Source organism: Paracoccus sp. M683 (assembly GCF_007096355.1).
GTDB lineage: Bacteria > Pseudomonadota > Alphaproteobacteria > Rhodobacterales > Rhodobacteraceae > Paracoccus.
Map to the genome: position 1 here is coordinate 57,672 of NZ_VKDF01000007.1, position 57,449 is coordinate 115,120.

Consider the following 57,449-nt stretch of genomic DNA (forward strand, 5'->3'; position numbering starts at 1 on the left):
CCGCTTATAGATCGTATATGCCCAGATCCCCAAGGCAAAGGCCGGTATCCCGCGCAGCAGGCTTAGCCTTTCCCACGGCACCCCCGCCATCGAGGTCAGATACCAATAGGCGCCATAGGACATGATCACCAACACGATGCAGCCGGCCCCGAACCGCCGCCCGACTGACAGGATCACCAGCAGGCCGAACAGCAGATAGGCGGCCCATTCGACGCTGATCGACCAGCTTGGGAAATTCAGCACGAAGACCGATTGCAGGCCCCAGGCATGGATCAGCAAGAGGTTCTCGGCCAGCACCGGAATCCATGCCATCTCGATCTGATCGCGGGCCAGCGCCGCCATGATCAACAGTGTCAGCAGATGCAGCGGATAGATCCGGCCCAGCCTGTTGACGAGAAAAGGCCACAGTTCGGCCCGGACGCCATTCGCCAGAAAGCGCTTCCGATAACAATAGCTTAGAACAAAACCGCTGAGCATGAAGAACAGATCGACAAAGCCGACGGCGGCGACAAGGAATGCGGTATGGCGATCAATCTCGATCACGGGCAGCAAGATGCCCTTGAAATGGATCATCATCACCGCAAACGCGGCGATACCGCGCATGGACGTATGGCTGACAATCTCTTTCACGCGGTTCGACCCACGTTTGCGGTTTCATCACCAGTTCAGACTAGCACGACCGGACCATATCGCAATGCGGGATGCCGGCGTCGTCATAGACATCGCCGACAACGTGAAAACCCAGCTTTTCGTAAAAGCCGATGGCATGGACCTGCGCCCCAAGCCTTGCCTGCACGATGCTCGGCTGCGCACGCAACACATCCATCGCCGCACCGATCAGTTGCGCCCCAAGCCCGGTGCCGCGCGCCTGTTCCAGCACACAGACGCGGCCGATCTTGCCGACTTCCCCCTTCAACAGCACACGCGCCGTGCCCACTGGCCGATCGCCCTGCCAGGCAAGAAGATGGATCGCCTGATCATCCAGATCGTCCCATTCCTCGGCCTCGGGCACGCCCTGTTCCTCGATGAACACGGTCCGGCGCAGGGCGCGGCAGGTGTCGATATCGCGGGTCGCCTCGATCCTCACGCGAAATAGCGCTCCAGCATGCGCTGATAGACACGCTTCAGGTCATGGACCTGGGCCGCCGGAACTCTTTCGTCCACCTGATGCATGAAATGCCCGACCAGACCGAACTCGACCACCGGGCAGTGATCCTTGACGAAACGCGCATCCGAGGTGCCGCCGGTCGTCGACAGCACCGGATCAATCCCGGTTTCATCGCGCACCACCCCACGCACCAGATCGACCAGCGGGCCGGGTTGGGTCAGAAAGCTTTCGCCCGAGACGTGAATATCCATGCCGATCTCGACCCCGGTTTCGGCGCTGATCCGGGCGGCGCGGGCGCGCAGATCCTCGGTCAGGCTGGCGCTGGTATGGGCGTCGTTGAAGCGGATGTTCACCACCGCCGTGGCCTTTTCGGGGATCACGTTGCTGGCAGGGTTGCCACAGTCGATGGTGACGATCTGCAACCCGGTCGGATCGAAATGCTCGGTCCCCTCATCCAGCGGCGTGGCGATCAGGTCGTTCAGGTATCTGGTCAGCGCATGCAGCGGATTTCTGGCCCGGTGCGGATAGGCGGAATGGCCCTGAACCCCCTTGGCAGTAATATGGAAGGTCATCGACCCGCGCCGGCCGATCTTGATCATCTCGCCAAAGATCTCGGGGTTCGATGGCTCGCCCACGACGCAGACATCCATCCGCTCGCCATTGGCGACCATCCAGTCGAGAATGGCGATGGTTCCGTCGCGGCCCGGCCCCTCCTCGTCACCCGTGACGGTCAGGATAACGGCGCCATCGGGCGGGGTCTCGGTCACAAAGTCGATGGCCGCCGCCACAAACGCCGCCACGCCCGATTTCATATCGGTCGCACCGCGCCCCCAGATCACCCCTTCGGCAACATGCCCGCTGAAGGGCGGATGCGTCCATGACCCCAGATCGCCCGGCGGCACCACATCGGTATGGCCGTTGAAACCAAAGCTTCTGGCCCCCTTTGCGCCCCAACGCGCGAACAGGTTGGGCGTGCCGCCGCGATCCACCCTGACCACCTCGAAACCCGCGCCGGTCAGCAGATCGCCCAGCAAAACAAGCGCCCCCCCTTCCTCGGGCGTGACCGAGGGACATTGGATCAGGCGGGCGGTCAATTCGGCGGGGTCGGTCATCTCAGCTCCACAGTTCAAGGGCGCGACGCACAAGGTTCAACCCGCTCAGCACCAGCAGGATCAGCGTCCAGCGCCGAAACTGCACCACATCCAGCCGGTCCTGCAAGGCAAAGCCAATCTGCATGCCGATCATCCCCGGAATGCACAGGATCAGCGACAAAGGCAGCGTCTGCGCATTCAGAACGCCGGAAAACAGATGCGCCACCAGCAGGGCCACGGCGCCGACCAGGAAAACGATGCCCTGCACGCGAACCTGTTCGCGTTTGTCGATGCCGATGGACAGCAGATAGACGATCAGCGGCGGCCCCCAGATCCCCGAGATCCCGCCATAAAGCCCGCCGATGATGCCGGTCACCGCCTCGGCCCGGCGCCGGTGGTGGATCGGCACGATCAAGGACCGTCCGGCCAACTGCCACAGCGCGAAGCCGGTGATCGGCACACCCAGCAGCAAATACATCACCCCCTGCGGGATCAGCGTCGCAAAACCGGCCGAGATGCAGATGAACAGCACCACCATGCCGATATGCAGCCGAAAGCGCCGAACCGAGGCCAATGCCTCGCCCGTGCCTTGCCGAAACGCCTGTTGAATGTTCGTCACCAGCGTTGGCAGGATCAGCGCGGCCAGCGCCGTGGTCGCCGGCAGCATGGACCCAAAGGCCGACATCATGATCATCGGCATTGCAAAGCCGACGGCGCCCTTCACAAAGCCCGCAAACAGCGTGATGCCCACTACTGCCCAGAACTGCCAGATTTCCAACCCGAACATGGGCCGCACGCTAGCCTCAGTTGCAGTCAGTGCAAGTGCCTTTCTTCTTCATCCAAATATCCAGACCCCGCACCCGCAACCGAGTGCGACATTTTTGGTCAAAACCAACCCGATTCACGCATTATAGTTGCGCTGCAATTGCAAACACCCTAGGAATGCTGCAACGCCGCAAGGAACGATTCGATGAAAGACATGGCCCAGCAAACCGACGCGATCCTGCCCGAACTGGACGACCTGCAATCCCGCGCCACCCAGGCGCTGCGCAGGATGGTCGCCCCCGGCGGCAAGCCGGATGCGGACCTGCTGGAACAGCACCAGCACGCCGCGCATGCGCTTTCCTGGCTGGCCACCTATGTCGAGGCACTGAAACAGCTTTCGGCCTGGTCACACCGCGTTACCGGCGAAATCGAGGGGCTGATCCTGCAAATCGGCTTTGGCGAGTACCTGTCGCAGATCGCCGGCGGCATCCTGATGAGCCAGAACGAATTTGCCCGGCTTTCCGATCTTGGCGTCGATTGGCAACCCTCTGATGCCGCGCGCGCATTGATGGCCGGCAATACCCCCGCCGCCCGCGCCCGTCTGGCCCAGTTGATCGCCGACAATCGCGGCAGCGCCACCTTCGGCGCCACCGGGTTGGACGAGGACCTGGAAATGATCCGCAACCAGTTCCGTCGTTGGGCCGATGACAAGGTCGTTCCTTACGCCCATGAATGGCACCTGAAGGACCAGCTGATCCCGATCGAGATCATCAACGAACTGGCCGAACTGGGCGTGTTCGGCCTGACCATTCCGGAAAATCTGGGCGGTCTGGGCATGTCCAAGGCCGCGATGGTCGTGGTCAGTGAGGAATTGTCGCGCGGCTATATCGGCGTTGGCAGCCTTGGCACCCGCAGCGAGATCGCGGCCGAGCTGATCCTGGGCGGCGGCACCGATGAGCAGAAGGAACATTGGCTGCCCAGACTGGCCAGCGGCGAAACCCTCCCCACGGCCGTGTTTACCGAACCCAATACCGGCAGCGATCTGGGCAGCTTGCGCACCCGTGCCGTGAAGGACGGCGACAACTGGAAGATCACGGGCAACAAGACCTGGATCACCCATGCCGCCCGCACCCATATCATGACGCTTCTGGCGCGCACCGACCCTGCGACCGACGATTATCGCGGGCTGTCGATGTTCATCGCCGAAAAGACCCCCGGCACCGATGTCGACCCCTTCCCCACCCCCGGCATGACCGGCGGCGAGATCGAGGTTCTGGGCTATCGCGGCATGAAGGAATACGAACTTGGCTTTGACGGGTTCGAGGTCAAAGGCGACAACCTGCTGGGCGGCACCCCCGGCCAGGGCTTCAAGCAGTTGATGCAGACCTTCGAATCGGCCCGTATCCAGACCGCCGCGCGGGCCATCGGCGTGGCTCAGAACGCGCTGGAACTGGGGCTGCAATACGCGCTGGATCGCAAGCAATTCGGCAAGGCTCTGGTCAATTTTCCCCGCGTAGCGGACAAGCTGGCTATTATGGCGGTGGAAATCATGATCGCCCGGCAGTTGACCTATTACAGCGCATGGGAGAAGGATCACGGCCATCGCTGTGATCTGGAAGCCGGCATGGCAAAGCTGCTTGGCGCCCGTATTGCCTGGGCCAGTGCCGATAATGCCCTGCAAATTCATGGCGGTAATGGGTTCGCGCTGGAATATCAGATCAGCCGTGTGCTGTGCGATGCCCGGATCCTGAACATTTTCGAGGGCGCCGCCGAAATTCAGGCACAGGTGATCGCCCGGCGGCTTTTGGGCTGATGCCCGGCCGTCGCAGGGAATCGGCTGTGCGATGACAGGTGCAGGGAACGAAAATCTGGTATAAGGCGTTGCGCTGACACAAAAGTTAAGCTTGACGAGGACACTGCCATGATCCGCCCCGCCGCCATTGCCGCGACCGCCCTTTTCGGCCTCGCCGCCTGTGAACCCGCGCCGACCGCCACCGTGGCCGGCAACGTTCCGCTTGAAAGCTATTACATGGTCGGCATCGGCCAGGATGCCGCGCCCGAACGGAACATGGCGATCCGCTTTACCGAGACCCAGATCATCGGCAGCGGCCCCTGCAACAGCTTCACCGCAACCAATGCGGCGAAACTGCCTGCGATCGAGGTCACGAATTTCGTTCCCACCTCGGCCCCGTGCAAACAGTCCTCGACCGAACAGCGGTTCTTCAACGCGATCCGTGGCGCGACCAGTGCCGATTTCAACGGCGGTGTGCTGCTGGTGAAGGGGCCGACCTATATGCAGTTCGAACCCGGCCGGCCGCTGTAGGATGGCGGGGTTGAAACAACTGGGCGCGGCGGTGATCGGCCTGACGATTCTGGCCGGATGCGACGGCCCTGCGGCCCCTGCCGGCGAAGTCCCGCCCTTGGGCGACTATCAGTTGATCAGCATGGGTGACGAGGATGTGGAACGCTTTCACGTCACTCTGATGCTGGCCGATGGCCAGATTTCGGGCGCGGGGTTCTGCAATCGCTACAGCGGGACACAGACCGCCGCTTTGCCTGGCTTGCAGGTCGGCCCTCTGGCTGTGACGCGGCGGGCCTGTATCGGCGATCTGATGGCCCGCGATCAGGCCTATTTCGATGCGCTGGCGGCAGCCGGGACCGTGGGTTTTGCCGATGGCAGACTGATGATCACCGGCGAGGGACCGACCCTGACATTCGAGCCCCATATCGCGCAAGCAGATCACCCTGCCGGGAATTGATACCTATTCCGGCCGAACGTCGATCAACCGCCTGATCAGGCGGTCCCGCGCCGCAGGCAGCGGCTTGCCGACCAGATCATGCGCCAGCCGGGCATTCAGAAAATGCCCGGTGATGGCCAGGCCCTCGGCCAAGCCGTTTCCCCGGTTGTCTCCCGCCCCGCCCAGCAACGCTGGCAGAGGCAGCAGCCGGTCGGCCCATTCCCCCGCACCTTGCCGGCTGACGGCCCGCCCGGAACGCGGGCTGACATAAGCCAGCCCCTCGCGCGCGCCGGTCACGGCGCAGTCGTGCAGGTCCAGGCCAAGGCCCATCTCGTCCAGCAGCCGCAATTCCCAATGCAGATAGTCCTCGGCCCAATCTGCGCCCTGATCCATCCGGTCCAGCAGCGATTCGGTTGCCAGGGCCAAACCGGGATGCGCATCACGCTCGGGCAGGGCAAAGGCCAGCATCGCACAGACGGCATTCAACCCGGCCAGTGCCAGTGGCTCGGCCAACAGTCCGGGGCGTGCGCGGGCCGGTTCGGCAGTGAAAATGCCAAGCTGGTCATCCAGCCGCGCCCGCCAGCGCAGCGACAGGCGACTGCCCGGTTGCAGCAGGGCCGCCCGCTTGCGCGACGCGCCGCCCGGAACCAGACCGGCATGGCGGCCGAACTCGGCCGTCATCACCTCGATGATGACGGCATTTTCGCCATGTGCGCGCCGGACGATCACCGTGCCCTCGGCCTGCCATTCCATCGCTTTGCCACCCTTTCCTTGGCGCGCAGACTGCCGCATTCTGACCCAAACGCAAAGGAGCCGTGAATGCCGACCCCCTGGACCCAATCGCAAGCCCGTCTGGTCGAGGTCGCTGCCGGCCGCGCCCCCGCCGATATGGTCATTCGTGGCGGCAAATGGGTCAATGTCCATACGCGCGAGGTCGTCGACGGCCAGGACATTGCCATAGCCTGCGGCCGCATCGCCTGCGTCTTGCCTGATGCCAGCGCCAATATCGGCCCCCAGACCCGGATCGTCCAGGCCGAGGGGCGCTTCATGGTTCCCGGATTCTGCGACGGCCATATGCATGTGGAATCGGGGATGCTGACCCCCGCCGGCTTTGCCGCCGCCGTGATCCCCCATGGCACGACCACGATCTTTCACGACCCCCATGAGATCGCGAATGTCCTTGGCCTGCGCGGCGTCCGGCTGATGCATGATGAATCGCTGATCCAGCCGATCAGCATGTTCACCCAGATGCCCAGTTGTGCGCCCTCGGCCCCCGGCCTGGAAACCACCGGCCATGAAATCACCGAGGACGAGGTTGCCGAAGCGATGGCGTGGCCCGGCATCATCGGCCTGGGCGAGATGATGAACTTTCCCGGCGTTGCATCCGGCGATCGCCAGATGCTGGCCGAGATGGCCGCGACCCGTGCGGCAGGCAAGACCGTCGGCGGCCATTATGCCAGCCCGGACCTGGGCCGGCCCTTCGCGGCCTATGTCGCAGGCGGCGCCGCCGATGACCACGAAACCACCACCGAGGCGCAGGGGATCGCCCGCGCCCGTCAGGGCATGTCGACGATGATGCGCCTCGGCAGCGCCTGGTATGACGTGCAGGCCCAGATCACTGCCATCACCGAAAAAGGTCTGGATCCTCGCGGTTTCATCCTGTGCACCGATGACAGTCATTCCGGCACGCTGGTCAACGAAGGCCACATGAACCGCGTCATCCGCCATGCCATCGACTGCGGCTGTGATCCGCTGGTTGCGATCCAGATGGCAACCCTGAATACCGCGACTCATTTCGGGCTGGAGCGGGAATTGGGCAGCCTGACGCCGGGCCGGCGTGCCGACGTGATCCTGACCTCGGATCTGCACCGGCTGCCGGTCGAGCTGGTGATTGCGCAGGGCCAGATCGTGGCGCGCGATGGCGAATTGCTGGTGGACTGTCCGCTGATCAACTGGCCGGCCGATACCCGCGCCTCGGTCAAACTGGGTCGAGAGCTGATGGCCAATGATTTCGCCGTACCGGCGCCCTTGGGGGCGAACAGCGCAGCGGTCCGCGTCATCGGCGTCGTTGAAAACCAGGCACCGACTCAGGCTCTGACCGCCGATCTGCCGGTGCGCGACGGGCTGATCCAGCCCGAGGGCGAGGTCTGCCATATTGCCTTGGTGGAACGGCATCGGGGCACGGGCGGCGTGGTGAACGGCTTTGTCAGCGGGTTCGGCTATCAGGGGCGGATGGCGGTGGCCTCGACCGTGGCTCATGACAGCCATCACATGATCGTCGTCGGCACCTGTCGCGATTGCATGGCGGCGGCCTCGGCGCATCTGGGCCGGATTGGTGGTGGCGTCACCGTGTTCCGCGACGGTGTTGAACTGGCCACCGTCGCGCTGCCCATTGCCGGGCTGATGTCGGATCGCCCGGCGGCCGATGTCGCCGCCGAGGCGCAAGCCGTGATGGAGGCGATTGCAGAATGCGGCAACGGGATGAACAATGCCTATATGCAGCATTCGCTGTTGGCGCTGGTGGTCATCCCGGAATTGCGGATATCGGACAAGGGGCTTGTGGATGTAACCCGGTTCGAATTGGTCGATCTGATCGTTTGATCGGCGTTGGAAAAAAGGGGCGCTGCCCCTCGCCGCTTGCAGCGGCTCACCCCGGGATATTTGGGGACCAACGCAGGGGCTAGCCGGCGGGAAGCGTCAAACTGCCATCTTCGCCGAGCGGCCAGAACGGATTGGTTGCAATCTCCCAGACGTGGCCGTCGGGATCACTGAAATAGCCGGAATATCCGCCCCAGAACACTTTCTCGGGCCGTTTCAGCAGGGTGGCACCAGCGACAAGGGCGGCGTCGAACACTGCATCTGTTTCAGCATCATCGGCGCAGTTTTGCGCGAGGGTCATCGCGCCCGTGCCAAGCACCGCATCCGGGCGCCCCTGATCCTCGGCGAGATCGCCAAGACCGAAAAGCGCCAGAACCGCACCGTTCATCTGATAGAAGGCCACGCCCGTTTGCGAGCCGGGATGGATCTGCCAGCCCCAGGCCTCATAAAAGGCGCGGGCGCGCGCCAGATCGGCGACACCAAGTGTGATCAGGGTCACGCGCTGCCGTGGCAATGTCATGACGAGGCCCTTTCTACTGGGCGCGTTGGCTGGCCAGATCGCGGCGTGTGCGGCGACGCTGGCCGGCCTCGCGGATCAATGTGACGGAATAGATCACCAGTGCAAGCCAGATCATCGGGAAAGCAATCAACCGGGCCCCTTCGAACGGCTCGCCAAAGACCAGGACGGCCGTGACAAAAATCATCGTCGGAGCAATATATTGCAGAATGCCGATCGTCGATAGCCTGACCAGCTTGGCCCCATTTGCATAGAACATCAGCGGAATCGCGGTCACCGGGCCGCAGCCGATCAGCAGCAATGTTGTGGTCACATCTTCACCGCCAAAATGCCCTTGCCCGGTGCTCTGCAACCAGATGACATAGCCAAGGGCGAGTGGCATCAGCAACAGGACTTCCAGCGTAAAGCCCTGGTTCGGGCCAAGCGGCAGGCTTTTCTTGCAATAAGCATAGATGCCCCAACTGAAGGTCAGGCCAAGGGCAACCACGGGCAGCCGGCCGGCCTCGACAGTCAGCAGGACGACCGCAGCAGCAGCCAGCGCAATCGCCAGTTTTTGCGGGCGATTCAACCGCTCGCCCAGCAGCAACGCCCCCAGAAGAACACTGAACAACGGGTTGATATAATAGCCAAGCGCCGCTTCCATGGCGTGATCGTTCGTGACGGCCCAGATATAGATCAGCCAGTTGACCGAAATCAGCGTTGCCGTCAGTGCGGCCATCCCCAGCAAGCGAGGCGTGCGCAGCGCGGTCAGCACATCCGCCGAACGTCGCTGCCAGAACAGCACCACCGCGGCGACGGGCAATGACCAGACGACCCTGTGGGCGATGATTTCCAGCGGGCCGACATGCGCCAGGGCTTTCATGTAGAGCGGCAGGAACCCCCACAGCAGATAAGCTGCAACGGCAAAGGCAAGACCGCGAGGCGAATCGTTGTTGGGATCGGGGATGATGCTCATAAGAAGTGGATATGCTGCAACGCGACCCGTTGGAAGAGATTGGCTGCGCCTGTGCCCGCCCAACCTGTCGGACAGGGCTTCGAGAGATAGGCTGTGGTAACCTTGAGCATGCCAGATGAATCGCAGCACGGATGCCGCGTGGCAGACCTTGCGAGAACTGACGATCCCGCCGCACAAGCAGAGGTCATCATGCCCGGCACAAAATCGACGGCAAAGTCAAATACAAGAAAACTCTCGCTTTCATCAGCTTGGGTAAGATGGACGGGCTGCGGTTTGCTTCAACAGTCAAAACCGGCCTGACTGACGCAGTTGATCTGCGACGGTCCCAGATAAATTGTCAGCGCGCGATGCCGAACGAAGGCAATCGTGGGCAGGATCTTGCATGGAATTGTTTCAAACGGTCTGACCCTCTGCCAAGTTTTCCCCATATCTTCCATTCCCCCTCTTTGCCCCGACCAAGTACCAGCAAGACCCGCATCGCCTGGACTTGAGCCAGGTTGCCGACCGCGGTGCCGGCTGCCGCCAGCGCAGACAACCTCACAGCGCCGCTATTTATCACTGCGATGGATGCCTATATCTGCCAGGGCTGAAACATATGCATATATCGACTATTCGACGATCAGTTCGGCATGCAATGCGCCAGCCGCATGGATTGATTTCAGGACGTCAATCATATCTCTCGGTCGCACGCCCAAGGCATTCAGACCCGCAATCACGTCGGTAAGCGAGGATTCGCCGCTGACCTCGGCGAAGCCAATACCAGGCTCTTCACGCATCTCGGCATAGGTTCTGGGGACGACCACCGTCTCGCCTTGCGCAAATGGGTTTGGCTGGACGACTTCCGGCGCTTCCTGAATACGGAGGGTCAGATTTCCCTGCGATACGGCGACCCTGGAAATCCGCACACGCTCTCCCATGACGATGGTGCCGGACTTGTGATCAATGACAACGCGCGCGCGGCTGTCGGGCACGACCTGCAAATTCTCGATCCGGCCAAGCACATGCGCGGGATTTACATCCCCCAAAGCACGAAAATCGACCAGCACAGTCCCTGGATCCAGCATTGTCGCCAGATTGCGCCTGAGCTCACGGTTAATCGCAGCCTCGATCTGGCCTGCCGTTGTGAAGTCAGGGTTGCGCAAGGCAATGCGGATATTCGCAATACCCCCCAGCTCGAATTCAACTTCGCGTTCCACGCGCGCGCCAACTGGAATGGCGCCCGCCGTCGGGACCCCCTGGACGAGGCGCGCCGATTCGCCCTCGATTGATACCCCGCCGGCGATAACGGATCCTTGGGCAACCGCATAAACATTGCCATCCGCAGCTTTGAGCGGGGTCAGAACCAATGTTCCACCCAATAAGCTTTTCGCGTCGCCAATCGCCGCGACATTGATGTCGATCCTGCTGCCCGAACGGGCGAACGGAGGCAGTTCAGCCGTTACGACAACAGCGGCGACATTTTTCGACCGCAACTCCTGATCGCCAACATTCACGCCCAGCCGCTCTAGCAATCCGGCCAGAATGTCCTCTGTATACGGGGCGTTGCGCAGACTGTCGCCGGTGCCGTCCAAGCCGACGACCAGCCCGTACCCGACAAGATCGTTACCCCTGACACCATCGAAATCCGCCAGGTCCTTGATTCTGACCGGCGCAGCCATTGTGGTTGCGGCCGAAGCGAGAAACACTAGGGCCGTAGCCACAAGACGAAAGATCCTCACCGCAGATACTCCACCAGCCGCAGCCCCGACAGACGCGCGGTCAGGGTATACAGGGTCTGCATTTGGGTCTGAACCTCTTGCAATGCGGTCGCAGTTTGGAATGGATCGGCCGTAATCAGATTCGCCCGGCCGATTTCGGCAATCGCCAAGGCGTTCGTATGTTCAGTGCTGAAACGATCTGCCAGTGATTCAAGCAAGCCTACGCGACCCATTTCGTCCAGTAGGGCACCGTCATTGGATCGCAGCTTTTCGCCGGTGCGCTCGATCAACCGAAGCTGCGCTGTGCTGTCAGCCGCAATCGCCCCGGAATCAGCAACTGCGGTCAGCGCATAGGATTTAAGAAGCTCTCTTATCGCAGGCGTTGCCGCGCTGGTTGCAAAGGCGATCACCCGGTCATCTGCGATCTGCGCCAGTCGCGGCTCGCCCATCGTGCCGCGATAGGCAAAATCCAGAAATCCGCCGCCGCCCGGCGACGCATCGAACCAGCCGGTGATCGCGGCCTCGACATCGGCAGCGGTCGTCATCCCGGCAGTCAATGTCTTTATCTCGTCGAGAATCAGATCCGGTTCGATCAATGCCGGGGTGTCGGTTGCCAGACCCGAAAACAGGTGCAGGCCGGCAATCGACGAATTCAGGCGCCCCACCGCAGTTTCAAACAAGCCCTGCGCCTCGGCGACGCGCAAAGGCACATGACCGACGCCCTTCGTCGCATCAGATGTCAGCAAGGTCGCATTGAATTCCGCTGCATCTTTCTGCAATGCACCGAGAATATTCTGTATTGCTTCAGCTGATGCAGCTGCCTCTGCGCCTGCGGACTTGTATTGGTTCAAAAGTGCGATCTGCGTCTCAAAATGATGCAGCTGCGTCGTATTTCCCGATACCCGGCCAGCGCGGTCTGCAACAATACCGCTGGACAGTTCGTCAGTCAGCACCTGCAACGTATTGCGCAGACGCGCGGACTGGCTTTGCAGGACAAAGGCCCGCGCCTGATCGCCTACCGAATGAATAGCCATATCAAACCCTCAGCAAGGTGTTCATCATTTCGTCAATCGCCTGGATGACCCGAGCGTTGGCCGCATAGGCCTGTTCGTACTGCAACAGACGCTGCATCTCGGTATCCGTGTCGACACCGTCCGCCATCAACCGTTCGGACAGGTTCGCAGCGCGCGTTCCGTGCAGCGTCGCGTCGGATTCGGCTGCCAATCTGCGGCTGGCCACCTGTGATTCAAGCTTGGCAGCAAAGCCCGACGCATCATACCTGCCCGATAGCGCCGATGGTGGCCCGATTTCTTGGACAGTATTCAATGCAGATGAGAAACGCTCAAGCAGGCTGCCATCCCCAACTGGCCCCGGCGCGGCGGCGTTAATGCCACTGCGCATTCGCCACAGATCGCCGCCGCGATCAGGCTGGACTGCGGCATTGACAGATATCGTTCCGGCCAAGCCCAGCGCTGGCGGGGCCGATGCCGCCAATCCGGCGTCAGTGAATATACCTGGCTCACCCGGCGCAAGAGTTGGATCCACCGCGGGATCCGCAAATCGCTGGTAAAGATCCAGAGCCATCGCATCCAGTTCTGACTGGACCTGCGGTGCATGCGTATCGCGGACCGCAAAGGCCGCGGCCAGTGTACCGCCCTGAAACAGGCGCAGACCCGATCCGCTGAGTTCGTCACCGTTGTAGATCAGACCGCCAACCGCCGGCATTCCAACATGCATATCCGGCGTGAACTGACCTGCGGCATTGAAAGCCAATTTGGTCGGCACCAACCCGTCAAGCAGCACCGCGCCCTCGGCAGTAAAGACCGATACGCGCCCTGCATCCCGCGGGATAATCTGCAAGGGCACGATCTCTGATAGCTGGTCGATGACGGCCTGGCGTTCATCGTGCAGCGCCGAAATATCCTGACCGGCCGAGCTTTGACCCGCGATCTGCTTGTTCAGATCAGCGATGCGACTCAACCCCTGTTGAAGGCTGTCAATCTGGACTGCAATCTGAAAATCAGCGTCCGATCTGGCACCCTGAACAATCTCGGATGCCTTGTTCAGCCGGTTGGCAAGCGTCTCGGCAGCCTCGACAACCTTGGCCAGGCGCAGATCCTCATCAGGGCGGGCTGACGCCGAAATCAATGCAGCCTCGAACTGGGTCAGCGCCGTGCTGATCGCCGATCCATCGCCGGGAATACCGACGGCATCCTCGACCTTGTTGAAAAAGGCTGCCAGATCCTCGCTGCCACCCCGGGCAGCGTAGGACAGCCGCGCCTCGGCAAGAAGCGCCGTATTGACCACCCGGCTGACGCCATCAATGCGGACGCCTCCTGATTGACCGCCCAGCGTTTGCGCGGACAACGACATCTCGCGCCGTGCGTAGCCGGGCGTCAGGACGTTGGCGATATTTGCCGCGACCGTCTCGGTCCCGCGTGAGGTCGCGGTAAGGCCGGACACCGCGTTCGAAAGGGCTTTCGCCATACTCATGATCGAATCTCCCGGACTGGCGGCTGATCAGTGTTGGATCAGCGCTTGATACTGGTGGTCTCTTGCAGCATTTCGTCGACGGTCTGGACGACCTTGGCGTTTGACGAGTAGGCGCGCTGCGTCTGGATCAGATCGGTCAGTTCTGCAGCAACGTCAGTCGTAGACGATTCCAGCGCATAGCCGACCACCGACCCCGTGGGCCCGTCGCCCGCGTCCCACAAGAAGAACGAACCCGAGGTCGGCGAAACCATATAGGTCTGTGAATCCAGTGACATCAGACCGTTCGGGTTGGGGACGTCGACCAGTGGAACCTGATACAGCGTTTTGATGAAGCCGGTATCATAGGTGGCCCGGACAAAGCCGTTTTCATCAATCTCGACACTGGTCAGATTGCCCACTGGCGATCCGTTCTTGGTGATATTGGTCGGCGAGAAACTGGACGACAACTGCTTTAGCTTGCTGATACCACCCGGCACACCGATTTCCAGCGCCAGCGGACCGCCAGCCAGGTTCAGCATGATGTCGCCAGTCGCCGGATCGAAGGGATCGCCGGCCAATGTCGTGACCGAGACGATATTGCCACCAGAGGCATGGGTATCATCGAAAGTGATCTGATACTGGCCCAGCGGGTTCAAGGCCGGATCGGTCGCTGAATCGCGGATTTCGAGCGTCCAGGTGTTTGACCTGCCATTCGCACCCGAAACATCAGGCGTGAAGGTGACATTCAGCGATTCAGAAGCGCCAAGATTGTCGAAATATTCGACCTGAAGGCTGAGCGGATCACCCGGTTCACCGGCGACCGTATCCTGTGCAGGCAGGTTGACGCCCAAGGAAATCTCGGTCGTCGGATCGCCTGAATTCTGGTTGGTCTCGATCTGGATCGGCACCAATCCAACCGTGGTATCGCGGGTCATCACCGGAATCGAGCCGTCCGAACGTGCCGGCCACCCCAGCAGGACCAAACCGGAATCGGTGCGCAGTATACCCGAGGAATCGGTGCGGAACGAGCCGGTGCGCGTCATAATCATGGGCTGATCCGAGAAACCGTTATCCAGATCGACCGCCGTGGTGACAGGCAACATGCCACGTCCTGAAATCGCGATATCCATGGCATTGGATGTGGTGATCAACGCCCCATCCTGGTCGATGATCCGGCGCGAGGCAGCCTGCACGCCGCCCGCCGAATAGACCCCGGAATTGCGGCTTTGATTCAGAACGATTGAATCAAAACTCGTCTCGACCCGCTTATATCCATAAGTGCCCGAATTCGCGATATTGTCCGAGATTGTTGCAAGCTTGGTCGAATTCGCTGCCAGTCCTGAAACACTGGCATTGAGGGCGGAGGACATCGACATGGATAGTGATCCTTGTATGACTTTCTGGATCAGACCATTGCGCAAAGACTTTAAGATTCGCCTAATCGCGCCATGCCCATTTCGCCTATCTCAATAAAATCAGCTCGATTCGGTTGTTCTCGGGCGCCATCGGATTGGCGCTGCGGTTGCGACGATCTGCATAGCCCGTCACACGCTGGACACGGGACGCATCGAGATTCGTCTTTTCCAGCAGCTCGCGCAGGGCATGGGCGCGCGAATCGGACAAGGCCCAGACGGGCGAATTGACCAGCGCTTCTGGATAGGACCGCACATGACCGGCAATCGCGATGTCATTTCGCAGGCCCGACAGCGCCCCCCCGACAATCACGGCCAGATCGCGCAATACCGGGCGGGGTTGGGCGCTGTCATCGACGAAAAGAGGCTCGGATGTCAGGTCAGTCAGTTCGATGACCAGCCCTTCATCCGTCATCCGGGTCACCACATGCTTCAGCAGATTCTGCATCTGCATCGATTCCGCGCCCAGCCCGTTCAGATGATCCTGCACCTGGCGGGCAACCGCGTCATATTCCGATGCGCGCGCCATATCCGCCAGCGTGGCTTCGACGCCCAGCCTTACGCCTGCCTCGACCCCGTCACCCGTCGCGCCGGGCTGGCGTGTCACACTGGGACTGAAATAGTCGGCAAGCCCGGTGCGCTGCTGCTCAGTCGTCGCGTTCAGCAGCCACATCAACAGGAAGAATGCCATCATCGCTGTGACGAAATCGGCATAGGCGACCTTCCACGCGCCGCCATGATGCGCCGTGGCACCGGAATCCGGCGCCTGGCGCACGATGATGCGTGCCTGCTGCGATTTGTCCTGCGCGGCCATGGCCACCCCCGGTTCCTTAACACCCGGAAAGCAGCATTCCCCCAAAGGCCCCGCAGAACAAGTTAACGGCTCAAATGCATCCTATTTCGGGCTACAGACCGCGATCGCCCTAGTCATAGCTGCGGCGATCCTCGATGACCTTGCCGTCATTGGGCAGACTGCCGCGCGGCACGATCTGGATCTGGCCCTTCAGCTTCAGCGTCTCCGAGACCGAGCCCGCATAATCATCCGCAGCCCCCCCCTCGGCCTCTAGCTGGACAGTCATGACGTCCATCTCACCGTCGCGATCGGCGATGACGCGGGCGCGGGCGATCTCGGGGTGGCGCGCGACGAGGGCCGCAACCTGTTCGGGGCGGACGAACATGCCCTTGATCTTGGTGGTCTGGTCCGCGCGCCCCATCCAGCCCTTGATGCGCATGTTGGTGCGGCCGCAGGGGCTGATGCCCGGAAGAACGGCGGAAAGATCGCCGGTGGCAAAGCGGATCAGCGGATAGTCGGGATTCAGCGTGGTCACGACCACCTCGCCCACTTCGCCATCTGGGACCGGATCCCCCGTGCCGGGGCGGACGATTTCCACGATTACGCCCTCATCCACGACCATCCCGTCCATCGCATCGGTTTCAAAGGCGATATTGCCCAGGTCGGCCGTGGCATAACATTGCAGCGTGGCAATGCCCCGATCCGCGTAAAGGGCGCGCAGGGATGGAAACAGCGCCCCGCCACCAACCACAGCGCGGCGCAGGGACAGCCGTTCACCCATCTGGTCGGCCTTTTCCAGGATCACGTTCAGAAAGTCGGGCGTGCCGGCATAGACGGTCGTGCCGATATCGACGGCGGCGCGGACCTGCATTTCGGTCTGGCCCGTCCCGGCCGGCAATACGGCCGCATCGACGGCACGGGCACCGGATTCGAACATCATCCCCGCAGGCGTCAGGTGATAGGCAAAGCAGTTCTGCATGATATCGCCGCGCCCCACGCCAGCCGCATGCAGAAAACGGCCAAGCCGCCACCAGTCGCCGGCCTTGCGGCCAGGTTCATAGATCGGACCGGGGGATTGGAAGATATGGTCGAACTCGGCGGCAAGGCGGGTGGTAAAGCCGCCAAAGGGAGGGGTCTTTTTCTGTGCCTCGGACAGTTCAGACTTGCGGATTACGGGCAGGCTGGACAGCGCCGCGCGTGTCGTTACGCCGGCTGGATCCACCTCGCGCAGCAACCGGGCCAGGGCAGGCGCCGTTCGGGCGCGGGCGATGGCCGCAGGCAGAATTTCGGCCAGCGCGGCCTCGCGTTCTTCGGGGTCGCGGATTTCCAGATCGTCGTAATAGCCGGCCATGGGCAATCCTGTAGGCTCAAGGGTGAAATGATGCGACGGCGTTCAGGCCAACCAGCGCTTGCGGCGGCGATAACTGCGCACGTCACGAAAGCTTTTGCGGCCCTCGTCCGACATGCCAAGGTAGAATTCCTTCACATCGGGGTTCTCGCGCAGCGACGCCGCCGGGCCGTCCATCACGACCCGCCCACTTTCCAGAATATAGCCGTAATGGGCAAAGCGCAGCGCGACGTTGGTGTTCTGCTCGGCCAGAAGGAAGGTCACACCCTCGCCCTCGTTCACGGCCTTCACGATGTCGAAGATCTGTTCCACCAACTGCGGAGCAAGGCCCATGCTGGGTTCATCCAGAAGGATCGTCTCGGGGCGGCTCATCAGGGCGCGGCCGATGGCGACCATCTGCTGTTCTCCGCCCGAGGTATAGCCCGCCTGCGACTTGCGCCGCTCTTTCAGGCGCGGGAAGTAATCATAGACCATTTCAAGGTCGCGCCTGACCGCCCCGCCGCCGTCGCTGCGGGTATAGGCGCCGGTCATCAGATTTTCCTCGACCGTCAGATGTTCGAAACAATGGCGCCCCTCCATCACCTGAATGACGCCCTTCTTGACCAAAGCGGCCGGGTTCAGGTCCGAAATCCGCTCGCCGCGATAGGTGATGCTGCCCTTCGTCACCTCGCCGCGTTCGCTGGCCAAGAGGTTGGAGATTGCCTTCAGCGTGGTGGTCTTGCCAGCGCCGTTGCCACCCAGAAGCGCGGTGATCCCGCCTTTGGGCACCGACAGGCTGACGCCCTTCAGAACGAGGATCACATGGTTATAGATCACCTCGATATTGTTCACTTCCAGCAGCGTTTCGCTGTTCTCGGCGTCTAACATGGCTGTTCCTCGGGATAGAGAATGCCCCGGCGGCGGATGGCGCCGCCGGGACGTATTGATCAACAGTCGCGCGGGGTGATCCCGGCTTCTGCGCCATAGGCCTCGCTGTCCTCAAGGATCAGCGGGTTCAAGATCTCCTGATCGGGTTCGGTGAACTCGGTAATCAGGTTCCATTGCCCGGCCTCGGCATCCCATTGCTGCATGCGGGCCATGCCGCTGCCGCCGTGGTTGTCGCAGCTCATCTTGATCTCGGGCCCAAAGTCGGGAAGGCCCAGTTCGGCCAGGCGCTCGGGCGTGATGTCAAGCTGCTCGAACCCGTCGCGCAACTGCGAGGCATTGATCGCCGAGGTGCCAGCGATTTCCTGTGCCTTGCGGATCGCCTCGGAAATCACCAGCGCCGCGTAAAGCCCGCGAGAATACAGAACCGAGCCGACATGCTGACCGTCTTGACTGGCCTTGCCCGCGTCGATCACATGGGTCTTCAGATCGTCATAGACCGGGTAATCCATGCCGACGCCGTGAAAGGTCAGCGCCTTGTAGCCATTGGCGCCGGCGCCGACCGGGGTCACGTCAACCTCCGAGCCCGACCACCAGATGCCGATGAAATTCTCCATCGGGAAGCGGATATTGGCGGCTTCTTGAATGGCGGCCTGGTTCATCACGCCCCAGCCATACATGATGACATAGTCGGGCTTGTCGCGGCGAATCTGCAACCACTGGCTTTTCTGTTCCTGACCCGGCGCATCAACCGGAATTTCTGTCAGGGTGAAACCGTGCTTGGCCGACAGATCCTGAAGCGTGCGGATCGGTTCCTTGCCAAAGGCGCTGTTGTGATAGACCAGCGCGATCTTCTTGCCGTTCAGATCGCCGCCATTCTCGTCCAGCAGATATTTGATCGCGACCGAAGCGCCGTCCCAATAGTTCGCCGGTGCGTTGAACACCCATTCGAACACCTTGCCGTTCTTGGCCGAGGTCCGGCCATAACCGGGCGTATACAGCGGGATCTTGTCCACGCTGACCTTCGGGATCAGCTGATAGGTGATACCGGTCGACAGCGGGTTATAGATCAGCGCGCCCGAACCCTTGGTGGATTCATAGCATTCCACACCCTTTTCGGTGTTATAGGCGGTTTCGCATTCCGGCACCTGGATCTTCTCGCCGCCAATTCCGCCATCGCGTTCGTTCAGCAGCGTGAAGTAATCGTTGAAGCCGTCGGCATATTGCGTGCCATTCGCGCCATAAGGGCCGGTGCGATAGGAAAGGTTCGGCACGACCAGATCCGCCAGTGCCGGCGCGGCGGCCATCAGGCCGGCGGCAACAAGGGCTGCAAATCTCAGTTTCGTCATACGGGGTCTCCTCCCAGGATGTTGAATGCCGGTTGCCCGGTTCTTTCGGTATTCAGTGCGGGAATGGCCAAAGCCGCAGCTTTTCCTTGGTCAGCGCCCAAAGACGCGCCAGGCCATGCGGTTCGACGATCAGGAAAAGGACGATCAGCGCCCCCACGATCATCAATTCGATATGGGCGGCCAGATCGGTGGGCCAGCCCAATTGCCCGACCAGAAGGTTTTTCAACAGAACCGGCAACAGCACCATGAACGCGGCGCCCGCAAAGCTGCCGAAAATGCTGCCCAGCCCGCCGATGATGATCATGAACAGGACAAGGAAGCTCTTGTTGATCCCAAAGGCCTCGCCGACCTCTGCTGCGCCCAGATAGACCGAGAACAGCAGGGCGCCGGCGATGCCGACGAAGAAGGATGAAGCGGCAAAGGCGGACAGCTTGGCGGTCAGCGGGTTCACACCGATGATTTCGGCTGCGATGTCCATATCGCGGATCGCCATCCATTTGCGGCCCGATGTGCCACGCGTCAGGTTCCGTGCAACCCAGGCCAGGACCAAGACGAAGGCCAGGCAGATCAGGTATTTCGCCGGCGCGCTGGTGGCCGGGCCGGTCACCGCATGCCCCAGCACCGTGCGCGTGGGCGCCGTGATCTGACCCGAGGCCGAATAGTTGTAGAACCACGGCACCTTGTTGAACAGCCAGACCAGAAAGAACTGCGCCGCCAGCGTGGCCACCGCCAGATAGAAGCCCTTGATCCGCAGGCTGGGCAGGCCGAACAGCATGCCCACGATGGCGGTGATACCGCCGGCCAGCAGGATATGGATGACGATGCTGATATCGGGAAAGGCCGTCATCAGCTTGTAGACCGCATAGGCCCCCACGGCCATGAATCCGCCTGTCCCCAGACTGACCTGCCCGGCATAGCCCGTCAGGATGTTCAGCCCCAAAGCCGCGATTGCATAGATCAGGAAGGGTACGAAGACGGCATTGGCCCAATAGTCGTTTATCAGGAAAGGAACGACCAGAACCGCAACGGCCAACAGAATGTAATAGCCCCACCGGTCCAGCCGGATCGGGAAGGTCTGACCGTCCGCGCGATAGCCCGTCTTGAAATCGCCCGCCTCACGATAAAGCATCCGCTGCTCCTGTCAGTTCCGTTGCACGAATGGGTATTTGAACGAGAAAGAAGCCCTTCTTCTTCATCCAAATATCCCTGCCGGAGGCATCCACCCTGTCCATTCTCAGACCCTTTCGATGATGCGCTCGCCGAACAGGCCCTGCGGCCGGAAGACGAGGAACAGAAGTGCCAGCACATAGGCAAACCAGTTTTCGGTCGCGCCGCCGACCAGCGGCCCGATCCAGAATTCGAACAGTTTTTCACCCACACCGATGATCAGCCCGCCGACAATCGCGCCAGGGATCGAGGTGAAGCCACCCAGCATCAAGACCGGCAGCGCCTTCAGCGCGATCAGGGACAGGCTGAACTGCACCCCTGATTTGGTGCCCCACATGATGCCCGCGACCAGTGCGACGAAACCGGCGATGGACCAGACCATGACCCAGATGAAGCGCAGCGAAATGCCAACGGACAGCGCCGCCTGATGGTCATCGGCCACGGCCCGCATGGCCCGCCCCTGCTTGGTATATTGCGAAAAGGCAACCAGCGCGGCCACCAGGATCGCCGCGATGATCGACGCCCAGATATCCAGCCGGTCAATGAAGAAGCCATAGCCGACCCACTCGGCCGTGACCGCCTCGACCGTGTCCGAGATGCCCTGCGGCAGGCCGACATCCAGTGTCTTGATGTCGGCGCCCCACATGACGTCGCCGAAACCTTCAAGAAAATAGGCCAGGCCGATCGTCGCCATGAACAGAATGATGGGTTCCTGCCCGACCAGATGCTGCAAGACCAGCTTTTCGATCAGGATGGCCAACAGCACCATCACCCCGGCAGTCAGGATGATCGCCAGCACCGATGGCACATTCCAGCCGAAATTCTCGACATGCGTGCCGAAGATCGCGTTGATCAGATGGACGAAGGGCACCTGCCCCTGCTGGATTCCCACCAGCGTCAGCGCGGCAAACAACGCCATCACGCCCTGCGCATAGTTGAACACGCCCGAGGCCTTGTAGATCAGCACGAAGCCCAGAGCGACCAGCGCATACATCACGCCCGTCATCAGCCCGTTCAGAAAAACCTCGGCCGAAAAGATCAGTTGGTCAATCATGGGCCACCCCCAGATAGGCGTCGATCACTTCCTGATTGCTGCGGACCTCGTCAGGAGTGCCGTCACCGATCTTTCGGCCGTAATCCATGACCACAACCCGGTCGGACAGGTCCATGACCACGCCCATGTCATGTTCGATCAGGGCGATGGTGGTGCCGAATTCGTCGTTCACATCAAGGATGAAACGGCTCATATCCTCTTTCTCCTCGACATTCATGCCGGCCATCGGTTCATCCAGCAGCAGCAGCTGCGGTTCGGCGGCAAGCGCGCGGGCCAGTTCGACCCTCTTTTTCAGTCCATAGGGCAGACGGCCCACCGGGGTCTTGCGGATGTTCTGAATTTCCAGAAAGTCGATGATCTTCTCGACCTGCGCGCGGTTCTCGATTTCCTCGCGTTCAGCAGCGCCCCACCAGATCGCCTGACTGAGAAAACCTGACTTCATGCGGTTCAGCCGTCCGGTCATGATGTTGTCCAGAACCGACATGCCATCGAACAGCGCGATATTCTGGAAGGTGCGGGCGATGCCCAGCCGCGCGACCTCATAGGGCTTCATCGGCCCGCGCCGATAGCCCTTGAACCAGACCTCGCCTTCCTGCGGGACATAGAAACCGCTGATCACATTCAGCATCGAGGACTTTCCCGCGCCGTTCGGCCCGATGATCGCCCGGATCTCGCCCTGGCGGATGTCGAAGCTGATATTCTTGATCGCCTCGACGCCGCCAAAACGCAGGGTTATGTTCTTGAGGTCCATCACCACGGGGCCTATCTGGCGGCCATCGGCGGTGGTGTAGCCATCGCTTGCATGAACGTTCATTCCGCCGCCACCTTCTGCTGCCGCGCCTCGCCAAAGACCTGCGCGTCCTCGATCTGCAACGTGGCCTTGATGTGCCCCTTGCGACCGTCCTCATAGGTGACTTCGGTCTCGGTATAGATGCTGGAGGACCCGTCATAGAGCGCCGTCACCAGATCGGCGAATTTCTCGTTGATGACGGAACGGCGCACCTTGCGGGTGCGGGTCATCTCGCCATCGTCGGGGTCCAATTCCTTGTGCAGGACAAGAAAGCGGTGGATCTGGCAGCCCGAAAGCATCGGGTCCTCGGCCACTGAACGGTTGACCTCTTCGACATGGGATTTGATCGTCGCATAGACCTGCGGATGGGCGGCCAGTTCCTGATAGCTGGCATAGGCGATATTGTTGCGCTCGGCCCAGTTGCCGACCGCAGTCAGGTCGATATTGATCATCGCGGTGCAATAGTCGCGGCCATTACCCAGCACCACGGCCTCAAGGATGTTGGGATAGAACTTCAGCTTGTTCTCGACATATTTGGGCGCAAACATGCTGCCATCGGCCATCTTGCCCACATCCTTGGCGCGGTCGATGATGCGCAGATGGCCGGTGTTTTCGTCGAAGAACCCGGCGTCCCCGGTCGCCACCCAACCCTCGGAATCCTTGGTCGAGGCGGTGCTGTCGGGGTTGTTGTAATATTCGACGAAGGTGCCGGGGCTGCGATAGAAGACCTCGCCCGTATCGCCGATCTTCAATTCGACGCCGGGCGAAGGCACGCCCACCGTGTCAGAGTGCACCTGCCCGTCAGGCTGCTGGGAGATGAAGACCGAGGCCTCGGTCTGGCCGTAAAGCTGCTTCAGGTTGATGCCAAGCGCGCGGTAGAAATCGAATATCTCTGGGCCGATCGCCTCGCCGGCGGTATAGCCCACCCGAATACGGGAATAACCCAGTGTGTTCTTCAGCGGGCCATAGACGAACAGCTTGCCAAACCCGTAAGCCAGCCGGTCGCCAAAGCCGACCTGTTCGCCATCCAGAATGGCCGGGCCGACGCGGCGGGCGATCTTCATATAGCGGTCGAACAGCCATTTCTTGAACCGCCCGGCATCTTCCATGCGGATCATCACGCTGGTCAACTGGCCCTCGAATACGCGGGGCGGAGCGAAGAAATAGGTCGGCCCGATCTCGCGCATGTCGGTCATCATCGTATGCGCGCCTTCGGGGCAGTTGACGGTAAAGCCCGACCACATCGCCTGCCCGACCGAGAAGATGAAATCCCCGACCCAGGCCATTGGCAGATAGGCAAGCACCTCTTCCCGCGCGGTCAGATGGTCGAATTGCGCGGTATTCTTCGAGGTCTCGATGATATTGCGGTTCGACAGGACCACGCCCTTGGGCTTGCCCGTCGTGCCGCTGGTATACAGCATCACGCAGGTGCTGTCGTAATCCAGCGCGGCGATACGGGCATCCAGTTCGGTGCCAAGACGGGTGGCGGCAGCGCGGCCTTCGTCCTGCACATCGGCCAGCGCGTTCATGCGGGAATGGTCGTATTTCCGCATGCCGCGCTTGTCGGTATAGATGATCTGCTCGATGGTCTGGGGGGCGTCGGGCATGCCCTGCACCTCCAGCACCTTGTCGACCTGTTCCTGATCGCCGCAGATGACGAAACGCGCGCCGGAATGGCCAAGGACATAGGCCATCTCTTCGGCCACCGCGTCCTGATACAAGGGCACCGGCACCGCGCCACACATCTGGGCCGCGATCATCGACCAGTAATGTGCAGGACGGTTGCGCCCGATGACGGCGACATGATCGCCGGGCTTCAGGCCCAGCACCAGAAAGCCCAATGCCAGCGCCCGCACCTCATCGGCGGTTTGGGCCCAGCTCCAGCTTTGCCAGATGCCGAATTCCTTCTCGCGATAGGCAGGCCGGTCGCCGAAGCGGGCCATATTGCGCGCCAGAAGCGCAGGCACAGATTGCGCCTCGCCCGAAAGCGATTGCCGATCCGTCATGCGTCCTCCCAAAGCGCGCCGCGGTTCCTTCCGTGAACCATCGCCAACAATCATTGCCCCAGTTTTTCGAGAATCCAACGAAATGTTACCGCGCGAAAATCACCGGCGAATGACGCAGCCTGGCCGACGCAGTTGGCTTAGCTGCCTCGCGGCTTGGCGCGGGTGGTGGGGTCGGCCTGGGTCGGATCCTCGGGCCAGGGATGGCGCGGATAGCGGCCGCGCATCTCTTTTCGAACATCGGCATAGGAACTGGCCCAGAAGCCCGGCAGATCGGTCGTCACCTGCACCGGCCGCCCCCCCGGCGACAACAGCGCGATACGCAAGGGCTGCCGCCCCATCATCGGATGCCGGGTGACGCCGAACAGCTCTTGCAGGCGCAGCTCGATCGAGGGCGTCTCGTGGTCGTAGTCGATCGGCACCTTGCGCCCCAAGGGCGTGACGAAATGCGCCGGAACCTCTCGATCCAGCCGCTGCTGGCCGTCCCAACCGATCAGCGACAGCAAGGGCTGGGTCAGGTCCAGCGCGCGCAGATCGGCCAGATTGCGGGCCTTGCCAAGCCAGGGAAGCAGCCAGTCAGGATCGGCCAGCAAGCTGGCATCATCGACCGCAGGCATCCCCTCGACCAGCGCGATCCGCGCCCGCAACCGCGCCGCCGCCGGCTTCCACGGCAAACCGTCCAGCCGAAGCCCCTCGAATGCCGCCAAAGCCACCGCATCCTCGGGGGCATCCGTCCAGATCCGATCCGCCAGCACCAGCGCGCCAAGCCGATCCTGCTGCCTGGCCAGAACCCGGCCCTCGCGCCGCGACCATTCGCAGACCGAGACCTGCTCGATCCGCCCGCCATACAAGTCGCGCAACTCGCGCTCGGTCAGCGCGGCGGCTATCCGCACACGCGCCTCGCGGGCATCCCCATCCAGATCGACCGCCACGATCAACCGTTGCCCCGCCAGCGGATCATCCGCCGCCATGACAGCACCCTTGCCGCCCGACAGCACAAAGCGCGGATCATCCCCCTTGCGCCGCAATCCCACCCGGTCGGGATAGGCCAGCGCCGCCATTCCCCCCACGGAAAGCCCATCACCCTCGCTTTGATCCAAATATCCTCGGGGGGTGCGGGGGGCAGACAGCCCCCCGCCATCGCGGGACGCAATCAATCGGCGCAACCGCTTGGCCTCGTCCCGGATGCGATGGACAGCGCCCGGATTCGCCTCATGTGGATACCGATCCGCAAATCCGCGCGGATCCCGGATCACCGCCAGCCGCAACGCCAGATCGACCGGGGCGCCGCGCAAGGGATCGCGATCCGACAGCAGCGCCGCAAGATCTGCCGCGCGCGGCCCGGCCACCGCCAGCATATGCGCCAGCCGTGGATGCAGCGGCAACCTTGCCAGCATGCGCCCGTGATCGGTGATCCGGCCCGCCTGATCCAGCGCCCTCAGATCGCGCAACAAGGCCCGCGCCTCGGCCATGGCCGCCTCGGGCGGGGGGGTCAGAAAGGCCAGATCACCCGGCTCTGCCCCCCAGGCAGCCAGCTCAAGCGCCAGACCGGTCAGATCGGCCACTGCGATCTCGGGCGGGGCAAAGGCGGGCAAGACCCCCTCTTCCGCCCGCGCCCACATCCGGTAACAAATTCCCGGTGCCACACGCCCCGCGCGTCCCCGCCGCTGATCGGCCTCGGCCCGGCTGACCCGTTCCGTTACCAGTCGCGACATGCCGCTTCCCGGATCGAACCGCGCCCGCCGCGCGCGGCCGGCATCGACAACCACCCGCACCTCGGGGATTGTCAGCGAGGTTTCCGCAATCGCCGTTGCCAGAACGATCCGCCGCCGATCACCGGGCGGTGACAGCGCCAACCGCTGCGCCTTGCCATCCAGCGCCCCATACAGCGGCAAAACCTCGCAGCCAGCGCCACCCAGCTTTCCCATGACACGCCTGATCTCGCCCTCGCCCGGCAGAAAGACCAGCACCGTCCCGCCCGTCTCGCGGGTTTCGGCCTCGGCGGCCAGGATCAGCCGCGCGGCCTCGTCCACCAGACGCGCGCCGGCAGGCAAGGGCCGGTCCAGCCAGCGGGTTTCGACCGGAAAGGCCCGCCCCTCGGACCGGATCACCGGCGCATCCTGCATCAGCGCGGCGACCGGTCCGGCCTCCAGCGTGGCGGACATTACCAGCACCGCCAGATCCTCGCGCAACGCCGCCCGCGCCTCCCAGACCAGCGCCAGGCCCAGATCGGCATTCAGGCTGCGTTCGTGAAACTCGTCGAAGATCACGCAACCGACACCTTCCAGCGAGGGATCGGACTGAATCATCCGCGTCAGAATGCCCTCGGTCACGACCTCGATCCGGCTGCCCGCGACAGCCTCGCCCCGGATCCGATAGCCGACGCGACCGCCCGGAACCTCGCCCAACCCCTCGGCCAGCCGCTCGGCCGCCGCGCGTGCGGCCAGCCGGCGCGGCTCCAGCATCAGGATCTTGCCCTGCACCCGATCCAGCAGCGCCAGAGGCACGCCCGTCGTCTTGCCCGCACCCGGCGGCGCGACCAGAACGGCGCGGCCATGACCGGCCAGCGCGGCGGTCAGCGCGGGCAAGGCGTCGTTAATGGGCAGGGTGTCCGTCATCGCATCGACATAGCGCAGCGCCGGCGCCAACGGAACCGGCCCCGCAGCAAATCCAGATGGTCCCGTCGGACCAATCGGTCAGGTGTCTCCGCAACGGCCTTGCAAATGCTCAAGGCAGCGCAACCTTTCAGATATCCGCTCCCCGGAACCTTCAGGTCCTTGTGGAAAATTACCCGCTTGCGCCGCTGCGTCTTCCAGCCGCCGGACTGGCCCTGCTTTCTTTCTTCAACAGCGATGACAACACCGACAGCGCGACACCCACGCCCCCGGATCACGCGGATGACCAGATGGGCGCAACGGGGCTGACCATCGCCTTTCAGGTCTTTGACAGCACCATCCCCGGCCATACTGATTACGTCGACGCCAATGGCGAACCAATCGACCCGCCAACTGCCGATGTGACGCTTCGGGGGTTCTACCGGATCGTCAACTGACCCGCTGCCCGGCCCGCCGGACGCCCCTACCATTCCCCGCAGGAGGAACCTATCCTGCGCGGGCCGCCTTTGGTTCAGGTTGGTTGCTTCGCGGAGGCATGAATGGGTATTGGCAGTGATCTGATGCAGGGGCTGGGCCTCTCGGACCCGGTGATCCGGCTTGGCGTCACGGGCCTGTCGCGCGCGGGCAAGACGGTGTTCATCACCAGTCTCGTCGCCAATCTGATGGACCGGGGGCGCATGCACGCCCTGCGCGCCGCCGCTGATGGCAGCATCAAATCCGCCTGGCTTCAGCCTCAGCCCGACGACACCGTCCCGCGCTTTGACTATGAACGCCACCTTGCCGACCTGACCGGCCCCGACCCGCATTGGCCCGATGGCACCCGCCATGTCAGTCAGCTGCGCCTGTCACTGCGGGTTCAGCCGCAGGGCATGTTCGCCGGCCTTCGCGGCATGCAGACGTTGCATCTGGACATCGTTGATTATCCCGGTGAATGGCTGCTGGACCTGCGCCTGATGGAACGCGATTTTGCCGCATGGTCGGCCGAGACGCTGGACCGGATGCAGGGCCGCCCCGGCGCGGATGCCTATATGGCCGTGCTGGCGGATCTGCCTGCCAATGCCGCCTTCGATGAACCCACTGCGCAGCGCCTGGCCCAAAGCTATACTGAACATCTGCGCATCGCACGCGAGGCAGGCTGGTCCGATTGCACGCCGGGGCGGTTCCTGCTGCCCGGCGAGATGGCCGGCTCGCCCGCGCTGACCTTTGCGCCGCTGCCCGATAGCCAGCGCGACAGCAAGCTGTACCGAGAGTTCCGCCGCCGCTTCGATGCCTATAAGTCGCGCGTGGTACGGCCGTTCTTTCGCGACCATTTCGCCAGGATCGACCGCCAGGTGGTGCTGGCCGATGTGCTGGGCGCGATCCATGCCGGCCCGCAGGCGGTCGAGGATATGCGCCGCGCGATGGCAGATATCCTGACCGCATTCCGCCCCGGCCGTGCGGGCTGGCTGGCGCAGCTTCTGGGCACGCGCCGGGTGGAACGCATTTTGTTCGCCGCCACGAAGGCCGACCATCTGAACCATGTCCAGCACCCGCGCCTGACCAATATCCTTACCGCCATGCTGCGCGAGGCCCGCGACCGCGCCGATTTTTCCGGCGCCCGGACCGAGGCGATGTCGATTGCTGCCCTGCGCACCACCACCGAGGATGTGATCCATCAGGATGGCGAGGATCTGCCCGCCGTCCGTGGCACGCTGATGGATGGGCGGCAGGCGGCCTTTTATCCTGGCGAGTTGCCCGCCGATCCCGCCGTGCTGCTGCATCCGGCGCGTGACGGCGCGACCGAATGGCTGAACGCGGATTATGCCATCATGAACTTTGCCCCGGCGGCGGGTACGGCGCGACCGGGTGACGGCCCTCCGCATATCCGGCTGGACCGCGCCGCCGAATTTCTGATCGGGGACCGGCTATGACCGACGACACATCCAAGAAACGCGGCCCGGTGCTGATCGAACTGGGGGATCAGCCCGCCCGGCCCGCACGTCCCGACCCGCGCCCCTTCGCCGGCGACGAAGAACCCGAGACCCGGCCGCGCCCCAGCCCCGACCGCCAGACCGAGGCCCGGACCGAGCCGCGCGACAGCGCCCCCAGCCCCGCCGATGCCCCGCCCATCGACGCCCCGCCCGACACCCTGCCCCGCCCCCGCACGATGGAGATGGTGACGCGACTGGTCGGCGGGCGGCCGTCCGCGCTGACCCGGTTCTTCATCAACAGCGCGGCGGCGCTGCTGACCTTTCTGCTGTCGATCTCGGCGCTTGGCTTCATCAACCGGCTGATGAACGCCTATCCGCTGTTGGGCTGGCTGGGCGTAGCACTGTTCGCGGCCTTTACGCTGGCGGCGCTGCTGGTGGCCTTTCGCGAATACCGGGCCTGGGCGCGGTTTGCCCGGATCGACGCGATCCACCGGCAGGCAGGGACGGCGCTTGCCAATGGCGACCTGATCGCGGCACGCAAGGTCGCAGGGCATCTGCAATCGCTTTATGCCAGACGGCCGGAACTGGACTGGGGCCGCCAGAATCTGAAGGATCGCGAATCCGAGGCGATGGATGCCGAAACCCTGCTGGCCATGGCGGAAACCAACCTGCTGGCGCCGCTGGATCAGCAGGCGCGCCGGGAAATCGAGGCCGCCGCCCGCACCGTCGCCGCCGCCACGGCGCTGATCCCGCTGGCGCTGGCCGATGTCATGGCGGCGCTGGCCGCCAATCTGCGCATGATCCGACGCATGGCCGAGATCTATGGCGGCCGTGCGGGGGCCGTCGGCGGCTGGCGGCTGGCCCGCACGGTCATGACCCATCTGGTCGCCACCGGCGCGGTGGCTGCGGGCGATGACCTGATCCACACCGTCGCGGGTGGCGGCGTGCTGGCCAAGGTCAGCCGCCGCTTTGGCGAGGGCGTGGTGAACGGCGCGCTGACCGCCCGTGTCGGCATCGCCGCGATGGAGGTCTGCCGCCCCCTGCCCTTCATTCATCAACCCCGGCCCAAGGTCGGTAATCTGGTCACGCGCGGCCTGCGTGGGCTTTTCGGCACGGACGAGACCCCACCGCCAAAACAGCCAGGGACATGACACCATCGCCACGCATCACCATTTGCGTCGCCGGGTTGGAAGATCTGGATGCCGCCGTGGCGTTCCATGTCAGAATCGGGCGCGAAACCCATCGCCAGATGGCCCCGCCCGGTCGCCTTTGACGCGCTGCACAAGACGCGCCGCCGCCGCGGCCGGCAGGCCCGGCTGGCCGACCTGCGGTCAGACAACATCATCATGCGCTGGCCCCTGCCGGCCAATTTGGCGAAAGGACTGACATGAGTGACATCGACACCATGAACACCCGGCAAAAGGGCACGCTGCCCGATCATCTGGGCATCGAATGGGACAGCGCCGAACCTGGCCGCATTGCCGGGCATATGCAGGTGCTGCCGCATCTGCTGGCGCCAAACGGCTTTCTGCATGCGGCCTCGGTCATTGCGCTTGCCGATACGGCCTGCGGCTATGGCTGCCTGATGTCGCTGCCCGAAGGCGCCAAAAGCTTTACCACGATCGAACTGAAATCGAATTTCCTCGGCACCGCCCGCACGGGTGTCGTCGATACCGTCGCCACCGTCGCCCATAGTGGCCGCACCACCCAGTTGTGGGACGCCGAGGTGATCCACCGCGACAGCGGCAAGCGTATCGCGCTGTTCCGCTGCACCCAGATGATCCTTTACTGATCGGCCAGCCCTATTGCGCCAACGCCTCGACCGGGATGGTGATGGCGTGGCGCAAGCCGGCGGCGGCGGGGTTTGTTTCGATGCGACCGCGCAACTGGCCCTCGATGGTCAATTCCAGCAACTGCGACCCGAAGCCGCCGCTTGCGCCATTGGAGGATACCGGCGCTGATGCAGGTGCGCTCAGCTCGTTCCAGTGCAGATGCAACTGACCGTCACGATGATGCCAATCCAGGTCCAGCCGCGCCTCGTCCTTGCCAAGGGCACCATATTTCGCCGAATTCGTGGCCAGTTCATGAAAGGCCAGGGCAAGGCTTGTTGCCGCCTGCCCGCCAAGCACGACAGCCGGCCCCTGAAACCGGACCCGACCCTGCTGGCCATCGGCAAGATAGGGCGCCAGCAAGGTCTTTAGCAACTGTTCCAGCCCCGAACCGCCACGGTCGGCCGGATCGGCCAGCATGCCCGGAACGATCAGCTGATGCGCGCGGGCCAGCGCATTCACCCGCGCCTCCAGATCGGCGGCCATGCCGCCCGCATCTTCATGGTGCCGGCTGCTGAGGCGTACCATGCTGGACACGATGGTGAACAGGTTCTTGATCCGGTGGTTCAGCTCGGTGCTGATCAGCGCCCGCTCGGCCATGCTGTTGCGCAGGGCCAGTTCGGTCTCGATGATCGCGGCCAGGTCGCGCAGGGCGGCAAGCTGCGCCTCGGTCCAGTCACGCGGGCTGGTGTCGATCGCACAAAGCGAGCCGATGACCTGCCCGCCCGGCGCATGGATCGGTGTGCCCAGATAGGCGATCACGCCCAACCCGGCGACCGCGCCATTTTCTGACAGCAGCGGATGGGCCCGCGCGTCGCCAACCGCCAGTGGTGAATCCGAGGTCACGACATATTGGCAGAAGGAACTGCTTAGCGGCGTGCCCTCGATCCGGGCATCAGCGCCGGTCAGCCCGGTTTTCGCCTTGAAGAACTGCCGTCGCCCGTCGACCAGCGAGAACAGCCCCACCGGCACGCCCGTCACCTGCGACGCCAGCCGGACAACGCGGTCGAATGCCTGTTCCGGCAGGCTGTCCATCAGCCCCGTGGCACGCAGCGCGTCCAGCCGCGCGGGGTCGACAAGCCCGATGGTATGACCCACGGGGGTGCCAGACGGAAAAGGCGGAATGGTGGTCAAGGAAACGGCCCCGAACAATTGCACGAGGCAAGACGATAGAGAAAAATCCGGCGCGATCCCAGCCCCTTGCTGCCGGTCTGGCGGAACCACCGGATCGGGGGCCAAGCGGGCGCGCGGCAGAGGGTCTGACCGCGCCCTATTCGCCGGCCTGAACCTGATCGCTGCCCATCTGCTGATCGGTCGCCTCGTCCACCGGCGCGACGGGTGCCGTTGCCTCGGCCGGCGCGGCATCCGCTGCCGGGTTCTCGGTCCTCAGCCGGTCATCCTGCCATTCGCCTGACGCCACCTGCCCGGTGGCATAGCGCAGAACGCCCTGTCCCTGCCGCTTTCCAGCAACGAAATTTCCGGTATAGCTGTCGCCATTGGCGTAAGTCGCCACACCCTCACCGTCGATCTGGCCCTCGCGCCAGCCACCCTCATAGGTGAAACCGTCCGGCGATGTCAGCCGGCCCTTGCCGTCGCGAAGTCCGTCCACGAACCCGCCGGTATAGACAGTGCCATCGGGATAGGTCGCCTGCCCCTCGCCCTGGCGTTTGCCGTCCTGCCAAGCGCCCGTATAGACATAGCCGTTGGGATAGGTGATCCGGCCCTGCCCCTCATAGCGGGCATTCACCAAGCCGCCCTCATAGACCATACCATTGGCATAGCTGGCCTTGCCTTCGCCTGTGATCAGCCCGTCTTTCCAGGCGCCTTCATAGGTCGAACCATCGGCATAGGTGATCTTGCCCGTGCCGTTTGGCAGATCCGCCGCCATCTGCCCGACATAGACCGAGCCATCGGCATAGGTCAGCGTGCCCTGCCCCTGCATCCGGCCAAGAACCCAACCGCCGGTATAGACATAGCCGCTGGTGCCGTTGAACGTGCCGGTGCCGTGGCGCTGATCGTCCTGAAACTGGCCGTCATAGACATCACCATTGGCATAGGTCTCGATCCCCTGACCATGGCGCTTGCCGCCGACCATCTGGCCTTCATAGACATAACCGGTGCCTTCCTGCGTCAGCCGCCCCGTGCCCGACATCTGCCCCGCAGACCAGATGCCATCATAGACGGTGCCATCCTGCATGGTCAGCTTGCCACGACCGGCGCGCTGACCAGCCAGCATGCCGCCCTCATAAACCGAGCCATCGGGATATGTGATGCGACCCTGCCCTTCCTTGGCACCGCTGACCCAATCGCCATCATAGCGAAAGCCATTGGGCTGGTTCAGCGCACCCTTGCCCTGATGCAGCCCCTTCACGAATTGCCCGGTATAGCTGCTGCCATTGGCGTATTTGGCAACGCCCTCGCCGGTGATGTCACCGGCCTGCCAGTCGCCCTCATAGGTCGAACCATCGGCATAGGTGATCTTGCCCTTGCCGTCAGGCAACCCCTTGGCAAAGCGCCCCTCATAGACCGAACCGTTGGGGTAATGCGCGATGCCCTGCCCCATGATCTCGCCATCGACCCAGTCGCCCTCGTATTTGTAACCCGAAGGCAACGTATAGCTGCCGCGCCCGTGCTGGCGGCCATTGCGGAAAGTGCCCTCGTATATGGCGCCATCCTCGTATTGCCGCGTCACCACATCCTGCGCCTGCGCCGCGCTGCCGAATGTGCCCGCGCCCGCACCAGCCAACGCGATCAGCAGCACCAGCCCGCCCATGCCTGCCTTCATTCCGCCCGCCTTCCATTCTGGCCAAGGTTCTTGATGATCGGCCCATGGTGTAGCGCAGCCGGGCGGCTGGCGCAAAGGCCGACTTTCCCTTTCCCCGCCCTTCGCCTATCACGGGGCCGAGAGGTTGATGAGGCTGACATGACCGACCGTTTCCGCCTGACACTGGGCCAGTTGAATGCAACCGTCGGCGATCTGGCCGGCAATGCGCAAAAGGCGCGCGAGGCCTGGGCCGAGGCCAAAGCCGCAGGCGCAGACATGCTGGCTTTGCCCGAAATGTTCATTACCGGCTATCAGACACAGGATCTGGTGATCAAACCCGCCTTTGTTGAAGACGCCATGGCGGCGGTGCATGAATTGGGCACTTCGCTGACGGATGGCCCGGCCATCGGCATCGGCGGCCCCTATATCCAGGGCGACAAGCGTTATAACGCCTATTACGTCTTTCAGCACGGCAAGCTTGTTGCGCGGGTGCTGAAGCATCACCTGCCATACAAACAGCTTTTCGACGAATTGCGCCTGTTCGACAGCGGCCCGGTCAGCGGCCCCTATCGCATCGGCCCGATCCGCATCGGATCGCCCATCTGCGAAGACAGCTGGTATCCCGACGTGGCCGAAACACTGGCCGAGACGGGGGCAGAGATCCTGCTGATCCCCAATGGCAGCCCCTATCACAGGAACAAGCTGGACCTGCGCATGGGCCATATGGTCGGCCGCTGCATCGAGACGGGCCTGCCACTGGTTTACCTGAACCTTGTCGGCGGTCAGGATGATCAGCTTTACGACGGCGCCAGCTTCGTGCTGAACCCCGGCGCAAAGAAGGTGGTGCAGCTTGCGCCCTTCGAGGAACGCGTGGTCCATGTCGACTTTACCCGAACCGAAGATGGCTGGCAGGCCGAGCCGGGCGTCATGGAAACCCAGCCCGATGAATGGGAACAGGATTACCACGCAATGATGCTGGGCCTGCGCGAATATCTGCGAAAATCCGGCTTCAAGCGGGTGCTGCTGGGCATGTCGGGCGGTGTGGATTCGGCACTGGTTGCAACCATAGCCGCCGACGCGATCGGCCCCGAAAACGTGCGCTGCGTCATGCTGCCATCGGAATATACGTCACAAGCCAGTCTGGACGATGCCGCCGATTGCGCAGGCAGGCTGGGCGTGCGGCTGGACACGGTGAAAATCGACGGGGCGCGCGATGCGGTGTCAGACGCGCTGGCGCATCTGCTGGAAGGAACGCAACCCGACATTACCGAGGAAAACATCCAGTCCCGCCTGCGCGGGGTGATGCTGATGGCGATCAGCAACAAATTCGGCGAGATGCTGCTGACCACCGGCAACAAGTCCGAGGTCGCGGTGGGTTACGCCACGATCTATGGCGACATGGCGGGCGGCTATAACCCGATCAAGGACCTGTACAAGACGCGGGTGTTCGAAACCTGCCGCTGGCGCAACGCCAATCACCGCGACTGGATGATGGGTCAGGCAGGCGAGGTGATCCCGCCCCAGATCATCAGCAAGCCGCCATCAGCAGAATTGCGCCCCGATCAGAAAGACAGCGACTCGCTGCCGCCCTATGACGTGCTCGACGCCATCCTTGAAGGGCTTGTGGAAAAGGATCTGGCTCGCAAGGATCTTGTTGCGCAGGGCTTTGATGCCGAGACCGTCCGCAAGGTGGAACGCCTTCTCTATATCAGCGAATGGAAACGCTATCAGGCGGCACCCGGCCCCCGCATCTCGACCAAGGCCTTCTGGCTGGACCGCCGCTATCCACTGGTCAACCGCTGGCGCGATGACAGCTGACAGCAGGGGGGCGCTGCCCCCGGCCCTGCGGGCCTCCCCCGGGATATTTGGATCAAAGCGAGGGATATTAGCGCTTTGTTAACCTGGAGCGCCTAAGGATTGATCTGCGGAACAGGCGGGGACGCCGATGACCGTGACCGAAGCAGGCGCCCTGTCTTTGCCATGAAAGGCAGGGCGTTCTTCTGTCCTGCTTTGGTCTGGAAATATCCCACGGGGGTCCGGGGGTGTGAAACCCCCGGCTTGCGGCCTGCGGGTCCACCGGTCTAGCGTCAGCTGATGTTGCGTTATGTCATCCGCCGTCTGCTTGTTCTGGCGATCAGCCTTCTGGTCGCCTCGGTTTTGATCTTTTCGGTGGTCGAGATGGTGCCTGGCGATCCCGCCAGTTTCATGCTGGGCACCGGTGCGCAGCCCGAAACTGTGGCCGCGCTGCGACAGCAGATGGGTTTGGACCTGGCCCTGCCCGTTCGATATGCGCGTTGGATCGGCGCCGCGCTGCACGGCGATTTCGGACAGAGCTTTACCTACAAGACCCCTATCTCGGGGATGATCATGGACCGGATGCAGGTGTCGCTGCCCCTGGCCTTGATGGCACTGGCGCTGTCGACCGCGATTGCCTTTCCGGTCGGGATTTACGCCGCATCTCGCCGCGGACGGGCAGGTGATGCGACCGTGATGGGGGTGACACAGCTTGGGATCGCCCTGCCGAATTTCTGGTTTGCGATGTTGCTGGTTCTGTTATTCGCCGTGCGGCTGCGCTGGTTGCCGGCTGGAGGTTTTGCGGGCTGGGCCGATCCGCTGGCGGCGCTGAAATCGCTGCTGTTGCCGGCCATCGCGCTGGCCCTGCCCCAGGCTGCGATTCTGGCGCGCGTGCTGCGCTCGGCGTTGATCGAGTCTCAGGATCAGGACTATATTCGCACGGCGCGGGCCAAGGGTTTGACCAGCGGGCAGGCCTTGCGACGCCATGCGATGCGCAATGCGCTGATCCCGGTGCTGACGATCATGGGCATGCAGTTTTCCTTTCTGCTGGCCGGCGCGATCATCATCGAGAATGTCTTTTACCTGCCGGGCCTTGGCCGGATGATCTTTCAGGCCATCACGCAGCGCGACCTGATCGTGGTGCAATCTGCCGTGCTGGTGCTGGTTTTCGCGGTGATCCTGGTCACCTTCCTTGTCGATCTGGCCTATGCAGCCGTGGACCCGAGGTTGCGCAGAAGATGAGATGGGGATTGATCCTGGGCACTGTGCTGGCCGGGGCGGCGTTGCTGGCCGCCGCCTTGTCGCTTGTCTGGACGCCCTATGACGTGACGGCGATGGCGATTTCCGACAAGCTGCAACCGCCAAGCGCCGCGCATTGGATGGGCACCGACCATTTCGGTCGCGACATCCTGTCGATGATCATGGTTGGCGCACGCACATCCATCGCCGTGGCGCTGGTGGCCGTTGGTATCGGCATGGGGTTGGGTGTGCCTTTGGGCCTGGTCGCTGCCGCCAATCGGGGCGGCTGGCTGGACGAGGTCGTCATGCGCGGCAATGACCTGATCTTTGCCTTCCCCAGCCTTGTCATCGCGATCCTGATCACGGCGGTGCTTGGCCCCTCTGCCGTCAACGCCATCATCGCCATCGGGATATTCAACATCCCCGTCTTTGCCCGCGTGACGCGCGGTGGCGCATTGCCGATCTGGACGCTGGACTATATCCGCGCCGCCGAGGTCGCTGGCAAGGGCGCGACGCGGATCAGCGTGGAACATATCCTGCCCAATACCGCCAATCTGCTGATCGTTCAGGGCACCATCCAGTTCAGCCTGGGCATATTGGCCGAGGCCGGGCTGTCCTATGTCGGCCTTGGCGCGCAGCCCCCCACGCCAAGCTGGGGCCGGATGCTGGCCGAAGCGCAGACGATGGTTACCATCGCGCCCCATGTCGCGCTGATCCCCGGCCTGTGTATCGTGCTGACCGTTCTGGGGCTGAATCTGCTGGGCGACGGATTGCGGGATGCGCTGGATCCCCGGCAAAGGGTAATGCGATGATCGAGACGCGCGCCCTGTCTCTGACCATCGGCGGCCGACCGATCCTGCGCGATGTGGATCTGCGGCTGGCACCCGGCACCATCACCGGACTGGTCGGAGAATCCGGGTCCGGCAAGTCGATGACCGCATTGGCGATCATGAGCCTGCTGCCACATCATGCGATGGCCTCGGGGCAGGTGCTGCTGGATGGGCAGAACCTGATGGACCTGCCGGAACAGCGGCTTTGCCGGATTCGCGGCAAACGCATCGGAATGATTTTCCAAGAACCGATGACGGCCCTGAACCCGTTGATGAATATAGGCGATCAGGTGGCCGAGACGCTGCTTGTCCACGGGGATATGTCGCGGGATGAGGCGCTGATCCAGGCGCGGAAACGGCTGGACCGCGTCGGATTGCCCGAGCCGCGCTTCCCGCTCACGCTTTATCCGCACGAATTGTCGGGCGGCCAACGTCAGCGTGTCGCCATCGCGCTGGCCATCGCATTGCGCCCCGATCTGCTGATCGCTGATGAGCCCACCACCGCGTTGGACGTCACGACGCAGGCGCGAATACTGGATCTGCTGCGCGAACTGGTGCGCGACGAGAACATGGCGCTGTTGCTGATCACGCATGATCTTGCGGTCGTGGCTGGCATCGCCGATCATGTGGCGGTGATGAAATCGGGCGAGGTGGTCGAGAAGGGCGAGACCGAGGCGCTGTTTCGCGCCCAGACCCATCCCTATACGCGCCAGCTTTTCGCGGCCTCGCGCCATGCGCCGGCGCAGGTGGCGGTCGCGACCGGTGACACACCGATCCTTCGGGTCGAGAATGCGATGCGCGAATATGCGCTGCCCCGGCGCTCGGCCTTTGCGCCCCGTCCGATCCTGCGCGCGGTGGACGGCGTCAGCCTGACGGTCGGCGATGGCGAAAGCGTGGGGTTGGTGGGCGAATCGGGCAGTGGCAAATCGACCTTGACGCGGGCGATTCTGGGCCTTGATCCGTTGCAGGGCGGGCGCATCCTGCTGGACGGGACCGAGGTTCAGGCCGGGCGGACCATGCCGGCATCGCTGCGCGCCAGGATGCAGGTTGTGTTTCAGGATCCGTTCGGCAGTTTCGATCCCCGCTGGCGGGTCCAGCGGCTTGTCGCCGAGCCGTTCCATCTGACCGGCAGGCCCGCGGATTGGCGCGACCGCGTGGCGCAGGCGCTGGAACAGGTTGGGCTGACCGCCGATGACGGGCAGAAATACATCCACGAATTCAGCGGCGGCCAGCGCCAGCGCATCGCCATCGCGCGCGCCCTGATCATTCGCCCGCGCCTGATCGTCCTGGACGAGGCTGTCAGCGCCCTGGATGTCCGTGTTCGCGCTCAGGTGCTGGACCTGCTGGCAGATCTGCGCCGCGATCACGGGCTGGCCTATCTGTTCATCAGCCATGATCTGTCGGTGGTGCGCGGCGTGACCAGCCGCGTCCTGGTGATGGAAAAGGGCCGGATCGTCGAGCAGGGACCAACCCTGCGGGTTCTGGACGCGCCCGAACATCCCTATACGCGGCAGCTTGTGGCCGCAGCACCCCGGATACCGGAAGGCTGGGCTGCCGGCTAGCCCCAAGTCCTCAGTGGTTGTAAAAGACGAAGGCCGAGGCGGTATCTGTCGCCACGCCCGAAATCCGACCGGCCCATATATCGCGCTTGGTGGCGTTGAAAGCCGCCGCATAGCCCGGATCATCGCCCGTCAGGTGTTCATAGAACCGTTCCATGATTGCCGCCGTCTGCCGGTCCGGGATCTGTTCCAGCGTGACCAGCGACCGCCGCGCGCCCGCCCGTGCAAGCGCCAGCGGCAGTCCCCTGACCGCGTCGATCGGCGTGTCGCGCCCGACACCGGATTCGCAGGATGACAGCACCACCAGTTCGGCATCCTGCAAGGCCCAGCCCATCAGCTCGGATGCATGGGCGATGCCGTCATTTTCCGGCGCGACCGGGGCGTCGGCGGCAGGCGCCGACAGCACGATCCCGGCATTCTGCAAGCTGAACGGCTGATCGTCGGTATCGCGAAAAAACCCGTGGGTCGCCAGGTGGATCAACTGCGCGCCGGCTGCGGTTTCGGCAAGGCGAGGCTCGGTCGCCTCGGCCCCTTGCAGGCGGGTGGTGATCGTGCCGGCGCTGCTGACCAGCCGGTCGATATCCTCGATTTCGGCCAGCGAACCGGACAGGTAATCAGGCGAATCCTCGTTGCGGTCATCGAAATAAAGCCCGCCCGCCAGCACGACCCGATCGCCCGCCGTCAGGTCCGAGGCGATGCCGGCCCGCGCATAGGCGCTGCGGCTGGTCAGCAGATAGATGTCATGGCTCTCGCCGAGACGCGCGCCACCGGCTCCTTGCGCAGCCGTCAGATCCATCTGGAACAACATCGCGTCCGGCGCCAGAAAGACGCGCCGCGCATCGCCCGCCTGTTCCGAAACCCAAAGCCCGAAATCGCGCCACAGATCGGCATAGACCTGATCGGCGGAACGGCGATCGAAATCCAGATCGGCAACCAGATGCAGCTGCACCGGGGCATCCGCCCGGAATACAGCCGCGTAAAGCTGCATTCTCTGGGCATCGCCGCTGCGGTCCGGGCCCTGCCAGTCACGCAACAGGATCATGTCGATCACGACATCGCCCTCGGTCACCGCTAACCCACCCGCATCGGTCACATCGACCGGATCCAGTGGCGCAGGCATCAGCGGCAGGCCCTCGGCCAGAAGCAGGGCGTTCAGCGCATCGCGTTGCTGGGTCAGCGCCGCGTCCAGCCCGGCAATCTGATCCGAGACCGGCTCGGCACGCACGCGTTCGCGAAACCGCGCGGCATCCAGCGCATAGGCGCGGGCGGCCTGGCGCAGCGCGGCATCGGGCGCGTTGCGCGCCACCTCGTCCAGCCTTTGATCCGACCCGTCCTCCAGCGTTTTCCAGCGATGGATCGCGCCGGCGAAATGGGCGGTGAAATCGGGCGCCTCGACTGCGTGCCGGGCCATCGTGATCAGCAGGTCATCGGCCAGCTTGCGCCCCGCAACGGCCGCATCATAGCTGCCGCTTAACGACTGGCGCCTGACCCAGTTGAACAGGTCCTGATCCAGCCCCGCCAAGGCCTCCGACGCCTCGACCGGCGAACGCGCGGCCAAAGCGCGTGCCGCCAGCAGCCGCGCCTCGAAGCTGAAGGGCTGGGTGGCGCCAAGGTTCTCGGTGGCAAAATCGCGCAGCCAGCCCGAGAACCGGATCGCGTCATCGGTCAACCCATCGCGCAGCAATGCCTGGGTTCCCACGGTCGCGGCACCCACGATCAGCTCCATCGGGGCGCCTGCGGCCAGCAGCGGATTCAGCGGCGGCAGCTTGACCTGCCCGCCATCGGCATAACTTGTCCGGGCGTCGATATAGGCAAGGTAATAACCGATCACCTCGGGGCCATAGGGCACGGGCTGCCCCGCTTGCCGCAGCTGAAACAACGCGGCAAATTCGCGCCGTGCCTCGTCCCACCGTTCCAGCTCGACCAGGTCCAGCGCAAGGTTAACCCACGAGGCATAGGTCAGCGGGTGATCTTCGCCCAGATTGGCAACCCGCCATTCATAAGCCTGCACATCCAGCGCCAGCGCCTGTGCCGGCAGGCGCAGCGCCCGCTTGATCGAGGCGGCATTGTTCACCACGCGCCAATGGGCATCGGTTTCTTGCAAATCCAACTGCTCGGAATAGCCGATGGCCATGGTCGCCGTGGTATCCGCCGATCCCAGCTCGCCCATCAGAAGCAGGGTTTGCGACAGCGCGTCATAGGCATCGACGACCGGCGGCGAGGGAAAGCCGTATTCATCGGACAGATCGTTCAGCGCCCATTGGTGCCGCGTGATCGCGGCGTCCAGATCGCCGGCATCGCGCAGGAACATCGCATAGTTGTGCCAGAACTGCCCCCGCCCGGCATGGCGCGCCCCGCGCATCACCGGACTGGCATCGCAGACCGAATACAGCGTGGCGGCCTGTTCCAGATAAGACGCCTGTGCAAACTGGTTGCTGGCCAATCCGCACAGATTGGCCAATTCATCGCCAAGACCGGCCGCCTCCAACTGGACCCGCGCCTTGTCCAGCCGCGCAAAGGCCTTTTCCGGTTGGCCCGTTTGCAGATAGGCATAGCCCAGATTGATCGACAGCACCCGTGCCGCATCAGGGTTCAGCGCCCGCCCGGCAAAGCGGTCGGCCAGCGCGACCAGTGCATCCTGCCCATCCGCATCGTCAGGGTTGTCCGGGTCGGACGCAAAGCCCTTGGCATAGGCGCTCAGCAGCAGCAGTTCCGTCGCCAGATCCTGCGGCAGCCGATCCAGCAGGCCGCCGATGGCGCCCAGATCAACCGCCGCGATTCGGGTCCAGTCGCCGGCATCCGACAAGGCGATGATTTCAGCGGCGACCGCAGCCGCCCCGTCATCCGAGGGCTGATGCAGAAACGCCTCGACGCTGGCCGGGGGGGCATCCGATGGCGCGGCCCAGCCCGGACCTGCCAGCGCCAGGGCAACGGCAAGCGCGCGCGCCAGCGCTGCCGTGCGCATCATGGGACCTCGATCTTGCCGACCAGCGGAACGTCGTCACTGGGGCTGACCGTATGACGCTCGATCATGCGATGGACCAGGGGGTCGCTGTCACCGCGATGCAAGGCGCGCAAGGCGACGGTGACCTCCGCATCCGTCTTTGTCCGGCGCAGGTTGTGGCGGACATAATCGTCCCAGGTCGCGATGTGATAGCTTTCCGACCAGATCTCGGGATGTTCCAGGTCGCGCAGCAACCGCCAGCCCCGCGCCCCGTCACGCAGCCGGATCACCCGGCGCTGCTGCATCAGGTGCAGGAAGGCGGGCACGTCGCGTTGGGCGATCTGATAGTCGATCATCACCTTGATCGGACCCGAGCGCCCGCGCAGATCCAGCGCCAGCGCAGGTTCGCGAAACCGGCCGGCAGGGTCCAGATCGGTTCCGCCGAACTCGGGCGCCTGAAAGCGCAGCCCCACGATCAGCCCAAGGATCAGGATCCCCCCTGCCGCGACAAAGGCGGTCCCGATGCCATACGCGCCGGCGACCACGCCCCAGACCCATGATCCCGCCGCCATGCCGCCGAAGGTCGCCGTCTGATACAGGGCCAGCGCGCGGGCCACGACCCAACGCGGCGTCGACAATTGCACGGTGACGTTGAACAGTGACAGCGCCAGCACCCACGATGCCCCCGCCGGCAGCATGGCCAGCGCGTGCAGCCAGACTGAATCCGTCAGTCCCAAAAGCAGCGTTGCCCCGGCAAAGCCCGCAAAGGCCAGCCGGATGACATGTTCATTATCCATCCGCGCGCGGATCCGCGGGTTCAGCAACGCCCCGCTGATCGCGCCCAGTCCGAAACATCCCAGCAAGCCCCCGAACAGGGTCGAGCCGCCGATCGGATGGGCCTTGGCGACCAGGGGCAGCAAGGCAAGCACCGACACCGCACCAAAGCCGAACATCGCTGCCCGGCCGATCACACGCATCAGGTTGGGCGACAGCGCGACATAGCGCAGCCCCGCCCCGACCGCGCCGACAAAGGGCTCGCGTCCATGGGTGACCTGCCGCGCCGGCGGCTTCCAGCGAAACAGCGCCCCCAGCAACGGGATATAGCTGAAGGCATTGACCGCGAATGCCGCCGCAGCGCCAAAGCCCGCGACGATCAGCCCGCCCGCCGCCGGCCCGACGCTGCGCATCAGGTTGAAACCGACCGAGTTCAGCGTGACCGCCGCCGGCAGATCCTCGCGCGGGACCAGATCGCCCATGCTGGCCTGCCAGGGCGGGTTGTACAGCGCCTGCCCCGATCCGATCAGGAAGGTAAAGGCCAGCAGTGACCACGGCGTCAGCCAGTCCTGCCACGCCGCCAGCGCCAGCAGCGCAGAAACCACCGCCATCAGGATCTGCGCCGTCAGCAGCAGGGTCTTGCGGTCGAACATGTCGGCCAGCGCGCCCGACATCAGCGCCAGCAACATGATCGGCAGCGTGTTCGACGCCGCAACCAGCGCAATCAGCGTGGTATTGTCGGTCAGCTGCGTCATCATCCAGGCCGCGCCGACCTGCTGCACCAGCCCGCCGAAATTCGAGATCAACGTTGCCGTCCATAACAGCCGGAAATCGGCATGGCGGAACGGCGCAAGGGCAGAGGGCTGGCTGGGCAAGGCAGATACCAAGGCGGCGGGGAATGATCTTGTCCGGCCAGACTAGGCGGATGCGCTGCGCGGGGCAATCCACCTGCGCCGGCCAAAACGCCGGCCAGGCGGGGCAGCAGCTAACGGCGAAGTGATCGCAGCATCGGCAAACGTGATCCGGTCTTGCCCGATGGCAACAGTTGACAGGATATTTCCCGGCCTTCCGGGGCAGAAGGCTTGACGGCATGTGGCCAGCCGGGGCTGATGATGGTCAGCCCGAATCGCGCCGGCTCTGCCGCCTGCGCAGTTCGATTCCTGGTATCCGCTGCTACAGGCTGGCCCACCCGCGCCGCCTGCCGTTACAAAGGAACATGATATGCGTTTCGCAGTCACCGTCGCTGCGCTGACCCTTGGTCTTGCCGCCTGCGCCCCTGAAACCCCGACACAGCAAACGACCCAGACGCAGGAACAGGCTCCGCTGGCACCAGGCGCGGCCCCCGCGACCGAAGCGCAGGTCTATGCCGCGCGTAACGACATTCTGCCGGGCGGTGCGACCTATACCATCCCCGCCGTCCGCCCCGCCTATCTGACCGAACGCAACCGTCGCCAGCGCGTGCCCTATAACGGCAGCGAAAGCGCCGGCACGCTGGTCGTCGATCCCTATGCGCGCGTGCTGTATCACGTGCTGGGCGGTGGCGAGGCAATGCGCTTTGGCATTGCTGTCGGCCGCGAAGGCAAGGGCTTTGCCGGCAATGCCACGGTCCAGCGCAAGCAGGTCTGGCCCAGCTGGACCCCGACCGCGAACATGGTCCGCACCGAGCCGCAGCTTTACGCCCAATTCGCCGGCGGCGTGGCCGGCGGCCCGGAAAACCCGCTGGGGTCGCGGGCGCTGTATCTGTATCGCGGCGGACGCGACACCTATTACCGCATCCACGGCACGATGGATCCGTCGTCGATCGGCAAGGCCACCTCGGCCGGCTGTATCCGCCTGTTCAACCAGGACGTGATGGATCTGTTCGACGAAATGGCGATCGGCGCCCGCGTCCGTGTGCGCAGCGAGGCGGAAAGCCTGCGGCTGGAAGGGCCGATGATCAATACGCCCGAGGGCTATGTCATGCCCGCCCGCGAAGCACAGGCAGCAGCGGCCGCCACTGCAACGGCGGCAAGCGGTGCCCCGGTCGAAAGCGCGGTTCCGGTCCGCTGATCGGCAATCTTCCGCAAATCCTTGACAGGCCCCGGCATTTTGTCGGGGCTTATCAATTGCGCCGCAGGGAAATCTGCGGCAATGATGGCAATGTTGACGTTCATCTGACCAGCATCGCGAGGATCCGATGCCCAATTTCGCCAAACTTGCCCAGGAACTGCTGACCAAGGACGAACTTGCCCTGACACAGCAGGCCGCCAAGCCCGCGATCTCGGGCCTGACCAATGACGAGGTGATGGCGCTGATCGCACGGCTGGATGCCGCCGAGGCGATGGCGCGCGCAGATTCCGCCGCCGGCCCGGTCGCCACGGGCGGAAAGTCACGCGCTGACATCCTGAAAGCCGCCCTGCGCCGCGCCCATGCCGAACGCCGTCAGCGTGGCATGAAGCCCTCGGGGCGCAAGCCCGCCTCGGCGCAACGCCCAAAGGCGGCCAAGCCAGCCGCCGCAAAGCCGGCCGCCGCCAAACGCGCCGACGCGGGCGCACCGCCCGCGCAACGTCGGGTCGCCGGGCGCAAGAAGCCTGCCGCCAAGCCCGACACCCGCACCGGCCCGCGTCGGGTGGCCAATGCCGCGGGCAAGGCCGCCAAGATGGCCGAAGCCGCGGCCCCGGTCTCTGCCCCGGCAGCCTTGGACAGCGAGGCAAAGCCGGTGAAATCCGCCGCGAAAGACGCCGAGAAGGACAGCCGCAAGGCCGAAAGGCAGGCACAGCGCAAGGCCGAACGCAAGGCCGAGCGGCAGGCGGCGAAGCAGGCTGAAAAGGCCGAACGCAAAGCTGCGAAACTGGCCGAGAAAGAAAAGCTGAAAGCCGAACGCAAGGCCGCCAGAAAGGCCGAGCGCAAAGCCGCAGCCAAGGCCGGAAAGCAAGCCGAGGGCGGCGAGAAGGTGAAAAAGAAGGACAAGGCCAAAAAGGCCGAGAAAAAGGGCTGATCCGGCCGTCCAACGGGACGTTTGCATCCGCGCGGTGCAATGCTAATCAGGCGATGCTTGGATATTCGGGGTTCGATGCGCCGCTTTCTGCTGATCTGCACGATGGTTCTGGCCGCGACACCGGCCGCTTTGGCCCGCCCGGCTGTCGATGCCATTTCCGGCTATCCTCCGATCACCCCGCGCGACGACCAGCGCTGCACCGATGACGGGCGCGACTGCGTGCGGCTGGAACATTACGTCGCAGATGTCTGCAAACTGATCGAGCGTAATGCCGGCCAGAACCGGCTGGACCCGAATTTCCTGGCCCGTCTGCTGTGGAAGGAAAGCCGGTTCGAACCCAGCGCCGTCAGCCCGGCTGGCGCGCTTGGGATCGCGCAGTTCATCCCCAGCACGGCCGAGCTTTACGATCTGGACGATCCCTTCAATCCGGCACAGGCGATTGCGAAATCTGCCTGGTATCTGCGCTATCTGACCGACATGTTCGGCAATATCGGCCTGGCCGCTGTCGCCTATAATGGCGGCGAGAACCGGGCCGCCCGTTTCATCAACGACCAGACATCCCTGCCCTATGAGACACAGGATTATGTCGAGGCGATTACCGGTCACAATGCCTGGCGCTGGCGCGACAACCCTCCGGCTGCGGATGAATTGAAACTGGCGCTGAATGGCAATGACCAGTTCCGCGAGGCCTGTGTCGAAATGGCCGGCAACCGCAGCCTGCGCGAATTTACCGTCGAGCCGCCGGCCTTTCCCTGGGGTGTGATCCTGGCCAGCCATCCCAGCCGTGCCGGGGCGCAGCAACAGGTCACGCGGCTGAACCGGATTCTGCGCCCGGTCCTGGGCGAAAAGCAGATCGGCTATGTCCGCAAGCGCATGACCGGCGGGCGGCGGTCGGTCTATACCGCGCAGGTCGGCTATCAGTCGCGATCCGAGGCCAATGCCTTTTGCGTGCGACTGAAACAGGTGGGCGCGCGCTGCATCGTTCTGCGGAACTGACCCTTGCGGCCCATGGGCCGACTAGAAAAAGCTTTGCGGGTCGATATCGACCGACAGGCGCAGGTTGGTGGGTGGTTTGTGCGGGGCCAGCCAGGCGCTGATCGCCTGCTGAATCGGCGCCTGACGCGGGGCGCGGATCAGCATGCGCATCCGGTGCCGCCCCCGGATGCGGGCAATCGGCGCGGGAGCGGGGCCCCACAGATCGGCACCGGCGGCGCGGATCGGGGCAGCGTTCCGGGCCAAGACCTGCGCGAAATCAGCCACCACGCCCAGATCGGGATGTGACAGGATGATCCCGGCCAAACGGCCGAAAGGCGGCATGCCGGCGGCCTGACGGCCCATCGCCTCGGCATCCCAGAAATTTTCGTCCTGCCCTGACAGAATCGCACGGATCACCGGATGATCCGGCTGGTGCGTTTGCAGCAGCGCCAGCCCCGGCGCATCGCCGGGTTGCCGGCCCGCTCGGCCCGCAACCTGGCGCATCAGTTGGAATGACCGCTCGGCCGCGCGCAGGTCGGCGCCTTGCAAACCCAGATCAGCGTCGATGACGCCAACCAGGGTCAGGCGCGGAAAGTTGTGGCCCTTGGCGACGATCTGGGTGCCGATGATGATATCGGTGCCGCCATCGGAAATCTCGGCAATGGCCTCTTTCAGCGCGCGGGCGGAATGGAACAGGTCCGAGGACAGCACCGTCGCCTTCGCATCGGGAAAGCGGGTGGCGACCTCTTCTGCCAGCCGTTCCACGCCGGGACCGACCGGGGCCATGCGTCCCTCGACGCCGCAGGCGGGACAGGTCGTGGGGATCGGCTTGGTCTCGCCACATTGATGGCAGACAAGGCGGTTCTGAAAGCGGTGTTCCACCATCCGCGCGTCGCATTGATCGCAGCCGACCTGCTGGCCGCAGGCGCGGCAGACCGTGACCGGCGCATAGCCGCGACGGTTCAGAAACAGCAGCGACTGTTCGCCCTTTGCCAGCCGCGCCTGAACCGCGCGCGTCAGCGTGGGCGAGATCCACTGGCTGCCGCGCATCTCCTCTGCGCGCAGGTCGATGGTGGCCATATCCGGCAGCTCCGCCTCGCCATAGCGGGATCGCAGGTCAAGGCGCTGGTATTTTCCCTGCGCGGCGTTCACCCATGTCTCAAGGCTGGGGGTGGCCGAGGCCAGCACCACCTGCGCATCCGACAAGGATGCCCGCAGCACCGCCATGTCGCGGGCGCTGTAATAGACCACGTCTTCCTGCTTGTAGCTGCTGTCATGTTCTTCGTCGACGACGATCAGCCCCAGATCGCGGAAGGGCAGAAACAGCGCCGATCGCGCGCCGACGACCAGCCCGACCTCGCCCTTGCCGGCCATGTGCCACAGGCGGCGGCGTTCCGTGCGGGTAATGCCGCTGTGCCATTCGCCGGGACGGGCGCCAAACCGCGCCTCGACCCGGTCGAGAAATTCCGCCGACAGCGCGATTTCCGGCAGAAGGACCAGCGCCTGTCGACCGGCGCGCAGGGTTTCGGCCACAGCCTCAAGATAAACCTCGGTCTTGCCCGATCCGGTGACGCCGCGCAGCAGGGTGGTGCCGTAGCGGCCTGTCTTGATGGCCTGACGCAGCGCATCGGCTGCCGCCTGCTGGTCGGGGGCCAGCGGTTTTCCGGGCAAGGCGGGGTCAAGGCGCGGATAGGGCAGATCGCGCGGGGCGGCGATCTCGGCCAGGGTGCCGACGGTGACAAGACCCTTGACCACGGATGTCCCCACGCCGGCCAGTTGCGCCAATTCCGAGGGCGCGAAACTGGCGCCACCGTGGTCGGCCAAGACCTGCATGACGCGGGTGCGGGCCTCGGTCATCCGCTCGGGCTGGGGGCCTGCGGGCACGATGATCCGGCGCTCGGCCGGGGGGCGGTCCAGATCGGGCGCGCGGGTGGCCATGCGCAGCATCAGCGGCAGGGGCGTCAGGGTGTAGTCGGCAGCGCGGGCGAGGAAATCGAGGAAATCGGGCGATAACGGCTCGGCATCCAGGGCGCGCGCGACCGGGCGCAGCTTGGCGGCGTCGAAACCGCCCAGACCTTCGCCCCAGACGACGCCCAGCACCCGGCGCGGGCCAAGCGGGCACAGCACCAGCTGCCCCGTGGCCACGCCCCCTTCGGGTGACAGATAGTCCAGCACACCCACGGGTTCGCCAGTCAGCACCGCAATGCGGTGGCCGGCGGGAAAGAAACGCGGATCAAGGGGCGGGACGGCAGCGGTCATGACGCGCTATAAAGGGGTGGCACGCCCACAAGATCAAGCCCGAGTTCCGGCCCGGCTTCGCCCTTTCCGCCACGTGGCGATTGCGGTATCACCGGGCCAACCTGCAAGCATGAGGAACGCTGCCATGAAATTCTTCGTCGATACCGCCGATGTGGACGCCATCAAGGAATTGAACGACCTTGGCATGGTCGATGGCGTCACCACCAACCCCTCGCTGATCCTGAAATCGGGCCGCGACATCATCGAGGTGACCAAGGAAATCTGCGACATGGTCGATGGTCCCGTGTCCGCCGAGGTCGTGGCCGAAAAGGCCGATGACATGATCCGCGAGGGCAAGAAGCTGGCCGCCATCGCGCCCAATATCGCCATCAAGGTGCCACTGACCTGGGACGGGCTGAAAGCCTGCCGGGCGTTCTCGGATGCCGGGCACATGGTCAATGTCACGCTGTGCTTTTCGCCCGCACAGGCCATTCTGGCCGCCAAGGCCGGCGCGACCTTCATCAGCCCCTTCATCGGCCGGCTGGACGACATCCATCTGGATGGCGTGGACCTGATCGCCGATATCCGCGAGATTTATGACAATTACGGCTATGAGACGCAGATCCTTGCGGCCTCGATCCGTTCGGTCAACCACATCATCGAGGTGGGCAAGATCGGGACTGACGTAATTACCGCACCCCCCAGCGTAATCAAGTCGATGGTCAACCATCCCTTGACGGACAAGGGATTGGCGCAGTTCAATGCCGATTGGGCAAAGACCGGTCAGAAGATCGGCTAACGACCGCGCATTCAGCGCGGCATATGAGGGCAGAGGCATGAGTGCAGTTCTGGACGAAATGACGCGCGAGAAACTGTTGGCCGATCCGTCGGTCCTGCTGGCGGATCGCGATCTGATGCGGGCGCTGGTCGCCGCGCGCGAGGCCGAGGTGGGTCACAATGTGATCGACATTCGCGGCCGCGCGATGGAGGCGCTTGAAACCCGGCTGGACCGGCTGGAGGTCGCGCATGAAAGCGTGATCTCGGCCGCGTTCGACAATCAGTCGGGCATGGCGGTGATTCACCGTGCGGTTCTGGCGCTGCTGGAACCGCAGGACGCCGCCGGTTTCGTGGAAAACCTTCAGGCCGAGGTCGCACCGCTGCTGCGCGTGGATACGCTGCGGCTGGTATTCGAGGCCGATGAGCCGCGTCCGGGCCTGCCCGAACAGATCATCCTGGCGCCCAAGGGCGCCGTGGCGCGGCTTTTGGCGGGCGGTCGGCGCAATCCGCGCGGCGATGACATCATACTGCGCAAGGCGGCCGAGGTGACGCTGCCGGTCCATGGCATCAATGTCGCGTCCGAGGCGCTGATCCCGCTGGATCTGGGGCCGGATCACCCGCCGGCGCTGCTGCTGATCGGCAGCGTCGATGCCGGGCGCTTCTCGCCTGCGCATGGCACCGATCTGTTGCGCTTTTTCGGGCAGGCGTTCCGGCTGGCGCTGCTGGGCTGGCTTCGCGAATGACGACAGGCGGCCCGCTGGCCCTTGCGCCCGCCATGTCGGACGCGCTGGCCCGCTGGCTGGATGTCGAGGCAGGCACCCGCGACCGATCGCCCCACACGATCAAGGCTTACCGCGACGATCTGGTCGCGTTTCTGGGCTTTCTGGGCGGCCATCACGGCGCGCCCGCCCTGCCCCGCACGCTGGCCGATCTGAAACAGACCGACATGCGTGCCTTTGCCGCCGCTGAACGCGCACGCGGCCTGTCACCCCGTTCGCTGGCACGCCGGCAGTCCGCGGTGCGCAGCTTTCTGCGCTGGATCGCGGATCGCGAGGGGCATGACCTGTCTGCGGCGCTGTCCACCCGCAGTCCAAGATACCGCCGCTCGCTGCCCCGTCCGCTGGCCGCCGATCAGGCCCGGAAGGTGCTGGACATGGCAGGCGATGACCATGCCGTGCCCTGGATCGCCGCGCGGGACGGGGCCGTGCTGACGCTGCTTTACGGCTGCGGCTTGCGCATTTCCGAGGGACTGGGGCTGAACGGCCGCGACTGGCCGTTTCGTGACGCGCTGACCATTCGCGGAAAGGGCGGGCGCGAACGGCAGGTGCCGATGCTGCCGGTGGCGCGGGATGCGGTGGCGGCATATCTGCGGCTGTCGCCCTGGCCGCTTGAACCGGATCAGCCGCTATTCCGGGGCGCGCGCGGCGGTCGGCTAAGCGCGGGGATCGTCGAAACCACCATGCGCCGCGCCCGTCAGGCGATGGGCCTGCCACCCACGGCCACGCCCCATGCGCTGCGCCATTCCTTTGCCACGCATCTGCTGGCGGCGGGGGGCGATTTGCGCACCATTCAGGAACTGCTGGGCCATGCCAGCCTGTCGACCACCCAGGTCTATACCGGCGTGGATGATGCGCATCTGCTGGCGGTCTATCGGGCCGCGCATCCTCGGGGCTGATCGCCCCCGCCGCGCCACGGATTGCATCCCTCTGGCAATTTCCTGCGTTGAGGCTCAAATAGTGGCCAAACACAGAAAGGATGCCGGATGAGCAATCATGCGATCTTCAACCGACCGATGGATGCACCCGTCCCCGCAGGCTTTGACGAGGCGATATTTGGCATGGGGTGCTATTGGGGGATCGAGCGGCTGTTCTGGAAGCAGCAGGGCGTCTGGATGACCGAGGTGGGCTTTGCCGGCGGCCATGTCGATCACCCGACCTATCGGCAGGTCTGCCAGGGCGATACCGGCCATGCCGAAGTGGTGCGGATCGTCTATGACAGCAGCCGCATCAGCTATGAACACCTGTTGCAGCTGTTCTGGGAAAACCACGACCCCACGCAGGGCAACCGCCAGGGCAATGATATCGGCACGCAATATCGCAGCCTGATCGTCGCCATGAATCCCAGCCAGCACACGGCCGCCGAAGCGTCGAAGATCGACTATGGCAACCGGCTGGCGGTCGAGGGCTTTGGCCGCATCACCACGGAAATCGTCGACAAGCTGCCCTTCTGGCCCGCCGAAGAGGATCATCAGCAATATCTGCACAAGAACCCGGACGGCTATTGCGCCATGAAGGGCACCGGCGTCAGTTGCGCCATTCCGCATCCGGGGGCCGAGTGATGCCGACCTGGACCGCTCTGACACATACGGCGGGTCAAGCCAGCGCCGAGGCGCTGACCGAAGCCTGCGAAGAAGTGCTGGTGCCCGAACCCATGGGCACCGGCGTGTTTGAAATCGAGGATGGCAGTGACCGGTGGGAGGTCGGCGTCTATTTCACCGAAAGCCCGGACGAGGTCGGGCTGGCGCTGCTGGCCGCCGCCCATGGGGCCGAGCCTTTCGTCATCTCGGAAGTGCCGGATGTGGACTGGGTCGCCAAGGTCAAGCGCGAACTGACCCCGGTGCGCGCCGGGCGCTTCTATGTTCATGGCAGCCATGACGCGGACACCATCCCCGAAGGGGTCGAACCACTGTGGATCGAGGCCGCCATGGCCTTTGGCACCGGCCATCACGGCACGACCAAAGGCTGCCTGGAAGCCTGTGACCGGCTGGCCAATGACGGGTTCCAGCCGCATCGCATCGCCGATATCGGCTGTGGCACGGCGGTGTTGGCCATGGGCGCCGCGCGGATCTGGCCGGTCACGGTTCTGGCCAGCGACATCGACCCCGTTGCCATCGACACGGCCGAGGCCAATATCATCGCCAACGGCCTGGACGGGCGGATCGTCAGCCTTGTTGCGCCCGGTTTTGACCATCCCTTGCTGGACGAGGCCGCGCCCTTTGATCTGGTCTTTGCCAATATCCTGAAGCAGCCGCTGATCGACCTTGCGCCTGACATGGCCAAGCATACCAAGGCGGACAGCCGGATCATCCTGTCGGGCATCCTGACCGATCAGGCCGACGAGGTGGCCGCCGCCTATCGGGACCAGGGCTTTGCGCTGGACCGGCGCGACGATATTGGCGAATGGGTCACGCTGACGATGCGGCGAACCTAACCCTCGCGCGCGGCATAGTCACGGCGCGCCGCCAGGACCGCGTCGTGATGGCTGTCGGCCCATTGGGTCAGCGCCCGGATCGGGCCCATGATCGACCGCCCCAGATCGGTCAGCGCATATTCCACCCGAGGCGGCACCTCATTGATCGCCAAGCCGGTCCAGCACGCTGCGGATGGGGCAATTCGCGGGGTCGAAGGGCAAGGGATCAGTCATGGCGGCCTTGGCGTTGCGGTCAGTGCAGAGCGATCAGGTCACGGGAAAATGCCTTCTTGCGCGGGAACGGTCTTGTCGTCCAGATCAAAGACCTGACGCGGCTCCGGGACCGGATCATTGTGAATTGCCGCGCTGCTGGGCGGCGCACTGGTCACCGGCCCCGCGCTCGCACAGGATCGTGACCTTGCCCGTGAAGAGGCCAATCGCGGCCTCGTGACGGGTTTCTATGACCGCTTCTTCAACGGTCATGACATCGCCGCTGCCGAGGTCATCGGCGATGACTATATCCAGCACAACCCCCATGTCCCCGATGGCAAGGCGCCGTTCGTGGACTATTTCACCGGGTTTTTTGCCGAGAACCCGGACGCCAGGGCGCGAATTGTGCGGTCGGCGGCGGATAGGGATCTGGTCTGGATCCACGTCGAATCGACCAATGGCGACAAGCAGCCCGCAGACGCGATTGTCGATATCTTTCGCGTCGAGGATGGCAAGATCGTCGAGCATTGGGACGTGATCCAGCCGGTCCCGGCCGAGGCCGCCAACGACAACACCATGTTCTAGCCGCGCAAGGCTGGCGCAAGCAGGCGCCGGACATGCAAAAACCCCCGCTGCCACCGCATCGGGGGTCTCACATCGGTATCGCGCGGAAGGGCCGGGGTTCAGAACCCGCGTGCAATCCGTTCGATATCGCCACGGCAAAGACCGATATCGTCCAGCTCGCGATCGGTCAGACGGCTCAGCGAGTTGCGCGTCACGCGCGCGTCGTTCCATGCGGTCAGCAGCGCAAGCAGCTGGCCCAGAACGCCCGTCGACCGCGAAGCAGTCCCGATACGGTTGATGTCAATCGCAGACATGATGTCACCTGCATAACGTTGTTGCCCGCTTTTCGGGCGGTTGCGGAATAACGAAGCAGATAGAATTCTCGGCCCCGGAAATCCACGGACAAGACGGCAATGCTGCTATGCAGCAATCGCATAAGTTACCACTTTCATTAAATTTTTACGTCTCGCGCAAGGCCAGTGCCGGACGACAGAACGGCTGGCAAATCGCGACATTATCCGTCATATCGACTGACTATCTGGCACTTTGCCGGATTGCATTGCTTTCACCGCCTTCCCGGCGCCGCGCCACTGACCTTGGGTCAACAGCCGCCGGGTCGTCGCGCCCACCTCGAACACACGGGAATCACCTTCATGCGGGGCTGTGGGGAAGCCCGCTCGGGCCCCCGAAAACAGCTGTTGGACAATGCTGCGGCAACGCGCCATGTTTGGCCTCGTCATCTGGGGGAGGTGCTTATGGACATCATCAGCAAGCTGATAGGCGAGGTCGCATTGCCGCCGATGCTGCCGGTGCGTCAGATTTTCGACGACACCACCATCGCCGATATTCCTGCCGCCATCCGCGACGAGTTCCAACGCAACAGCGCCTCGCTTGGGCTGCGACCGGGCATGACGGTCGCCGTCGGCGTTGGCAGTCGCGGCGTTGCGGAACTGCCCGTGATCGTTCGTGCCGTGATCGACGCGATCAGGGCACAGGGCGCGCTTCCTTTCATCGTGCCGGCCATGGGCAGCCATGGCGGCGCCACCGCCGAGGGGCAGGTGAAACTGCTGGCGGGGCTGGGCATCACCCCCGAAAGCACCGGCTGCGACATACGATCCTCGATGGAGGTCGACCAGATCGGCACCCTCCCAAACGGCCTGCCCGTCTTTCTGGATCGCACCGCGCGTCAGGCCGATGGCATCGTGGTGATCAACCGCGTGAAGCCGCATACAAGCTTTTCCGCCCAGCTGGAAAGCGGCCTGTGCAAGATGATCACCATCGGGCTGGGCAAGCAGCGCGGCGCGGAAAGCTGTCATGCGATGGGCATGGGGCTGATGGGCCAGAACGTGCGCGATATGGCCGCGCTCAGCCTGGGCAGCCAACCAGTGCTGTTCGGCGTGGCCACCGTTGAAAACGCCTATGACCGGGTCTGCCATATCGAACTGGTGCCCGCCGCCCAGATGCTGACACGAGAGCCGGAACTGCTGCAAATGGCGCGGCAGCGGATGCCGCGCATCCTGTTCAACCCGCTTGATGTTCTGATCGTGGAACGCATGGGCAAGGAATTTTCCGGCACCGGCATGGACCCCAACATTACCGGCCGCGCCAGCACCGCCCATATGCGGACCGAATTGCAGGTCGGCAAACTGGCCGTGCTGGACCTGACGAAGAAAAGCGAAGGCAATGCCAACGGCGTCGGGCTGGCCGATATTTGCACGCAGAGGCTGGTCGACAAGATCGACTATGGCGCGACCTATGCCAATTGCATTACCTCGACCGTGCTGGCCAGCGCCCGCATTCCGGTTGTGGTCGGCAACGATCGCGACGCGCTGCGGCTGGCGATCAAGACCAGCAACGCGCTTGATCCGCAGGCGCTGCGCATCGTCTGGCTGACCGACACCTTGCATCTGGAAACGATCCGCGTTTCGCAGGGTCTGCTGCCCGAGGCGCAGGCCCACCCCTCGATTCAGATTCTGGGCGATCCGGTCATGCCGGTTTTCGACGCACAGGGAAATCTGCCGCAGGGCTGACACCGGGCCGCAGGCGAGGACGAAAATGCACGACCATCACGATCACGATCACGATCACGCCCATCACCACCACCCGTCCGTTCATGACGTCATGCCGGACAACCCGCCTGTTCCCGGCGGAACGGCGCATCTGCATCTCGACCCGCTTGGCGGAATCGCGGGCGACATGTTCGTCGCCGCCATGCTGGACGCCGCCCCCGATCTGATTCCCGAGGCACAGGCGCTTGCCGCAGGGATCGGGCCGGGCGTCGGCGTCGAAACCGTCGAGCAAAGCGATCACGGGTTGCGCGGCCGCCATCTGGCGCTGATCCTGCCCGATACGCAGCGCGGGCCCCGTCACTATGGCGACTATCGCGAATTGCTGGCCGAGCTGGCGCCGGATCAGGGCGTCGCTGCCCGCGCGCTGGATATCCTGCGCCGCCTGGGTCAGGCAGAGGCGGCGGTTCATGGCGTCACGCTGGACCGGGTGCATTTTCATGAAATCTCGGATTGGGATTCCATTGCGGACATCCTGCTGGCGGCCTTGTGCCTTGAACGGCTTCAGGTCGGCTCGACCAGCACAGCGCCCCTGCCCATGGGGGGCGGACGGGTGCGGACGGAACATGGCCAGATGCCTGTGCCTGCGCCCGCCACGCTGTTGCTGATGCGCGGATTGCCCGTCATCGACGACGGTATCGCGGGCGAGCGGGTGACGCCGACCGGCGCTGCGATCATGGCGCATCTGACCCCTTCTACCGCGCTGCCGATGCCGGCGCGGCGGTTGGACCGGGTGGGTCACGGTCTGGGCACCCGGCGGATGGAAGGCATCACCAATCTGTTGCGCGTCAGCCTGTGGCAACCGGCCAGCGAGGCGGGGCAGGACGTGGTCGGCATCATCAGCTTTCACATCGACGACCAGACTGGCGAGGATCTGGCCACAGGGCTGGATCGGATGCGCGCCCTGCCCGGCGTGCTGGACGTGCTGCACATCCCCGCGCTTGGCAAAAAGGGCCGCATGGTCGCCCGGATCGAAATGATCTGCCGGCGCGAGACCATGGATCAAGCCGCCCGCGCCGCCCTGACCGAGACGACGACCATCGGTCTGCGCATGCGGGAAGAGGCGCGGATGCTGCTGCCACGCGATACGGCGGTGGCGCAGACCGATACGGGCGTGGTGCGGACGAAATCGCTGATTCGACCCGATGGCAGCCGCACGATCAAGGCCGAGATGGACGATCTGGCGGGCGCCGGCGACCATGCGGCGCGGCAACGCCTGCGCGGACAGGTCGAGACTCCGGGCTGATCGGCCAGCATCTTGTAAGGAAAGTTGACATGTTGGGGCCGATCTGCTGATCTTCCCCTGCCGGCGCGGCTGATCGGTCAGCGGATGCCGGCGGGGGGAATATCGCGCCTTGCCTTCCTGCACGCCCGGTCAAACGGGTGGCCGGACATGACCCGCAAGGTGCTGCAAGCGCATGACAGGGAGAAAACATATGCGTGCTTTCATCGCAACCGGCCTTATCGCAGCAGC

Annotated in this window: 52 protein-coding genes (2 of these 52 cut by a window edge); 25 read left to right on the forward strand and 27 right to left on the reverse strand. The window is 63.9% G+C overall.

What is annotated here, in order from left to right; translation table 11 throughout:
• The 4 genes in view from FNJ84_RS13965 to FNJ84_RS13980 are tightly spaced (at most 40 nt apart) and all read right to left on the reverse strand, a layout consistent with a single transcriptional unit that may run on beyond the window.
• Positions 1-630 carry the 5' portion of an acyltransferase gene (locus FNJ84_RS13965; protein ID WP_143793817.1) on the reverse strand. It extends 420 nt beyond the left edge of the window, so only the first 630 of its 1,050 coding nucleotides appear in the window; the start codon lies at positions 628-630; its stop codon lies beyond the left edge, outside the window.
• A 40-nt stretch (positions 631-670) separates the two neighbouring features.
• Positions 671-1,087, reverse strand: coding sequence for a GNAT family N-acetyltransferase (locus FNJ84_RS13970; protein WP_143793818.1), 417 nt, complete (start codon positions 1,085-1,087; stop codon positions 671-673).
• Positions 1,084-2,220, reverse strand: a complete 1,137-nt coding sequence (dapE, locus tag FNJ84_RS13975) for a succinyl-diaminopimelate desuccinylase (protein WP_143793819.1) — start codon at positions 2,218-2,220, stop codon at positions 1,084-1,086. The genes FNJ84_RS13970 and dapE overlap by 4 nt, the downstream gene beginning before the upstream one ends.
• Position 2,221: 1 nt before the next feature.
• Positions 2,222-2,986: a sulfite exporter TauE/SafE family protein gene (locus tag FNJ84_RS13980; protein WP_143793820.1), complete on the reverse strand. Its 765-nt coding sequence runs from the start codon at positions 2,984-2,986 to the stop codon at positions 2,222-2,224.
• A 183-nt stretch (positions 2,987-3,169) separates the two neighbouring features.
• On the opposite strand from FNJ84_RS13980, the gene FNJ84_RS13985 reads away from it, so the two are divergent.
• The 3 genes from FNJ84_RS13985 to FNJ84_RS13995 all read left to right on the forward strand — a co-directional run bounded on the left by FNJ84_RS13985 (position 3,170) and on the right by FNJ84_RS13995 (position 5,723).
• Positions 3,170-4,777 (forward strand): acyl-CoA dehydrogenase family protein, encoded by a 1,608-nt coding sequence (locus FNJ84_RS13985; protein WP_143793821.1) that lies wholly within the window; start codon positions 3,170-3,172, stop codon positions 4,775-4,777.
• Between the two features lie 108 nt (positions 4,778-4,885).
• Positions 4,886-5,287 (forward strand): META domain-containing protein, encoded by a 402-nt coding sequence (locus FNJ84_RS13990; RefSeq protein WP_143793822.1) that lies wholly within the window; start codon positions 4,886-4,888, stop codon positions 5,285-5,287.
• 1 nt (position 5,288) lies between these two features.
• On the forward strand, positions 5,289-5,723 hold the full coding sequence (locus FNJ84_RS13995; protein WP_143793823.1) for an META domain-containing protein: 435 nt from the start codon (positions 5,289-5,291) through the stop codon (positions 5,721-5,723).
• A 3-nt stretch (positions 5,724-5,726) separates the two neighbouring features.
• Here the strand turns inward: FNJ84_RS13995 and recO are convergent, their stop codons facing one another.
• Positions 5,727-6,455 (reverse strand): DNA repair protein RecO, encoded by a 729-nt coding sequence (gene recO / locus FNJ84_RS14000; protein ID WP_143793824.1) that lies wholly within the window; start codon positions 6,453-6,455, stop codon positions 5,727-5,729.
• A gap of 66 nt (positions 6,456-6,521) precedes the next feature.
• Between recO and FNJ84_RS14005 the strand changes: the two genes are divergently transcribed.
• The gene (locus FNJ84_RS14005; RefSeq protein ID WP_143793825.1) at positions 6,522-8,303 is read left to right on the forward strand and encodes an adenine deaminase; all 1,782 of its coding nucleotides are present in this window, start codon (positions 6,522-6,524) and stop codon (positions 8,301-8,303) included.
• 79 nt (positions 8,304-8,382) lie between these two features.
• On the opposite strand, the gene FNJ84_RS14010 is transcribed toward FNJ84_RS14005, so the two are convergent.
• The 15 genes from FNJ84_RS14010 to hrpB form a co-directional block, all read right to left on the reverse strand.
• Positions 8,383-8,814, reverse strand: coding sequence for a VOC family protein (locus FNJ84_RS14010; RefSeq protein ID WP_143793938.1), 432 nt, complete (start codon positions 8,812-8,814; stop codon positions 8,383-8,385).
• A 19-nt stretch (positions 8,815-8,833) separates the two neighbouring features.
• On the reverse strand, positions 8,834-9,772 hold the full coding sequence (gene rarD / locus FNJ84_RS14015) for an EamA family transporter RarD (protein ID WP_143793826.1): 939 nt from the start codon (positions 9,770-9,772) through the stop codon (positions 8,834-8,836).
• A gap of 608 nt (positions 9,773-10,380) precedes the next feature.
• Positions 10,381-11,430, reverse strand: a complete 1,050-nt coding sequence (locus FNJ84_RS14020; protein ID WP_221931980.1) for a flagellar basal body P-ring protein FlgI — start codon at positions 11,428-11,430, stop codon at positions 10,381-10,383.
• Positions 11,431-11,486: 56 nt separating this feature from the next.
• Complete coding sequence (locus FNJ84_RS14025) at positions 11,487-12,503, reverse strand: hypothetical protein (protein WP_143793828.1); 1,017 nt, start codon at positions 12,501-12,503, stop codon at positions 11,487-11,489.
• A gap of 1 nt (position 12,504) precedes the next feature.
• Positions 12,505-13,956, reverse strand: coding sequence for a flagellar hook-associated protein FlgK (gene flgK, locus FNJ84_RS14030; RefSeq protein WP_221931981.1), 1,452 nt, complete (start codon positions 13,954-13,956; stop codon positions 12,505-12,507).
• A 44-nt stretch (positions 13,957-14,000) separates the two neighbouring features.
• The gene (locus tag FNJ84_RS14035; RefSeq protein WP_143793830.1) at positions 14,001-15,317 is read right to left on the reverse strand and encodes a flagellar hook protein FlgE; all 1,317 of its coding nucleotides are present in this window, start codon (positions 15,315-15,317) and stop codon (positions 14,001-14,003) included.
• Positions 15,318-15,402: 85 nt separating this feature from the next.
• Complete coding sequence (locus FNJ84_RS14040) at positions 15,403-16,167, reverse strand: flagellar motor protein MotB (protein ID WP_143793831.1); 765 nt, start codon at positions 16,165-16,167, stop codon at positions 15,403-15,405.
• Positions 16,168-16,276: 109 nt separating this feature from the next.
• Complete coding sequence (locus FNJ84_RS14045; RefSeq protein WP_143793832.1) at positions 16,277-17,497, reverse strand: phenylacetate--CoA ligase family protein; 1,221 nt, start codon at positions 17,495-17,497, stop codon at positions 16,277-16,279.
• Positions 17,498-17,539: 42 nt separating this feature from the next.
• Positions 17,540-18,361 (reverse strand): ABC transporter ATP-binding protein, encoded by an 822-nt coding sequence (locus FNJ84_RS14050; RefSeq protein WP_143793833.1) that lies wholly within the window; start codon positions 18,359-18,361, stop codon positions 17,540-17,542.
• Positions 18,362-18,420: 59 nt separating this feature from the next.
• On the reverse strand, positions 18,421-19,707 hold the full coding sequence (locus FNJ84_RS14055; RefSeq protein WP_143793834.1) for an ABC transporter substrate-binding protein: 1,287 nt from the start codon (positions 19,705-19,707) through the stop codon (positions 18,421-18,423).
• Between the two features lie 52 nt (positions 19,708-19,759).
• The gene (locus FNJ84_RS14060; RefSeq protein WP_143793835.1) at positions 19,760-20,836 is read right to left on the reverse strand and encodes a branched-chain amino acid ABC transporter permease; all 1,077 of its coding nucleotides are present in this window, start codon (positions 20,834-20,836) and stop codon (positions 19,760-19,762) included.
• A 105-nt stretch (positions 20,837-20,941) separates the two neighbouring features.
• Entirely contained in the window at positions 20,942-21,928 is a 987-nt protein-coding gene (locus tag FNJ84_RS14065; protein WP_143793836.1) for a branched-chain amino acid ABC transporter permease, read from the reverse strand.
• Positions 21,921-22,742: an ABC transporter ATP-binding protein gene (locus FNJ84_RS14070; protein ID WP_143793837.1), complete on the reverse strand. Its 822-nt coding sequence runs from the start codon at positions 22,740-22,742 to the stop codon at positions 21,921-21,923. The genes FNJ84_RS14065 and FNJ84_RS14070 overlap by 8 nt, the downstream gene beginning before the upstream one ends.
• A complete protein-coding gene (locus FNJ84_RS14075) occupies positions 22,739-24,724 on the reverse strand; it encodes an AMP-binding protein (protein ID WP_143793838.1) in 1,986 nt (661 codons plus the stop codon). Before FNJ84_RS14075 ends, FNJ84_RS14070 begins: the two co-directional genes overlap by 4 nt.
• 137 nt (positions 24,725-24,861) lie before the next feature.
• Positions 24,862-27,339: an ATP-dependent helicase HrpB gene (gene hrpB / locus FNJ84_RS14080; RefSeq protein ID WP_143793939.1), complete on the reverse strand. Its 2,478-nt coding sequence runs from the start codon at positions 27,337-27,339 to the stop codon at positions 24,862-24,864.
• A gap of 161 nt (positions 27,340-27,500) precedes the next feature.
• Between hrpB and FNJ84_RS14085 the strand changes: the two genes are divergently transcribed.
• From FNJ84_RS14085 to FNJ84_RS14100, 5 genes are all read left to right on the forward strand, one after another.
• On the forward strand, positions 27,501-27,773 hold the full coding sequence (locus FNJ84_RS14085) for a hypothetical protein (RefSeq protein ID WP_143793839.1): 273 nt from the start codon (positions 27,501-27,503) through the stop codon (positions 27,771-27,773).
• A gap of 102 nt (positions 27,774-27,875) precedes the next feature.
• Positions 27,876-29,246, forward strand: a complete 1,371-nt coding sequence (locus tag FNJ84_RS14090) for a YcjX family protein (protein ID WP_143793840.1) — start codon at positions 27,876-27,878, stop codon at positions 29,244-29,246.
• A complete protein-coding gene (locus FNJ84_RS14095; protein ID WP_143793841.1) occupies positions 29,243-30,397 on the forward strand; it encodes a YcjF family protein in 1,155 nt (384 codons plus the stop codon). Before FNJ84_RS14090 ends, FNJ84_RS14095 begins: the two co-directional genes overlap by 4 nt.
• A complete protein-coding gene (locus FNJ84_RS22400; RefSeq protein ID WP_255471214.1) occupies positions 30,394-30,519 on the forward strand; it encodes a hypothetical protein in 126 nt (41 codons plus the stop codon). The genes FNJ84_RS14095 and FNJ84_RS22400 overlap by 4 nt, the downstream gene beginning before the upstream one ends.
• A gap of 114 nt (positions 30,520-30,633) precedes the next feature.
• Positions 30,634-31,038: a PaaI family thioesterase gene (locus FNJ84_RS14100; protein WP_143793842.1), complete on the forward strand. Its 405-nt coding sequence runs from the start codon at positions 30,634-30,636 to the stop codon at positions 31,036-31,038.
• Between the two features lie 10 nt (positions 31,039-31,048).
• On the opposite strand, the gene FNJ84_RS14105 is transcribed toward FNJ84_RS14100, so the two are convergent.
• Together FNJ84_RS14105 and FNJ84_RS14110 are read right to left on the reverse strand one after the other, a co-directional pair.
• Positions 31,049-32,173 carry a GAF domain-containing protein gene (locus FNJ84_RS14105; protein ID WP_185968536.1) on the reverse strand — a complete coding sequence of 375 codons (1,125 nt, stop codon included), beginning with the start codon at positions 32,171-32,173 and terminating at the stop codon, positions 31,049-31,051.
• 172 nt (positions 32,174-32,345) lie between these two features.
• A complete protein-coding gene (locus FNJ84_RS14110; protein WP_370454603.1) occupies positions 32,346-33,848 on the reverse strand; it encodes a 2-isopropylmalate synthase in 1,503 nt (500 codons plus the stop codon).
• A 150-nt stretch (positions 33,849-33,998) separates the two neighbouring features.
• Between FNJ84_RS14110 and FNJ84_RS14115 the strand changes: the two genes are divergently transcribed.
• The 4 genes from FNJ84_RS14115 to FNJ84_RS14130 all read left to right on the forward strand — a co-directional run bounded on the left by FNJ84_RS14115 (position 33,999) and on the right by FNJ84_RS14130 (position 39,264).
• Positions 33,999-35,657 (forward strand): NAD+ synthase, encoded by a 1,659-nt coding sequence (locus FNJ84_RS14115; RefSeq protein WP_143793845.1) that lies wholly within the window; start codon positions 33,999-34,001, stop codon positions 35,655-35,657.
• A 276-nt stretch (positions 35,658-35,933) separates the two neighbouring features.
• Positions 35,934-36,875: an ABC transporter permease gene (locus FNJ84_RS14120; protein WP_143793846.1), complete on the forward strand. Its 942-nt coding sequence runs from the start codon at positions 35,934-35,936 to the stop codon at positions 36,873-36,875.
• Positions 36,872-37,684 (forward strand): ABC transporter permease, encoded by an 813-nt coding sequence (locus tag FNJ84_RS14125; RefSeq protein WP_143793847.1) that lies wholly within the window; start codon positions 36,872-36,874, stop codon positions 37,682-37,684. The genes FNJ84_RS14120 and FNJ84_RS14125 overlap by 4 nt, the downstream gene beginning before the upstream one ends.
• Positions 37,681-39,264 carry an ABC transporter ATP-binding protein gene (locus FNJ84_RS14130; RefSeq protein WP_143793848.1) on the forward strand — a complete coding sequence of 528 codons (1,584 nt, stop codon included), beginning with the start codon at positions 37,681-37,683 and terminating at the stop codon, positions 39,262-39,264. The genes FNJ84_RS14125 and FNJ84_RS14130 overlap by 4 nt, the downstream gene beginning before the upstream one ends.
• 10 nt (positions 39,265-39,274) lie before the next feature.
• Here the strand turns inward: FNJ84_RS14130 and FNJ84_RS14135 are convergent, their stop codons facing one another.
• Positions 39,275-42,229, reverse strand: a complete 2,955-nt coding sequence (locus FNJ84_RS14135; RefSeq protein ID WP_143793849.1) for a CHAT domain-containing tetratricopeptide repeat protein — start codon at positions 42,227-42,229, stop codon at positions 39,275-39,277.
• The gene (locus FNJ84_RS14140; protein WP_143793940.1) at positions 42,226-43,854 is read right to left on the reverse strand and encodes an MFS transporter; all 1,629 of its coding nucleotides are present in this window, start codon (positions 43,852-43,854) and stop codon (positions 42,226-42,228) included. The genes FNJ84_RS14135 and FNJ84_RS14140 overlap by 4 nt, the downstream gene beginning before the upstream one ends.
• 346 nt (positions 43,855-44,200) lie before the next feature.
• Between FNJ84_RS14140 and FNJ84_RS14145 the strand changes: the two genes are divergently transcribed.
• The 3 genes from FNJ84_RS14145 to FNJ84_RS14155 all read left to right on the forward strand — a co-directional run bounded on the left by FNJ84_RS14145 (position 44,201) and on the right by FNJ84_RS14155 (position 46,952).
• Positions 44,201-45,028, forward strand: a complete 828-nt coding sequence (locus FNJ84_RS14145; protein ID WP_143793850.1) for a L,D-transpeptidase — start codon at positions 44,201-44,203, stop codon at positions 45,026-45,028.
• 127 nt (positions 45,029-45,155) lie between these two features.
• Positions 45,156-45,956, forward strand: a complete 801-nt coding sequence (locus FNJ84_RS14150) for a hypothetical protein (RefSeq protein ID WP_143793851.1) — start codon at positions 45,156-45,158, stop codon at positions 45,954-45,956.
• Between the two features lie 75 nt (positions 45,957-46,031).
• A complete protein-coding gene (locus tag FNJ84_RS14155) occupies positions 46,032-46,952 on the forward strand; it encodes a lytic transglycosylase domain-containing protein (protein ID WP_143793852.1) in 921 nt (306 codons plus the stop codon).
• Between the two features lie 21 nt (positions 46,953-46,973).
• Here the strand turns inward: FNJ84_RS14155 and FNJ84_RS14160 are convergent, their stop codons facing one another.
• A complete protein-coding gene (locus FNJ84_RS14160; protein ID WP_143793853.1) occupies positions 46,974-49,190 on the reverse strand; it encodes a primosomal protein N' in 2,217 nt (738 codons plus the stop codon).
• A 124-nt stretch (positions 49,191-49,314) separates the two neighbouring features.
• On the opposite strand from FNJ84_RS14160, the gene fsa reads away from it, so the two are divergent.
• The 5 genes from fsa (at position 49,315) to FNJ84_RS14185 (ending at position 53,156) form a co-directional block, all read left to right on the forward strand.
• Positions 49,315-49,968 carry a fructose-6-phosphate aldolase gene (fsa, locus tag FNJ84_RS14165; RefSeq protein ID WP_143793854.1) on the forward strand — a complete coding sequence of 218 codons (654 nt, stop codon included), beginning with the start codon at positions 49,315-49,317 and terminating at the stop codon, positions 49,966-49,968.
• A gap of 37 nt (positions 49,969-50,005) precedes the next feature.
• Positions 50,006-50,689: a DUF484 family protein gene (locus FNJ84_RS14170; protein ID WP_143793855.1), complete on the forward strand. Its 684-nt coding sequence runs from the start codon at positions 50,006-50,008 to the stop codon at positions 50,687-50,689.
• Positions 50,686-51,621, forward strand: coding sequence for a tyrosine recombinase XerC (locus FNJ84_RS14175; protein ID WP_143793856.1), 936 nt, complete (start codon positions 50,686-50,688; stop codon positions 51,619-51,621). Before FNJ84_RS14170 ends, FNJ84_RS14175 begins: the two co-directional genes overlap by 4 nt.
• 87 nt (positions 51,622-51,708) lie before the next feature.
• Positions 51,709-52,284: a peptide-methionine (S)-S-oxide reductase MsrA gene (gene msrA / locus FNJ84_RS14180; RefSeq protein ID WP_143793857.1), complete on the forward strand. Its 576-nt coding sequence runs from the start codon at positions 51,709-51,711 to the stop codon at positions 52,282-52,284.
• Positions 52,284-53,156, forward strand: coding sequence for a 50S ribosomal protein L11 methyltransferase (locus FNJ84_RS14185; protein ID WP_143793858.1), 873 nt, complete (start codon positions 52,284-52,286; stop codon positions 53,154-53,156). Before msrA ends, FNJ84_RS14185 begins: the two co-directional genes overlap by 1 nt.
• Here the strand turns inward: FNJ84_RS14185 and FNJ84_RS14190 are convergent.
• On the reverse strand, positions 53,153-53,308 hold the full coding sequence (locus FNJ84_RS14190) for a helix-turn-helix domain-containing protein (protein ID WP_255471215.1): 156 nt from the start codon (positions 53,306-53,308) through the stop codon (positions 53,153-53,155). The two genes, FNJ84_RS14185 and FNJ84_RS14190, sit on opposite strands and share 4 nt — an antisense overlap.
• A 274-nt stretch (positions 53,309-53,582) precedes the next feature.
• Here FNJ84_RS14190 and FNJ84_RS14195 point away from each other — a divergent pair, with 274 nt between their 5' ends.
• Positions 53,583-53,930, forward strand: coding sequence for a nuclear transport factor 2 family protein (locus FNJ84_RS14195; RefSeq protein WP_255471216.1), 348 nt, complete (start codon positions 53,583-53,585; stop codon positions 53,928-53,930).
• A 98-nt stretch (positions 53,931-54,028) separates the two neighbouring features.
• Here the strand turns inward: FNJ84_RS14195 and FNJ84_RS14200 are convergent, their stop codons facing one another.
• Positions 54,029-54,223 carry a DUF1127 domain-containing protein gene (locus tag FNJ84_RS14200; protein WP_143793861.1) on the reverse strand — a complete coding sequence of 65 codons (195 nt, stop codon included), beginning with the start codon at positions 54,221-54,223 and terminating at the stop codon, positions 54,029-54,031.
• A 441-nt stretch (positions 54,224-54,664) separates the two neighbouring features.
• Between FNJ84_RS14200 and FNJ84_RS14205 the strand changes: the two genes are divergently transcribed.
• The 3 genes from FNJ84_RS14205 to FNJ84_RS14215 form a co-directional block, all read left to right on the forward strand.
• Positions 54,665-55,939: a lactate racemase domain-containing protein gene (locus FNJ84_RS14205; RefSeq protein ID WP_143793862.1), complete on the forward strand. Its 1,275-nt coding sequence runs from the start codon at positions 54,665-54,667 to the stop codon at positions 55,937-55,939.
• A 25-nt stretch (positions 55,940-55,964) separates the two neighbouring features.
• Positions 55,965-57,221, forward strand: a complete 1,257-nt coding sequence (locus tag FNJ84_RS14210) for a LarC family nickel insertion protein (protein ID WP_221931982.1) — start codon at positions 55,965-55,967, stop codon at positions 57,219-57,221.
• A 190-nt stretch (positions 57,222-57,411) separates the two neighbouring features.
• Positions 57,412-57,449, forward strand: partial view of a TAXI family TRAP transporter solute-binding subunit gene (locus FNJ84_RS14215; protein ID WP_143793863.1) — the 5' end (the start) only. It continues 898 nt past the right edge of the window; the window shows 38 of its 936 coding nt (coding positions 1-38); the start codon lies at positions 57,412-57,414; its stop codon lies beyond the right edge, outside the window.

Excerpts from the sequence above, each read along its gene's own strand:
- dapE (WP_143793819.1), bottom strand. The coding sequence starts at position 2,220 with ATGACCGACCCCGCCGAATTGACCGCCCGCCTGATCCAATGTCCCTCG.
- FNJ84_RS13980 (WP_143793820.1), bottom strand. The coding sequence starts at position 2,986 with ATGTTCGGGTTGGAAATCTGGCAGTTCTGGGCAGTAGTGGGCATCACG.
- FNJ84_RS13985 (WP_143793821.1), top strand. The coding sequence starts at position 3,170 with ATGAAAGACATGGCCCAGCAAACCGACGCGATCCTGCCCGAACTGGAC.
- FNJ84_RS13990 (WP_143793822.1), top strand. The coding sequence starts at position 4,886 with ATGATCCGCCCCGCCGCCATTGCCGCGACCGCCCTTTTCGGCCTCGCC.
- FNJ84_RS13995 (WP_143793823.1), top strand. The coding sequence starts at position 5,289 with ATGGCGGGGTTGAAACAACTGGGCGCGGCGGTGATCGGCCTGACGATT.
- recO (WP_143793824.1), bottom strand. The coding sequence starts at position 6,455 with ATGGAATGGCAGGCCGAGGGCACGGTGATCGTCCGGCGCGCACATGGC.
- FNJ84_RS14005 (WP_143793825.1), top strand. The coding sequence starts at position 6,522 with ATGCCGACCCCCTGGACCCAATCGCAAGCCCGTCTGGTCGAGGTCGCT.
- rarD (WP_143793826.1), bottom strand. The coding sequence starts at position 9,772 with ATGAGCATCATCCCCGATCCCAACAACGATTCGCCTCGCGGTCTTGCC.
- FNJ84_RS14020 (WP_221931980.1), bottom strand. The coding sequence starts at position 11,430 with ATGGCTGCGCCGGTCAGAATCAAGGACCTGGCGGATTTCGATGGTGTC.
- FNJ84_RS14025 (WP_143793828.1), bottom strand. The coding sequence starts at position 12,503 with ATGGCTATTCATTCGGTAGGCGATCAGGCGCGGGCCTTTGTCCTGCAA.
- flgK (WP_221931981.1), bottom strand. The coding sequence starts at position 13,956 with ATGGCGAAAGCCCTTTCGAACGCGGTGTCCGGCCTTACCGCGACCTCA.
- FNJ84_RS14035 (WP_143793830.1), bottom strand. The coding sequence starts at position 15,317 with ATGTCGATGTCCTCCGCCCTCAATGCCAGTGTTTCAGGACTGGCAGCG.
- FNJ84_RS14040 (WP_143793831.1), bottom strand. The coding sequence starts at position 16,167 with ATGGCCGCGCAGGACAAATCGCAGCAGGCACGCATCATCGTGCGCCAG.
- FNJ84_RS14045 (WP_143793832.1), bottom strand. The coding sequence starts at position 17,497 with ATGGCCGGCTATTACGACGATCTGGAAATCCGCGACCCCGAAGAACGC.
- FNJ84_RS14050 (WP_143793833.1), bottom strand. The coding sequence starts at position 18,361 with ATGTTAGACGCCGAGAACAGCGAAACGCTGCTGGAAGTGAACAATATC.
- FNJ84_RS14055 (WP_143793834.1), bottom strand. The coding sequence starts at position 19,707 with ATGACGAAACTGAGATTTGCAGCCCTTGTTGCCGCCGGCCTGATGGCC.
- FNJ84_RS14060 (WP_143793835.1), bottom strand. The coding sequence starts at position 20,836 with ATGCTTTATCGTGAGGCGGGCGATTTCAAGACGGGCTATCGCGCGGAC.
- FNJ84_RS14065 (WP_143793836.1), bottom strand. The coding sequence starts at position 21,928 with ATGATTGACCAACTGATCTTTTCGGCCGAGGTTTTTCTGAACGGGCTG.
- FNJ84_RS14070 (WP_143793837.1), bottom strand. The coding sequence starts at position 22,742 with ATGAACGTTCATGCAAGCGATGGCTACACCACCGCCGATGGCCGCCAG.
- FNJ84_RS14075 (WP_143793838.1), bottom strand. The coding sequence starts at position 24,724 with ATGACGGATCGGCAATCGCTTTCGGGCGAGGCGCAATCTGTGCCTGCG.
- hrpB (WP_143793939.1), bottom strand. The coding sequence starts at position 27,339 with ATGACGGACACCCTGCCCATTAACGACGCCTTGCCCGCGCTGACCGCC.
- FNJ84_RS14090 (WP_143793840.1), top strand. The coding sequence starts at position 27,876 with ATGGGTATTGGCAGTGATCTGATGCAGGGGCTGGGCCTCTCGGACCCG.
- FNJ84_RS14095 (WP_143793841.1), top strand. The coding sequence starts at position 29,243 with ATGACCGACGACACATCCAAGAAACGCGGCCCGGTGCTGATCGAACTG.
- FNJ84_RS22400 (WP_255471214.1), top strand. The coding sequence starts at position 30,394 with ATGACACCATCGCCACGCATCACCATTTGCGTCGCCGGGTTGGAAGAT.
- FNJ84_RS14100 (WP_143793842.1), top strand. The coding sequence starts at position 30,634 with ATGAGTGACATCGACACCATGAACACCCGGCAAAAGGGCACGCTGCCC.
- FNJ84_RS14110 (WP_370454603.1), bottom strand. The coding sequence starts at position 33,848 with ATGGGCGGGCTGGTGCTGCTGATCGCGTTGGCTGGTGCGGGCGCGGGC.
- FNJ84_RS14115 (WP_143793845.1), top strand. The coding sequence starts at position 33,999 with ATGACCGACCGTTTCCGCCTGACACTGGGCCAGTTGAATGCAACCGTC.
- FNJ84_RS14120 (WP_143793846.1), top strand. The coding sequence starts at position 35,934 with ATGTTGCGTTATGTCATCCGCCGTCTGCTTGTTCTGGCGATCAGCCTT.
- FNJ84_RS14125 (WP_143793847.1), top strand. The coding sequence starts at position 36,872 with ATGAGATGGGGATTGATCCTGGGCACTGTGCTGGCCGGGGCGGCGTTG.
- FNJ84_RS14130 (WP_143793848.1), top strand. The coding sequence starts at position 37,681 with ATGATCGAGACGCGCGCCCTGTCTCTGACCATCGGCGGCCGACCGATC.
- FNJ84_RS14135 (WP_143793849.1), bottom strand. The coding sequence starts at position 42,229 with ATGATGCGCACGGCAGCGCTGGCGCGCGCGCTTGCCGTTGCCCTGGCG.
- FNJ84_RS14145 (WP_143793850.1), top strand. The coding sequence starts at position 44,201 with ATGCGTTTCGCAGTCACCGTCGCTGCGCTGACCCTTGGTCTTGCCGCC.
- FNJ84_RS14150 (WP_143793851.1), top strand. The coding sequence starts at position 45,156 with ATGCCCAATTTCGCCAAACTTGCCCAGGAACTGCTGACCAAGGACGAA.
- FNJ84_RS14155 (WP_143793852.1), top strand. The coding sequence starts at position 46,032 with ATGCGCCGCTTTCTGCTGATCTGCACGATGGTTCTGGCCGCGACACCG.
- FNJ84_RS14160 (WP_143793853.1), bottom strand. The coding sequence starts at position 49,190 with ATGACCGCTGCCGTCCCGCCCCTTGATCCGCGTTTCTTTCCCGCCGGC.
- fsa (WP_143793854.1), top strand. The coding sequence starts at position 49,315 with ATGAAATTCTTCGTCGATACCGCCGATGTGGACGCCATCAAGGAATTG.
- FNJ84_RS14170 (WP_143793855.1), top strand. The coding sequence starts at position 50,006 with ATGAGTGCAGTTCTGGACGAAATGACGCGCGAGAAACTGTTGGCCGAT.
- FNJ84_RS14175 (WP_143793856.1), top strand. The coding sequence starts at position 50,686 with ATGACGACAGGCGGCCCGCTGGCCCTTGCGCCCGCCATGTCGGACGCG.
- msrA (WP_143793857.1), top strand. The coding sequence starts at position 51,709 with ATGAGCAATCATGCGATCTTCAACCGACCGATGGATGCACCCGTCCCC.
- FNJ84_RS14185 (WP_143793858.1), top strand. The coding sequence starts at position 52,284 with ATGCCGACCTGGACCGCTCTGACACATACGGCGGGTCAAGCCAGCGCC.
- FNJ84_RS14200 (WP_143793861.1), bottom strand. The coding sequence starts at position 54,223 with ATGTCTGCGATTGACATCAACCGTATCGGGACTGCTTCGCGGTCGACG.
- FNJ84_RS14205 (WP_143793862.1), top strand. The coding sequence starts at position 54,665 with ATGGACATCATCAGCAAGCTGATAGGCGAGGTCGCATTGCCGCCGATG.
- FNJ84_RS14210 (WP_221931982.1), top strand. The coding sequence starts at position 55,965 with ATGCACGACCATCACGATCACGATCACGATCACGCCCATCACCACCAC.